General features: G+C 71.4%; 44 protein-coding genes, 1 tRNA gene and 1 pseudogene. 15 read left to right on the forward strand and 31 right to left on the reverse strand.

Annotation, left to right across the window (positions count from 1 at the left end):
* Positions 1 to 73 precede the first annotated feature (73 nt).
* From ABZ646_RS00910 to ABZ646_RS00920, 3 genes are read right to left on the reverse strand one after another with little or no spacing between them, the layout of a single operon-like run.
* Positions 74 to 1,336: a sugar ABC transporter permease gene (locus ABZ646_RS00910; RefSeq protein WP_360511570.1), complete on the reverse strand. Its 1,263-nt coding sequence runs from the start codon at positions 1,334 to 1,336 to the stop codon at positions 74 to 76.
* Positions 1,337 to 1,350: 14 nt separating this feature from the next.
* The gene (locus tag ABZ646_RS00915; RefSeq protein ID WP_360511572.1) at positions 1,351 to 2,130 is read right to left on the reverse strand and encodes an ATP-binding cassette domain-containing protein; all 780 of its coding nucleotides are present in this window, start codon (positions 2,128 to 2,130) and stop codon (positions 1,351 to 1,353) included.
* A gap of 35 nt (positions 2,131 to 2,165) precedes the next feature.
* A complete protein-coding gene (locus tag ABZ646_RS00920) occupies positions 2,166 to 3,251 on the reverse strand; it encodes a substrate-binding domain-containing protein (RefSeq protein ID WP_360511574.1) in 1,086 nt (361 codons plus the stop codon).
* Positions 3,252 to 3,539: 288 nt separating this feature from the next.
* Here ABZ646_RS00920 and ABZ646_RS00925 point away from each other — a divergent pair, with 288 nt between their 5' ends.
* Both ABZ646_RS00925 and ABZ646_RS00930 read left to right on the forward strand, forming a co-directional pair.
* On the forward strand, positions 3,540 to 6,080 hold the full coding sequence (locus tag ABZ646_RS00925; RefSeq protein WP_360511576.1) for a SpoIIE family protein phosphatase: 2,541 nt from the start codon (positions 3,540 to 3,542) through the stop codon (positions 6,078 to 6,080).
* Positions 6,081 to 6,097: 17 nt separating this feature from the next.
* The gene (locus ABZ646_RS00930; protein ID WP_360511578.1) at positions 6,098 to 7,180 is read left to right on the forward strand and encodes a substrate-binding domain-containing protein; all 1,083 of its coding nucleotides are present in this window, start codon (positions 6,098 to 6,100) and stop codon (positions 7,178 to 7,180) included.
* A 72-nt stretch (positions 7,181 to 7,252) separates the two neighbouring features.
* Here ABZ646_RS00930 and ABZ646_RS00935 read toward each other — a convergent pair.
* The 11 genes from ABZ646_RS00935 to bldG form a co-directional block, all read right to left on the reverse strand.
* Positions 7,253 to 7,326 (reverse strand) — tRNA-Thr (locus tag ABZ646_RS00935).
* Positions 7,327 to 7,434: 108 nt separating this feature from the next.
* A complete protein-coding gene (locus ABZ646_RS00940; protein WP_360511580.1) occupies positions 7,435 to 9,060 on the reverse strand; it encodes an alpha/beta hydrolase in 1,626 nt (541 codons plus the stop codon).
* A 102-nt stretch (positions 9,061 to 9,162) separates the two neighbouring features.
* Positions 9,163 to 10,368 (reverse strand): DNA polymerase III subunit delta', encoded by a 1,206-nt coding sequence (locus tag ABZ646_RS00945; RefSeq protein WP_360511582.1) that lies wholly within the window; start codon positions 10,366 to 10,368, stop codon positions 9,163 to 9,165.
* Positions 10,369 to 10,554: 186 nt separating this feature from the next.
* Complete coding sequence (tmk, locus tag ABZ646_RS00950; protein WP_360511584.1) at positions 10,555 to 13,812, reverse strand: dTMP kinase; 3,258 nt, start codon at positions 13,810 to 13,812, stop codon at positions 10,555 to 10,557.
* 157 nt (positions 13,813 to 13,969) lie between these two features.
* Positions 13,970 to 16,822, reverse strand: a complete 2,853-nt coding sequence (gene topA, locus ABZ646_RS00955) for a type I DNA topoisomerase (protein ID WP_360511586.1) — start codon at positions 16,820 to 16,822, stop codon at positions 13,970 to 13,972.
* A gap of 254 nt (positions 16,823 to 17,076) precedes the next feature.
* Positions 17,077 to 17,274 (reverse strand): hypothetical protein, encoded by a 198-nt coding sequence (locus ABZ646_RS00960; protein WP_360511588.1) that lies wholly within the window; start codon positions 17,272 to 17,274, stop codon positions 17,077 to 17,079.
* A gap of 248 nt (positions 17,275 to 17,522) precedes the next feature.
* Positions 17,523 to 19,043: a class I SAM-dependent methyltransferase gene (locus ABZ646_RS00965; RefSeq protein WP_360511590.1), complete on the reverse strand. Its 1,521-nt coding sequence runs from the start codon at positions 19,041 to 19,043 to the stop codon at positions 17,523 to 17,525.
* Between the two features lie 270 nt (positions 19,044 to 19,313).
* Entirely contained in the window at positions 19,314 to 19,943 is a 630-nt protein-coding gene (locus tag ABZ646_RS00970; protein ID WP_360511592.1) for a small secreted protein, read from the reverse strand.
* A 279-nt stretch (positions 19,944 to 20,222) separates the two neighbouring features.
* Positions 20,223 to 22,628 (reverse strand): sodium-translocating pyrophosphatase, encoded by a 2,406-nt coding sequence (locus ABZ646_RS00975; RefSeq protein WP_360511594.1) that lies wholly within the window; start codon positions 22,626 to 22,628, stop codon positions 20,223 to 20,225.
* A gap of 329 nt (positions 22,629 to 22,957) precedes the next feature.
* The gene (locus ABZ646_RS00980) at positions 22,958 to 23,392 is read right to left on the reverse strand and encodes an ATP-binding protein (RefSeq protein WP_360511596.1); all 435 of its coding nucleotides are present in this window, start codon (positions 23,390 to 23,392) and stop codon (positions 22,958 to 22,960) included.
* 236 nt (positions 23,393 to 23,628) lie between these two features.
* The gene (gene bldG, locus ABZ646_RS00985; RefSeq protein WP_010986038.1) at positions 23,629 to 23,970 is read right to left on the reverse strand and encodes an anti-sigma factor antagonist BldG; all 342 of its coding nucleotides are present in this window, start codon (positions 23,968 to 23,970) and stop codon (positions 23,629 to 23,631) included.
* An 81-nt stretch (positions 23,971 to 24,051) separates the two neighbouring features.
* On the opposite strand from bldG, the gene ABZ646_RS00990 reads away from it, so the two are divergent.
* Entirely contained in the window at positions 24,052 to 26,502 is a 2,451-nt protein-coding gene (locus tag ABZ646_RS00990) for a DEAD/DEAH box helicase (RefSeq protein ID WP_360511598.1), read from the forward strand.
* On the opposite strand, the gene ABZ646_RS00995 is transcribed toward ABZ646_RS00990, so the two are convergent.
* The 7 genes from ABZ646_RS00995 to ssd all read right to left on the reverse strand — a co-directional run bounded on the left by ABZ646_RS00995 (position 26,471) and on the right by ssd (position 31,611).
* The gene (locus tag ABZ646_RS00995; protein ID WP_360511644.1) at positions 26,471 to 26,956 is read right to left on the reverse strand and encodes an Rv3654c family TadE-like protein; all 486 of its coding nucleotides are present in this window, start codon (positions 26,954 to 26,956) and stop codon (positions 26,471 to 26,473) included. The genes ABZ646_RS00990 and ABZ646_RS00995 overlap by 32 nt on opposite strands.
* A 29-nt stretch (positions 26,957 to 26,985) precedes the next feature.
* Complete coding sequence (locus ABZ646_RS01000) at positions 26,986 to 27,300, reverse strand: TadE family type IV pilus minor pilin (RefSeq protein ID WP_360511600.1); 315 nt, start codon at positions 27,298 to 27,300, stop codon at positions 26,986 to 26,988.
* Between the two features lie 28 nt (positions 27,301 to 27,328).
* On the reverse strand, positions 27,329 to 27,508 hold the full coding sequence (locus ABZ646_RS01005) for a DUF4244 domain-containing protein (RefSeq protein WP_358981885.1): 180 nt from the start codon (positions 27,506 to 27,508) through the stop codon (positions 27,329 to 27,331).
* A gap of 98 nt (positions 27,509 to 27,606) precedes the next feature.
* On the reverse strand, positions 27,607 to 28,458 hold the full coding sequence (locus ABZ646_RS01010; RefSeq protein ID WP_360511602.1) for a type II secretion system F family protein: 852 nt from the start codon (positions 28,456 to 28,458) through the stop codon (positions 27,607 to 27,609).
* Positions 28,455 to 29,315 (reverse strand): type II secretion system F family protein, encoded by an 861-nt coding sequence (locus tag ABZ646_RS01015; protein WP_360511604.1) that lies wholly within the window; start codon positions 29,313 to 29,315, stop codon positions 28,455 to 28,457. The genes ABZ646_RS01010 and ABZ646_RS01015 overlap by 4 nt, the downstream gene beginning before the upstream one ends.
* Positions 29,315 to 30,517, reverse strand: coding sequence for a TadA family conjugal transfer-associated ATPase (locus tag ABZ646_RS01020; protein WP_360511606.1), 1,203 nt, complete (start codon positions 30,515 to 30,517; stop codon positions 29,315 to 29,317). Before ABZ646_RS01020 ends, ABZ646_RS01015 begins: the two co-directional genes overlap by 1 nt.
* On the reverse strand, positions 30,514 to 31,611 hold the full coding sequence (gene ssd / locus ABZ646_RS01025; protein ID WP_360511608.1) for a septum site-determining protein Ssd: 1,098 nt from the start codon (positions 31,609 to 31,611) through the stop codon (positions 30,514 to 30,516). The genes ABZ646_RS01020 and ssd overlap by 4 nt, the downstream gene beginning before the upstream one ends.
* A 583-nt stretch (positions 31,612 to 32,194) precedes the next feature.
* Here ssd and ABZ646_RS01030 point away from each other — a divergent pair.
* A complete protein-coding gene (locus tag ABZ646_RS01030) occupies positions 32,195 to 33,019 on the forward strand; it encodes an HAD family hydrolase (RefSeq protein ID WP_360511610.1) in 825 nt (274 codons plus the stop codon).
* Positions 33,020 to 33,395: 376 nt separating this feature from the next.
* Here ABZ646_RS01030 and ABZ646_RS01035 read toward each other — a convergent pair whose 3' ends face one another.
* Complete coding sequence (locus ABZ646_RS01035; RefSeq protein ID WP_360511612.1) at positions 33,396 to 34,220, reverse strand: oxidoreductase; 825 nt, start codon at positions 34,218 to 34,220, stop codon at positions 33,396 to 33,398.
* Positions 34,221 to 34,320: 100 nt separating this feature from the next.
* On the opposite strand from ABZ646_RS01035, the gene ABZ646_RS01040 reads away from it, so the two are divergent.
* Positions 34,321 to 35,301, forward strand: coding sequence for an ATP-binding protein (locus ABZ646_RS01040; RefSeq protein WP_360511614.1), 981 nt, complete (start codon positions 34,321 to 34,323; stop codon positions 35,299 to 35,301).
* On the opposite strand, the gene ABZ646_RS01045 is transcribed toward ABZ646_RS01040, so the two are convergent.
* A complete protein-coding gene (locus ABZ646_RS01045; RefSeq protein WP_360511616.1) occupies positions 35,291 to 36,553 on the reverse strand; it encodes a hypothetical protein in 1,263 nt (420 codons plus the stop codon). The genes ABZ646_RS01040 and ABZ646_RS01045 overlap by 11 nt on opposite strands.
* A gap of 339 nt (positions 36,554 to 36,892) precedes the next feature.
* On the opposite strand from ABZ646_RS01045, the pseudogene ABZ646_RS01050 reads away from it, so the two are divergent.
* The 6 genes and pseudogenes from ABZ646_RS01050 to ABZ646_RS01075 all read left to right on the forward strand — a co-directional run bounded on the left by ABZ646_RS01050 (position 36,893) and on the right by ABZ646_RS01075 (position 44,787).
* A pseudogene (locus ABZ646_RS01050) lies at positions 36,893 to 39,316 on the forward strand (SulP family inorganic anion transporter).
* Between the two features lie 58 nt (positions 39,317 to 39,374).
* Positions 39,375 to 41,333, forward strand: a complete 1,959-nt coding sequence (gene acs / locus ABZ646_RS01055; RefSeq protein WP_360511618.1) for an acetate--CoA ligase — start codon at positions 39,375 to 39,377, stop codon at positions 41,331 to 41,333.
* A gap of 185 nt (positions 41,334 to 41,518) precedes the next feature.
* Positions 41,519 to 42,910 (forward strand): Na+/H+ antiporter NhaA, encoded by a 1,392-nt coding sequence (nhaA, locus tag ABZ646_RS01060; RefSeq protein ID WP_360511620.1) that lies wholly within the window; start codon positions 41,519 to 41,521, stop codon positions 42,908 to 42,910.
* Between the two features lie 167 nt (positions 42,911 to 43,077).
* Entirely contained in the window at positions 43,078 to 43,563 is a 486-nt protein-coding gene (locus ABZ646_RS01065) for a phage holin family protein (RefSeq protein ID WP_360511622.1), read from the forward strand.
* Positions 43,560 to 44,480 carry an alpha/beta hydrolase gene (locus ABZ646_RS01070; RefSeq protein ID WP_360511624.1) on the forward strand — a complete coding sequence of 307 codons (921 nt, stop codon included), beginning with the start codon at positions 43,560 to 43,562 and terminating at the stop codon, positions 44,478 to 44,480. The genes ABZ646_RS01065 and ABZ646_RS01070 overlap by 4 nt, the downstream gene beginning before the upstream one ends.
* Positions 44,481 to 44,607: 127 nt before the next feature.
* On the forward strand, positions 44,608 to 44,787 hold the full coding sequence (locus ABZ646_RS01075) for a hypothetical protein (protein ID WP_132889485.1): 180 nt from the start codon (positions 44,608 to 44,610) through the stop codon (positions 44,785 to 44,787).
* A gap of 24 nt (positions 44,788 to 44,811) precedes the next feature.
* Here ABZ646_RS01075 and ABZ646_RS01080 read toward each other — a convergent pair whose 3' ends face one another.
* The 3 genes from ABZ646_RS01080 to nth all read right to left on the reverse strand — a co-directional run bounded on the left by ABZ646_RS01080 (position 44,812) and on the right by nth (position 47,771).
* Positions 44,812 to 46,011 (reverse strand): MarP family serine protease, encoded by a 1,200-nt coding sequence (locus ABZ646_RS01080; protein WP_360511626.1) that lies wholly within the window; start codon positions 46,009 to 46,011, stop codon positions 44,812 to 44,814.
* A 13-nt stretch (positions 46,012 to 46,024) separates the two neighbouring features.
* Positions 46,025 to 46,732, reverse strand: coding sequence for a CoA pyrophosphatase (locus ABZ646_RS01085; RefSeq protein ID WP_360511628.1), 708 nt, complete (start codon positions 46,730 to 46,732; stop codon positions 46,025 to 46,027).
* 118 nt (positions 46,733 to 46,850) lie between these two features.
* A complete protein-coding gene (gene nth / locus ABZ646_RS01090) occupies positions 46,851 to 47,771 on the reverse strand; it encodes an endonuclease III (protein WP_360511630.1) in 921 nt (306 codons plus the stop codon).
* Between the two features lie 342 nt (positions 47,772 to 48,113).
* Between nth and ABZ646_RS01095 the strand changes: the two genes are divergently transcribed.
* On the forward strand, positions 48,114 to 48,788 hold the full coding sequence (locus ABZ646_RS01095) for a Crp/Fnr family transcriptional regulator (protein WP_018547939.1): 675 nt from the start codon (positions 48,114 to 48,116) through the stop codon (positions 48,786 to 48,788).
* Positions 48,789 to 48,936: 148 nt separating this feature from the next.
* On the opposite strand, the gene ABZ646_RS01100 is transcribed toward ABZ646_RS01095, so the two are convergent.
* From ABZ646_RS01100 to ABZ646_RS01115, 4 genes are all read right to left on the reverse strand, one after another.
* Positions 48,937 to 49,767 (reverse strand): MBL fold metallo-hydrolase, encoded by an 831-nt coding sequence (locus ABZ646_RS01100; protein WP_360511632.1) that lies wholly within the window; start codon positions 49,765 to 49,767, stop codon positions 48,937 to 48,939.
* On the reverse strand, positions 49,764 to 50,693 hold the full coding sequence (locus ABZ646_RS01105) for an NUDIX hydrolase (protein ID WP_360511634.1): 930 nt from the start codon (positions 50,691 to 50,693) through the stop codon (positions 49,764 to 49,766). The genes ABZ646_RS01100 and ABZ646_RS01105 overlap by 4 nt, the downstream gene beginning before the upstream one ends.
* A 71-nt stretch (positions 50,694 to 50,764) precedes the next feature.
* Entirely contained in the window at positions 50,765 to 51,229 is a 465-nt protein-coding gene (locus ABZ646_RS01110; protein WP_360511636.1) for a RidA family protein, read from the reverse strand.
* Entirely contained in the window at positions 51,229 to 51,387 is a 159-nt protein-coding gene (locus tag ABZ646_RS01115) for a DUF4177 domain-containing protein (protein WP_019992579.1), read from the reverse strand. Before ABZ646_RS01115 ends, ABZ646_RS01110 begins: the two co-directional genes overlap by 1 nt.
* 107 nt (positions 51,388 to 51,494) lie before the next feature.
* Here ABZ646_RS01115 and ABZ646_RS01120 point away from each other — a divergent pair, with 107 nt between their 5' ends.
* Positions 51,495 to 52,472 (forward strand): ArsA-related P-loop ATPase, encoded by a 978-nt coding sequence (locus ABZ646_RS01120; RefSeq protein WP_360511638.1) that lies wholly within the window; start codon positions 51,495 to 51,497, stop codon positions 52,470 to 52,472.
* A complete protein-coding gene (locus ABZ646_RS01125) occupies positions 52,469 to 53,959 on the forward strand; it encodes an ArsA-related P-loop ATPase (protein WP_360511640.1) in 1,491 nt (496 codons plus the stop codon). Before ABZ646_RS01120 ends, ABZ646_RS01125 begins: the two co-directional genes overlap by 4 nt.
* Here the strand turns inward: ABZ646_RS01125 and wblA are convergent.
* Complete coding sequence (gene wblA, locus ABZ646_RS01130) at positions 53,956 to 54,294, reverse strand: transcriptional regulator WblA (RefSeq protein ID WP_207921750.1); 339 nt, start codon at positions 54,292 to 54,294, stop codon at positions 53,956 to 53,958. The genes ABZ646_RS01125 and wblA overlap by 4 nt on opposite strands.
* A gap of 549 nt (positions 54,295 to 54,843) precedes the next feature.
* Between wblA and ABZ646_RS01135 the strand changes: the two genes are divergently transcribed.
* Complete coding sequence (locus ABZ646_RS01135) at positions 54,844 to 57,141, forward strand: transglycosylase domain-containing protein (RefSeq protein WP_360511642.1); 2,298 nt, start codon at positions 54,844 to 54,846, stop codon at positions 57,139 to 57,141.
* The last annotated feature ends 127 nt before the right edge of the window (positions 57,142 to 57,268 follow it).

Consider the following 57,268-nt stretch of genomic DNA (forward strand, 5'->3'; position numbering starts at 1 on the left):
GCTGCCGAACCGCCCACCAACTCCCGCCTCCGGCGGGGCCTCACGGGCATCACCCACGCCGCCCGGGGAAGTGTCAGGCGCGCCCGTGCGCCTGCTGCGTGTGTCGGGACAGTGAGTCGAGGACCACCGCGACGAAGAGCACCCCGCCCGTGATCACCAGCTGGACGGCGGTGGGCGTGTCGGTGAGGGCCATACCGGAGGCGATCGACTGGATGACCAGGATGCCGAGCACCGCTGACCAGGTCGTACCGCGTCCTCCGAACAGGCTGGTGCCGCCGATGACGGCGGCGGCGATCGCGTTGAGCAGCAGGACACCGGAACCGGAGTTCTGGCTCACCGACGTGATGCGCGAGGCCAGGAACAGACCGCCGGTCGCCGCCAGGGTGCCGGAGACCGCGAGCACGGCCGTCTGTACGGCGGTCACGTTGAGGCTGGCGCGACGGGACGCCTCGACACTGCTCCCCAGTGCGTAGACCTGCCGGCCGTAGTGCGTGCGCCGGAGCACGATGTCGAGTCCCGCCACCGTGACCAGGAAGATCAGCAGAGCCAGCGGCAGGCCCTGGAACTGGTTCAGCAGATAGGCGGAGCCGAACGCGATCACCGCCACCCCTCCTGTGCGCACCGCGATGGTGTGCAACGGGCGGTGCGGCATGCCGACGGCCCTGCGGCGGCGCCTGTCCAGGTAGGACGCGAGGAAGACCAGAGCCGTGGCGAGCGCCGCCACCGCGTAGCCGACGCCGGCGTTCGTGAAGTAGTAGCCGGTGAGGTGAGCGATGAGCCCGTCCTCGTCGAGGTTGATGGTGCCGCTGGTGCCGAGGATGGCGAGCATGAGGCCGTTCCACGTCAGCAGCCCGGCGAGGGTGACCACGAAGGCCGGCACCCGGGTCCTGGCGATGGAGTACCCCTGGACGGTTCCCGCGGCGGTGCCCGTGAGCACGGCGGCGATCAGGGCGAGCCATTCCGGCACGCCGTTGCTGACGTTGAGCACCGCGAAGACCGCGGCGGCGAACCCGCTGACCGAGCCCACCGACAGGTCGAGCTCACCGAGCAGCAGCACGAAGACGATGCCGACCGCGATGAACCCCGTGCCCACGATGTCCACGCTGAGGTTGGACAGGTTCCGGGGCGAGAGAAAGGTGGAATCCAGGCTCTGGAAGATGATCCAGACCGCGGCGAGGACCAGGGTGACGGGCAGGTAGCCCAGCTCACCGGCGCTCAGCCTGCGCCGCCGGACGGCGATCCAACCCGCCACGGCACGGCTGACGGCCCGCCCGGCATGGCGCTGACGGGCTCTCGCGGTGGCTGCCGTGGGATCGGCCCGCGTCTCGTCCGGCATGTCACGTATCCCTTTCACCACTCGGTCTCTCGGTGGGCCGGCCGGCGGGGCACGTTGTCCGTGGCGCCCGTGATGGAGGAGACGATCTGCTCCTGGGGGGTGGTGCTCACGTCGAAGAAGCCGTTGTTGCGGCCGAGCCGCAGCACGGCGGCCCGGTCCGCGAGGGCCTTCACGTCACCCATGTTGTGGCTGATGAGCAGAATCCCCAGGCCTTGGTCGCGGAGGCGGTCGACGAGGTCGAGGACCTCGGTGGTCTGCTCGAACCCCAGCGCCGCGGTCGGTTCGTCCAGAAGGAGGACGCGCGGGTCGCCGAGAAGCGAGCGTGCGATGGCGACGGTCTGCCGCTGCCCGCTGGACAGTGACACCAGGGGACCGCGCAGATCGGGGACGCTCCGGGTCAGGCGCTCCAGCAGCTGCGTGGTGCGGCGCTCCATCTCCACCTCGTCGAGGAAGCCGAACCTGCGGATCTCCCGTCCGAGGAACAGGTTGCCGACGACGTCGAGGCTCCCGCACAGCGCCAGGTCCTGGTAGACGGTGGCGATGCCGAGGTCCCGGGCTTCCTGTGGACGCCTGATGTGAACGGGCCGGCCCTCCCACTCGATGCTCCCCCTGTCCGCGGGAGCGACCCCGGAGATCACCTTGACCAAGGTGGACTTGCCGGCTCCGTTGTCGCCGAGCAGGGCGAGGACCTCGCCGGCGTGGATCTCCAGCTCGATGTCCCGGAGGACCTCGACGACTCCGAAGCGCCTGCACACGCCGTGCAGGGCGAGCAAGGGGGGCAGCAAAAGAATCATCTCCTTCCGGGACCCGGGGCGGCCGGTCCCGCCTGTCAGGTGAGTCCGGCCCTGTGACAGTCGCGCGCGAGCGGCGGGGCGCAGATCTGTCCGAGCGTGTACACGCCGTCCTTCACCAAGGTGTTCTTGACGGTGCCCAGGGTCACGGACACCGGGGTGAGCAGCACGGCCGGAACTTCCGCGCCGCTGCGGGTCTTCACCCGCCCGGTGGCCACCTCGTCGAGGGGCCGGCCCCGCGCGGCGGCCACGGCCATGGCGCCGCCCGCGGCAGCCTCGGGCCCGAAGGGCTTGTAGACCGTCATGTACTGGTCGCCGCCGACGATGCGTCGTACGGCCGCGAGCTCGGCGTCCTGCCCCGTGACCGGCGGCAACGGGCTGACCTTGTCGGCCTTGAGGGCGGCGATACTGCCGGCGGCGAGCCCGTCGTTGGCGGCGTAGACGCCGTTGATGCTGTCGGCGCCCAGGTCGGAGATGGCTGCGGCCATGTTCAGGTCCGCCGTCTCCGTGCTCCACTGCGGGGTGTCGTACTGCTTGGCGATCGTCACCTTCCCCCGGAGTTCGGACAGCGCGCCCTGCTTGAACGACAGCGCGTTGGGGTCGCCGGGGTCGCCGTTCATCATGACGATCCGGCCGCCGTGCGCCTGGGCACCCATGGCCGTCAGCAGCGCCTGGCCCTGCAGCCTGCCGACCTCCTCGGCGTCGAAGGAGATGTAGCCCGCGATCGGGCCCTCGGCGAGGCGGTCGTAGGCGATGACCGGGATGTGTGCGGCGGCCGCTCTTCCCACCGAGGCGGCCACGGCCCTGGCGTCGACGGCCGCCAGCACGATGGCATCGACCCCGTGGGCGATCGACGAGTCCATCTGTTCCTGCTGGATGGCCGCGTCACCCTTGGCGTCGGCGTGCTCGATCCTGCACTCGCCGCACAGCTGCCGGATCCTCTGTTCCAGCAGGGGCCTGTCCTGCGCCTCCCAGCGGGGGGTGGTGGAGTCCGGCAGCAGCAGGCCGATCGTCCGCGTGCTCCCGGAGGCGGAGTTCCCGGCACCCGATCCGCAGGCGGTGAGGGTCACGGCCGTCGAGACCGCGGCCAGGGCAAGGGCGGTGTCCCGGACGCAGGCGTGCATGCGCGAGGCCTCCCTCCTCCCCAAGGCCGTGCGGCTGCGCCCGCGGTGCAGCGGCGTGGCCCGTGGAGCGAGGCGAGGTCTCGGCCCGCGCTCGCCCCTATCGGGTGAAAGCGGCAAAACCACCGCCTCGCCAGTCTGACACCGGCCACAGTGAACTGCGAATGCGGTGCCATGCGGCCGACCCCACGGCAATCTGTCCTGTTTGCCCCTCTATGCGATTCTGGTGAGGGGGAGTGCGCAGTGGCAGCAGGTCGACACCCCTGGCGCGGACGGGAGGTGGATGCGGACATGCCTCACCACGGCAGCGCCCGGGCCGGGCTCTCGCAGCCGGGTACGTCCGGGCCCGGCGTCGCGGGCACCGGCTCCACCGGCACACCGCCGGCGCCGGGGACCCCCGTGGGCATCCGCGCCCTGGCCTTCGCCGGAGCGGCGCTGGTCGTGCTCTATGTGTCCGAGGCGGGATCCGACGACCTTCGGTCGGTGGACACGGCCGGATGCGCCCCCGCCGCGTACGGACTGCCGGAGCGCCTGGCCCTGTCCGGCGGCTCGCCCGCGGCCCGCGCCTACCGCGCCTCCCACCCCGTGTGGCTGACCCCCGCGGCACTCGCCTCCTGTCCCGAGGGCTGTCCCGCGCCGCCGCGGGACCGGACATCGCTCGGTGCGTTGCCCCTGGGCACCGAGGACGGACGGCTCGGCTGCCTCGTCGTCGTGAGCGCCGGCGAGAACGGTTTCGAAGCCGAGCAGCAGCGCTTCCTGGAGCGCTACGCCACCGCGGTCGCCGGTGTACTGGAGGCGGGGGCCGCGGGCGGGCCGCCGTCGGCACCCCTGACGTACGCACTGCGCCGCATGCGCGTCGGCTCCTTCGTCCTGGTGCCGGAAACCGGCGTGATCGACGCGGACGAGACGCTGCGCGAACTGGTCGGCATCCAGCCGGACGACTTCGACGGCAAGGCGGACTCCCTGCTCGCGCACGCCCTGCCGGAAGACCTGCCCGCCCTGATGGCGGTGCTGGAGCCGTCCACCCGGACCTTCGGCCGGCGCGAACTGGACTTCCGCGTCCGCTATCCCACCGGTGAGATGCGCTGGCTGAGCCTGAGGTGCCGGGTGGCCGCGGGTACCGACGGCAGGCCGGAGCGGGTGCTGGGTGTGGTGACGGCGACCTCGGTCCTGCACCGGGGGGCCGACGACGTCTCCCGGATCCAGTGGCTGACCGCCGCACTCGACGAGGCCACCACCGTGCGCGACGTCAGCCAGGTGGTCGTCACCGCCCTGCGCGAACCCCTGGGCGCCGACCGGGTGGCACTCGCCGAGCTGCAGGACGAACGTCTCCAGGTCACCCTGCTCGACCCGCCGCAGCCCGCCGCCTGGCCGCGGGCATGGCGTCTCCAGTGGCGTTCGGAGTGGCCCGACGCACCCCTCAATGCCCTGCCCACCCTGCAGACGGCTCTGCGAGACGGACGTATGGACCTGCGGCCGGCAGGCGCCGCCTTCGAACCGGGACTCGACGGCATCGGCCCAGGAGGCCTTGCCGTCCTGCCGCTGCCCGCCAAGGGCCGGGCCGTCGGCGTGTGCCTGATCGGCTGGGACCGGCCGCACGGGTTCCTCCCCGAGGAACGTTCACTGCTCACCGCCACCGCCTCACTGGCCGGCCAGGCCCTCACCCGCGCCCACGCCCACGACGCGGAACAGGAACTCGCGACGATGCTGCAGCGCAGCCTCCTGCCGCGGCGTCTGCCCGAGCTTCCCGGCGGGATCGCCGTCGCCCGCTACCTGCCCGCCCGTCGGGGACTGCAGGTGGGCGGAGACTGGTACGACGTGATCGCCCTCTCCGAGGACCGGGTGGCGCTGGTCATCGGCGACGTGCAGGGCCACAGCGCCGCAGCCGCGACGATCATGGGACAGATGCGTACCGCGGTCAGGGCGTACGCGGTGGAGGGCCACCCGCCCGACGTGGTCGTCTCCCATGCCAACCGCCTCCTCGTCGGCATGGAGACGGATCTGTTCGCCACCTGCTGCTACGCCGAACTGGACATGGACGAGGGCGACGTCCTGTTCGTCCGGGCCGGGCACGTCGCACCGCTGCTGCGCCATCCCGACGGCAGCACCGAGGAGGTCGAGGTCGAGGGCGGCCTTCCGCTGGGCATTTCCATGGACGCGGACTTCCCGATGACAGCGGTGGCGCTGACGCCCGGAATGCTGCTCGCCCTGGTCACCGACGGGCTGGTAGAGGCCGCCGACCTGTCCCTGGACGAGGGCATGCGCCGCGCCCTCGCCACCCTCGCCACGACCGATCCGTCGGATCCCGGGCGGGTGGCCGACGAGCTGCTGGGCGACCACGGTCGTCGCGAGGACGACGTGGCGCTGCTGTTGCTGCGCTACGACGGCATGAAGACCCGGCCGATCCGCTCGGGCTGGGCGGTGTGGCGGCTGCCCGACGCCGTCATGCACGCCCGCCGCTTCACCGCGCGCACGCTGCGCCGCTGGAAGGTCGAGGAAGCCACCGACCCGGTGCTGCTGGTGGTGTCGGAACTCGTCACCAACGCGCTGGTGCACACCCAGGGTCCGGTCCGTCTCGAACTGACGCTCCGCGGTGGCCGGGTGCGCGTCTGTGTGAGCGACTCCTCTCCCCGGGCGCCCGCCAGGCCCGTGATCGTGGACTGGGAGTCGACCGGCGGCCGGGGTCTGCTCCTCGTCGAGGCGGTGTCGGAGTCCTTCAGCACCGTGCCGATGGCCGGCGGCAAGCAGGTGTGCAGCGAGATAGCCGTACCGCGCCGTGAACCCGCTTCCGTGGGCGCGGACCCGGGCGCCGAGGACGGTGACCGGTCATGACGTGTCGCAGGCAACGCGTGGCGTCTCGCGCGCGGTACGTCGTCGGCGCGCTGGTCGCAGGCGTGCTGGCCATGCCTTCGGCCGCCTGTACCGGGGACGGAACAGCCACCACGGACAGCTTCACCGTCGGCCTGCTGCTGCCGAGCCGGGTGGTGCCACGCTGGGAGAACTCCGACAAGCCGCTGATCGAGCAACGGGTCAGACAGCTCTGCCCGCGCTGCGACGTCACCTATGCCAACGCGGGCGACGACTCCACGGTCCAGCGGCAACAGATGATCGCCATGATCACCAAGGGGGCCAGGGTCATCGTCCTCGGCGCCGCCGACAACAGGGCGCTGCGCTCCACCGTCCAGGAGGCGCACGACGCGGGCGTCCCCGTCGTCGCCTACGACAGGCTCGCCGACGGCCCGATCTCGGGCTACGTCAGCTTCGACGGCGTGCAGGTCGGCACGCTGCAGGGCCAGGTTCTCCTGAAGGCGATGGCCGCCCCGACCGAGGACAGGACCATCGTCATGATGAACGGCGACCCGACCAGCACCAACGCCGCGTCGTACAAGAGGGGCGCACTGTCCGTCCTGCGGGGCAAGGTGAGGATCGGCCGTTCCTACGACACCTCGGGCTGGAGCACGGACAACGCGAACGCCAACATGTCCGCCGCCATCTCGGCCCTGGGCCCGGGCCGGATCGACGGCGTCCTGGCCGCCAACGACGCCATGGCCGCCGGCGTCATCTCCGCGCTCAGGACCGCCCACGTCCGGCGCCTTCCCCCGGTCACCGGCCAGGACGCCGACCTCGACGCGGTCCAGCGCATCGTCGACGGCGAGCAGTCCATGACGGTGTACAAGTCCTTCCGCGCCGAAGCCGAAGCGGCCGCGGCCATGGCCGTCGCCCTGGGCCGCGGCGAGAAGCTGCACACCATCGCCACGACGACGACGGACAGCCCCACCACCCGCCACATCCCGTCCGTGCTTCTCAACCCGGTCGCCGTGACCACCGCCAACATCAAGCAGACCCTCGTCAAGGACGGCGTGTACACCATCGCCCAGATCTGCACACCGCAACTGCGGGCCGCCTGCGCGAAGGCGGGGCTGACTCCGTAGCGGTGTGAGCGGCATTAATCCAAGGAAATGAAAAAGACCAGGCCACGGAATACATGACCTGGTCTTCAAAGGAGCCGCTTTCGGGATTCGAACCCGAGACCTACGCATTACGAGTGCGTTGCTCTGGCCATCTGAGCTAAAGCGGCGCGTCGCCCGCACTATGGTGCGATCAGCGACGTCGGTAAGTCTACACAGTTTCCGAGGCTGCTCCGTACACGCCCCGGAGGGGGCGCCTCCGGGGCCGGCCGTGGCCGCTATGAGCAGCGCTTTCCCTTCATCGGCGGGGTGCCCTTGAGGAGATAGGTGTCGATCGCCGAGTCGATGCAGGCGCTGCCCCGGCCGTACGCGGTGTGGCCGTCGCCGACGTAAGTGAGGAGGTGGGCCGAGGTCAGCTGGCGGGCCAGGGACCGGGCCCAGGGGTAGGGGGTCGCCGGGTCCCGGGTGGTGCCGACCACGACGATCGGCGCGGCGCCCTTCGCCTCGATCCGGTGCGGCTCCCCCGTCGCCTTCACCGGCCAGTACGCGCAGTTCAGCGAGGCCCACGCCAGGTTCGGCCCGAACACCGGGGAGGCCTTCTCGAACTCGGGCAGCGCCTTCTCGACCTGTTCGGGGGTGGTGAAGGCGGGCGGCAGGTCCAGGCAGTTCACCGCCGCGTTGGCAGACATCAGGTTCGAGTAGTGGCCGTCGGAGTCCCGCTCGTAGTAGCTGTCGGAGAGCGCGAGCAGGCCCGCGCCGTCGTTCTCGTTCATGGCCGCGTGCAGCGCGTCACGCAGTTGTTCCCACTCCGCCTGGTCGTACATCGCCGCGATCACACCGGTCGTGGCGAGGGACTCGGTGAGCTTGCGGCCGTCCGCGTCGCCGGTCGGGACCGGATGCGCGTCGAGCTTCTGGAAGAACGTCTTCATGGTGTCGGCGATCTGCGCCGGCGTACTGCCCTTGGCGCCGAGCGGGCAGTCGGTGCGCTTCGCGCAGTCCTTCGCGAAGGACTGGAACGCCGTCTCGAACCCCGCCGTCTGCTCCAGGTTCAGCCGACGCGCGGTCAGCGAGGGGTCCATCGCACCGTCCAGCACCATCCGGCCCACCCGGTCCGGGAACAGCCCCGCGTACGTGGCGCCGAGGAAGGTGCCGTACGACGCCCCCACGTAGTTCAGCTTCTGGTCGCCCAGCACCGCCCGCAGGATGTCCATGTCGCGTGCCGAGTCGACGGTGGAGACGTGCCGCAGCAGCTGCGCCGAATGCGTCCCGCAGGCCTCCGCGAACTTCTTGTATGCCCCGACCAGCTGGTTCGTCTCCTTCTGGTCGTCGGGTGTCATGTCGGTCTCGGTGAACGCGTCCATCTGTCCGCCGTTCAGACACTGGACGGGCTCACTGCGGGCGACTCCCCGCGGGTCGACCGCGACCATGTCGTAGCGGGCCCGGACCTCGGCGGGGTAGCCGATGCCGGCGTACTGCTGGAGGTAGTCGACCGCCGAGCCGCCCGGCCCGCCCGGGTTGACCAGCAGCGAACCGAGCGGCCTCGCCTTGCCGGTCGCCTTCTTCCGGGCCACCGCCAGCCGGACGTCACCCGCGCCGGGCCTCGCGTAGTCCAGCGGGGCCTTCATCGTGGCGCACTGGAAGCCGGGGACACCGCAGTCGCGCCAGCTGAGCTTCTGGCCGTAGTACGGCGCCAGCGCGGACGGCGTCGCAGGGGGCAGCGCGGCCAGCTCTGCGGCCCCGGCCGATGTCGCCGCCGACGACGCCGCCGCCGTCGCCGCACTCCCCGGGGAGGAGCACCCGGAGGCGAGCAGGGCGGCGGCCGAGAGCAGGGCGGCCGCCACGATCCGGGTGTGGTGGGTCCGGGGCCGGTTTCGGTCCTGGCGGGGCATTCGCCTGATGTGCATCAATCGAGCGTAACGCTGAGGGATGACCTCCGTGCAGTGCGTGCCACGCGTGGCTCGTACGGGTGACCCTGGTCAACGACGGGCACGAAGCCCGTACGGCGTTCAGCCCGCTCTCAGTGCCATCGTCATCGCCTCCACCGCCAGCAGCGGCGCCACATTGCGGTCCAGGGCGTCCCGGCAGGCGGCGATCGCCTCGATCCGGCGCAGCGTCGCCTCGGGCGAGCCGGTCCGGGCCAGCCGCTCCAGGGCGTCCTCGGCGTCCGCGTTGGCGATCGCGACCCTTGAGCCGAGCTGGAGGGCGAGGACGTCCCGGTAGAAGCCGGTCAGGTCGGTGAGGGCGACGTCGAGGCTGTCGCGCTGGGTCCTGGTCCGGCGGCGTTTCTGCATGTCCTCCAGGTCCTTCAGCACGCCCGCCGTGCCGCGCGGCAGCCGACCGCCCTGGGCCGCGCCGAGCGCTGCCTTCAGCTCCTCGGTCTCCTTGCCGTCCATCTCCTCGGCGAGCTGCTTGGCGTCCCCGGCCGCCGCGTCCACCAGCTCCTGGGCGGCCTTCAGGCACGCGCCGACCTCGTCCAGCCGCAACGGCAGCTTCAGCACGGCCGCGCGGCGCTCACGGGCCGCGGGATCGGTGGCCAGGCGGCGGGCCCGGTCGACGTGCCCCTGGGTGGCGCGGGCCGCGTTCGCCGCGGTCGCCGGGTCGATGCCCTCGCGCCGCACGAGCATGTCGGCGACCGCCTCGACCGAGGGCGTGCTCAGGTTCAGGTGGCGGCAGCGGGAGCGGATCGTGGGCAGCACGTCCTCCAGCGAGGGCGCGCAGAGCAGCCAGACCGTGCGGGGGGCGGGCTCCTCGACGGCCTTGAGGACGGCGTTGGCCGACTTCTCGTTCAGCCGCTCGGCGTCCTCGACCAGGATGATCTGCCAGCGGCCGGTCGCCGGGGACGTGTAGGACTTGCGGACCGTGTCGCGCATGTCCTTGACCAGGATCTCGGTGCCGATGGCGGCGACGGTCGTGACATCCGCGTGGGTGCCGACCAGCGCGGTGTGGCAGCCGTCGCAGAACCCGCAGCCGGGGGCGCCGCCGAGGGCGCGGTCGGGGCTGACGCACTGCAGGGCGGCGGCGAAGGCCCGCGCCGTCTGGTTGCGGCCGGCGCCGGGCGGGCCCGTGAACAGCCAGGCGTGGGTCATCTTCGACGACTCCGGCAGCGGCTGGTCGGCCGCCGCGGCGGTGACGAGGGCGTCGGCGTCCCGGGCGGCGGCGGTGAGCACCTCGCTCACCCGCTCCTGCCCGACGATGTCGTCCCATACGGTCATGGGTCACGCCGCCCTTTCCCCACTCACTCCCGGCATGGCCGGTACGTACGTCCCGGTCCGGCACCCGCGTCCCGATCCGGCTTCCATTGTGCGGGCGCCCACTGACAACGGGGGCGGCACCGGCCGGCACCGCCCCCGCACGTTCACCTCACGACCGCGTGGCACGCGCCCGCTCCCGCTCGCGTTTCAGCCGCGTCGCCCGCGGCCTCGGCGGCCCCGCTCGTCGTCGGGCCCCTGCTCCTCGTACGAGCCCAGCAGTTCGTCCGCCAGCGACGGCAGGTCGTCCAGCGGGGTCTCCTCCGCCCAGTCGGGCCGGGGACGCCGTCGCCGGGCCCCAGCGTCGGCACCGGTGTCGGCGTCGATCTGCGGCAGCTCGCGCGTGCGGTCCTCGGAACCGTCGGGGTTCCCGGCCGTCCGCTCGTCCCGGAAGAAGCCGCGCGGCATCCGGTCCGCCGGACCGTCCGCGGCCGCCGACGCGTCGTCGCGCACCGGAGGCAGTACGGCGGTCTCGTCGGCCGCGCCGGACCGCACCGGCGGCAGCACCGCCGTCTCGTCAGCCGCGCCCGGCGGCACCGGCGGCAGCACCGTCGTCTCGTCGGCGGCTCCCCGGGGCGTCTCGCCCGGCACCGGCGGCTGCGGCAGCTTCGCCGTGACCTCGGACTCGGACTCGGGCTGCCGGGCCGCCGGCGCCGGCTCGTCCCGTACCGGACGCAGCACCTTCGTCTCGTCGTCCCGGCCCTCCGGCTTCACCACCGGCGTCGGCATGGTCGTCGCCTCCGGGGTGACGCCGGGCGCCTTCGGCTGCGGGGCCGCCGACTGGTGCGCGGCCACGTCCGCCGCTGCCGCCGCCTCCGCCGCGGCGCGCCGCGCCTGCTCGGCCTTGACGAGGGCCTCCTCGGCCTTGCGCTGCTTCTCCAGGCGCCGCTCCTCGGCCTCGGCGCGCAGCCGGGCCTCCTCCTCGGCCTGCTTGCGACGCCGCTCCTCCTCGGCCTTGCGGCGGGCCTCGGCCTCCGCGCGGGCCTTCTCCTCGGCGAGCAGCCTGGCCTGCTCCTCCTCGGCACGCTTGCGCGCTTCCTCGGCCCGCAGCCGGGCCTCCTCAGCCTGCCGTTCGGCCTCGCGGCGCTGCGCCTCCTCCAGCTCGCGGCGCTTGCGCTCCTCCTCCTCCGCGCGCAGCTTGGCGAGCTGCTCCTGGCGCTCGCGCTCCAGGCGCTCCTCCTCGGCCTTGCGGGCGGCCTCCTCCTCGGCCTTGCGCCGGGCTTCTTCCTCGGCCTTCTTGCGGGCCTCCTCGGCGGCCTTGATCTCGGCCTCCGACATCGGCAGCACCGTGTCCAGGCGGGCCCGGACGACGGTGGTGACGGCCTCGGCCTCCTGGCCGGCGTCGACCACCAGGTAGCGGCCGGGATCGGAGGCGGCCAGGGTGAGGAAACCGGCCCGCACGCGCGCGTGGAACTCGGCGGGCTCCGACTCCAGCCGGTCGGGCGCCTCGGTGAACCGCTCGCGGGCGGTCTCCGGCGGTACGTCCAGCAGCACGGTGAGGTGCGGTACGAGTCCGTCGGTCGCCCAGCGGTTGATGCGGGCCACCTCGGTCGGGGACAGATCGCGGCCCGCGCCCTGGTAGGCGACGGACGAGTCGATGTACCGGTCGGAGATGACGATCGCGCCGCGCTCCAGGGCGGGCCGGACGACGGTGTCGACGTGCTCCGCGCGGTCGGCGGCGTACAGCAGCGCCTCCGCGCGGTGCGACAGACCGGCCGACGACACGTCGAGCAGGATCGAGCGCAGCCGCTTGCCGACCGGGGTGGCCCCCGGCTCGCGGGTGAGGACGACCTCGTGGCCCTTGGCGCGGATCCACTCGGCGAGGGCCTCGGCCTGGGTGGACTTGCCGGCGCCGTCGCCGCCCTCCAGGGCGATGAAGAAACCGTTGGCGGTGGGCGCCTCGGCCGGGTCGTCGCCGCCGAGCAGCGCGTCCCGCAGGTCGTGACGCAGCGGTACGCCCGCGCGGTCGTCGACCTTGGCCAGCACGAGCGCGGCCACCGGCAGCAGCAGCGCGCCGACCAGCATCAGGGTGAACGCGGCGCCGCCGTGCGCGAAGACGAACTTGCCGTTCTCCAGCCGGTGCGGCCCGATCAGCGCGGCCACCACAGGCGCGATCAGCGCGCCGAGCGCTATGGCGACCCGGACCACCGCGTGCAGGTGCTCGGTCGTGCGCGCCCGCCGGAAGTCCTCGGTCTCCTGGTCGAGCAGGGTGTGCCCGGTGTTGGCGGCGACGCCCGCGCCGATCCCGGCCAGCGCGACGACCAGCACCACGGTGGTGACGTCAGGGATCAGACCCGCGGCCAGCAGCGCGACGCCGGTGAAGGCGATGGCCAGCGAGAGCAGTCGGCGGCGTGAGAGCGTCGGCAGCAGCTGGGGCGCGGTGCGGATGCCGACGGCGACGCCACCGGTCAGGGCGAGCACCAGCAGGCCGTACAGGACCGGGCCGCCGCCCAGGTCCTTGGCGTGCAGCACGGAGACGGCGACGGCCGCGGAGATCGCCCCGGCGACGGCCGCGCAGGCCAGCACCAGCAGCGGGATGGCGCCGGTGCGGCCGGTGTCGGTGCCGGTGCCGGTCTTGGGGCGGCGCAGGCCCTCCAACGGGGACCGCGCGCGCGGGGTGCGGGTGCCGGGCACCTCCAGGTACACCAGCACGGAGAGCGACCCGGCGAACAGACCCGCCGCAACGTACGAGCCGAGGGCCGCCTGGTGCTGGGCGAACCAGGCGATGCCCGTGCCCAGGAGGTTGTTGACCAGCGAGGCGGCGACGAGCGTGGCGGCGGCGAGCGGGACCGCCAGGAAGGTGGTGCGCAGTGACAGCCGGCGCAGGGCGTCCAGGTGGTCGGGCAGCGGTCGTACCGTCGCGCCCTCCAGGGGCGGGGCGGGCAGCAGCGCGGGGGCCGCGCTCTCCCGGCAGACGGTCCAGAAGCGCTCGGCGATCCCGGTGACGAAGGCGGTCACCAGGAGCAGGGCCGGGGCGTTGCGCGGTGTCCAGTCGATCCACAGGGGCGCGATGATCAGCAGGACGGCGCGCAGTCCGTCGGCGCCGACCATGGTCCAGCGGCGGTCGAGCGGGCCGTCGGTGGCGGTCAGGGTGGTGAGCGGGCCCAGCAGGACCGCGCCGAAGAGGAGGGTGGCGAGAATGCGTACCCCGAAGACGATCGCCACCGCGAACGCCACGCCCCGGTAGCCGCCGCCGAACGAGGCCTCGGCGACGGCCGCCTGGAGTGTCAGTACGACCAGCACGAGCAGTGCCAGGCTGTCGCCCACTCCGCTCACCAGCTGGGCGCTCCACAACCGCCTCAGCTCGGGTCGGCGCAGCAGCGAGCGGACGGCGCGCTCGCGGGAATCCGCTACCAGCGCGTCGTCCGGGTCTGTCTGGGGGGCCGTTGGCTGCTCGGCTCGCGTCATGCTTTCAGCCTATCGGCAGCCACCGACAGCCCGCGGCGGCCGTCCGCACGTACGCGCGCCCCGACACCAAGTTGATGCCGGGGCGTTCGCAATGCGAAGCCGATGTGACTGATGTGACCGTTGTGGGCCGACGGTTCACAACGACTCGGTGCCGGGCTCAGTCCTCCGCGGTCGCCGTCCGGGAGGCGGCCGTGGCCTTCTTCGCCGCGGCGGTCGTCTTCTTGGCGGCCGCGGCCGTCGTCGTCTTCTTCGCCGCGGTCTTCTTGGCGGCCGTCTTCTTCGCGGGCGCGGCCTTCTTGGCGGTTGTGGTCTTCTTCGCGGGCGCCTTCTTCGCCGTCTTCTTGGCGGGCCCCTTCGCCCGCTTCTCGGCGAGCAGTTCGAAGCCGCGCTCGGGAGTGATCGTCTCGACGCTGTCGTCGGAGCGCAGGGTCGCGTTGGTCTCCCCGTCGGTGACGTACGGACCGAAGCGGCCGTCCTTCACCACGACCGGCTTCTCGCTGACGGGGTCGGTGCCCAGCTCCTTCAGCGGCGGCTTGGCGGCGGCCCGGCCGCGCTGCTTGGGCTGGGAGTAGATCTGCAGCGCCTCTTCGAGGGTGATCGTGAAGAGCTGGTCCTCGGAGGTGAGCGAACGCGAGTCGGTGCCCTTCTTCAGGTACGGCCCGTAGCGCCCGTTCTGCGCGGTGATCTCCTGGCCCTCGGCGTCGGCGCCGACGACGCGCGGCAGCGACATCAGCTTCAGCGCGTCCGCCAGTGTGACCGTGTCGAGGGACATGGTCTTGAAGAGCGACGCCGTGCGCGGCTTGACCGCGTTCTTGCCGGTCTTCGGGGTGCCCTCGGGGAGCACCTCCGTGACGTAGGGGCCGTAGCGGCCGTCGCGGGCGATGATCTGGTGGCCCGTCGCCGGGTCGGCGCCCAGCTCGAAGTCGCCGCTCGGCTTGGCGAGCAGTTCCTCCGCGAGCTCGACGGAGAGTTCGTCGGGGGCCAGGTCCTCCGGGACGTCCGCGCGCTGGTGGCCCTCGGAGTCCTTCTCGCCGCGCTCGATGTACGGGCCGTAGCGGCCGACCCGGAGCACGATGCCGTTGCCCACCGGGAACGACGACACCTCGCGCGCGTCGATCGCGCCCAGGTCGGTCACCAGCTCCTTGAGGCCGCCGAGGTGGTCCCCGTCGCCGTTGCCGGCGTCGGCCGCGCCGCCGGGGGCGGTGTCCTCGCCGCCCTCGCCGAAGTAGAAGCGCTTGAGCCACGGCACGGCCTGGGCCTGGCCGGCGGCGATGCGGTCGAGGTCGTCCTCCATGCGGGCGGTGAAGTCGTAGTCGACCAGCCGGCCGAAGTGCTTCTCCAGGAGGTTGACCACCGCGAAGGACAGGAAGGACGGCACGAGGGCCGTGCCCTTCTTGAAGACGTAGCCGCGGTCGAGGATGGTGCCGATGATCGACGCGTACGTCGACGGGCGGCCGATCTCGCGCTCTTCCAGCTCCTTGACCAGCGAGGCCTCGGTGTAGCGGGCCGGGGGCTTGGTGGCGTGCCCGTCGACCGTGATCTCTTCGGCGGACAGCGCGTCGCCCTCGTTGACCTGGGGCAGCCGGCGCTCGCGGTCGTCCAGCTCGGCGTTCGGGTCGTCGGCGCCCTCGACGTAGGCCTTGAGGAAGCCGTGGAAGGTGATGGTCTTGCCGGAGGCGCTGAACTCGGCGTCCCGGCCGTCGGAGGCGGTGCCGCCGATCTTCACGGTGACGGAGTTACCGGTCGCGTCCTTCATCTGGGAGGCGACGGTCCGCTTCCAGATCAGCTCGTAGAGCTTGAACTGGTCGCCGGTCAGACCGGTCTCCGCCGGGGTGCGGAAACGATCACCCGAGGGGCGGATCGCCTCGTGCGCCTCCTGCGCGTTCTTGACCTTCGTGGCGTACGTCCGCGGGGCCGGGGGCAGGTAGTCGGCGCCGTACAACTGCGTGACCTGGGCGCGGGCGGCCGCGATCGCGGTGTCGCTCAGCGTCGTGGAGTCGGTACGCATGTAGGTGATGTAGCCGTTCTCGTACAGCTTCTGGGCCACCTGCATGGTGGCCTTCGCGCCGAAGCCGAGCTTGCGCGAGGCCTCCTGCTGGAGGGTCGTCGTACGGAACGGGGCGTACGGCGAGCGGCGGTACGGCTTGGACTCGACCGAGCGGACCGCGAACCGGGTGTTCTCCAGCGCGGCGGCGAGGGCGCGGGCGTTCGCCTCGTCGAGGTGGAGGGTGTTCGCGCTCTTGAGCTGCCCGAGCGAGTCGAAGTCGCGGCCCTGGGCGACGCGCCTGCCGTCGACGGCCTGGAGGCGGGCGACCAGCGAGGACGGGTCGGACGGATCGCCCGCGCGGCCGGTCGCGAAGGTGCCCGTCAGGTCCCAGTACTCGGCGGACCGGAACGCGATGCGCTCGCGTTCCCGCTCGACCACGAGCCGGGTGGCCACGGACTGGACGCGGCCCGCCGACAGGCGCGGCATGACCTTCTTCCACAGGACCGGCGAGACCTCGTAGCCGTAGAGGCGGTCGAGGATGCGGCGGGTCTCCTGGGCGTCGACCAGCTTCTGGTTGAGCTGGCGCGGGTTGGCGACGGCGGCCCGGATCGCGTCCTTGGTGATCTCGTGGAAGACCATCCGCTTGACGGGGATCTTCGGCTTGAGGACCTCCTGGAGGTGCCAGGCGATCGCCTCGCCCTCGCGGTCCTCATCGGTGGCGAGGTAGAGCTCGTCGGAGTCCTTGAGCAGGTCCTTGAGCTTCTTGACCTGGGCCCGCTTGTCGGCGTTGACCACATAGATCGGCTCGAAGTCGTGCTCGACGTCCACGCCGAGGCGCCTGACCTCGCCGGTGTACTTCTCGGGCACCTCCGCGGCGCCGTTGGGAAGGTCACGGATGTGCCCGACGCTCGCTTCGACGACGTATCCGGGGCCCAGGTAGCCCTTGATCGTCTTCGCCTTGGCGGGCGACTCGACGATGACGAGTCGGCGGCCGCCCTGTGCGGTCTCGCTGGTCGGGGACAACTTCGCTCTTCTCTCCGGTCGACGCTGGGGCCTCCCCAGGCCTTGCTCCCGGGGTCGTGGCGCGGACACGGATGTCCGCTCACTTGGTGACGCTGCGGAGTGTGACGGTACATCCCGCCCCCGTGTCAAACGGGAAAAGCTCACAACGGCCACTCGAACGGTAACCCGACTACCGCCATTCCTGCCGCCCGGAGTCCTCGCCGGGCTCCCGGCACTACCCGGAGCGTGACGCTCCCCTTACTCCCGCGGCACCCTCACAGACGGGTCAGGCAGTACGCCCCGAGGCCCAGCGCGACCACCGCGACGAGGCTCGCGAGGGCCGCCGACGCGACCTGGCCCACCCCCTGGGCGACGGGTTCGCCGCGCCGGACACGGGTGCCCGTCCACATCAGCAGTGCGCCTCCGAACAGGGCGAACACCACCCCTGCGAAGATCGCCGGTCCGCTCTCCATGGCCCGTGCACCCCTTCCCTGCCGTCCGTGCGTGTCCAGCCTGCGGAGACTGGCACGCGGGGACGGCGAGGGGGCTGCGGGCGGAAGAAATCGAGGTGAACGAGGAGGCGTAGCTCACTCGAACATGCGGTCGACTGGCTACCCGGCGAACGCGCGGGCCACATTTTTCCGGCCCTTTTCCATTCCCGGCGTGTCCCGAACCGCCCCGGCGGGCCCCGAGCGCGCCGGGCCGTACGCGGAGCCCTCCGTCAGCCGGCCGGCTCCAGGAACCCCTGTTCCACCAGCAGCCGGATCTGTGCGGGGGTGCGGTCGCGCAGCAGCACCGGGTCCTCGCCGACCAGCTGGGCGATGGCGTCGAGAATCCGCCCCGCGCTCAGCGTGCCGTCGCACACCCCTGCGAACCCGGCGCCCACCGTGTCCACCTTGGTCGCGCGGCGCATCCCGCGGTGCTGGCGCAGCACCACGTGCTCCGGGTCTTCGGCGCCGGGCAGCCCGACCTGCTCCTGAACCACCTCGACGGCGAGCTTGAAGTGCCCTTCGAGGAGATCCGCGTCGTCGTGGTCACGGAGGTAGTCGAGCCGTTCGAAGTGGGCCCGGATCGTGTCGCCGAGCGGCTGTTCGATCGAATGCGGCCACTCCTCGACGGTCACGGAGGGCACGGCGGCGCCCGTCCTGCGCAGCGTGATCCAGCCGAACCCCACCCCCTTCACCTTGAGCGCCTCGAACTCGTCGAGCCACGCGTCGTACCGCGCCTGGTACTCCGCAGGGTCGCCGCGATGGTCGCCGGCATCCCTGAGCCACAGCTCGGCGTACTGGTTGACGTCCTGCACCTCGCGCTGCACGATCCACGCGTCGCAGCCGCGCGGCACCCACGACCTGACCCTGTCCTGCCAGTCCTCCCCCTCGACGTGCTGCCAGTTGGCGAGAAACTGCGCGAACCCGCCCTCCGCCAGCCGCTCCCCGGCCTGTTGAACGACCGAGCGGCACAGATCGTCCCCGCTCATCCCGCCGTCCCGGTACGTGAGCCGGGCTCCGGGCGAGATCACGAACGGCGGGTTGGAGACGATGAGGTCGTACGTCTCCCCGTCCTTCACCGGCTCGAAGAGCGAGCCCTCGCGCAGGTCGGCCGCGGGCGCGCCGGACAGCGCCAGGGTGAGCGCCGTGATGTGCAGCGCGCGCGGGTTGAGGTCGGTCGCCGTCACGCGCGTGGCGTGCTGGGCGGCGTGCAGGGCCTGGATCCCGGAGCCCGTACCGAGGTCGAGGGCGGCGGAGACGGGCGTACGGACGGTGATGCCGGCGAGTGTGGTGGAGGCGCCGCCGACCCCGAGAACGACCTCTTCGTTCCGCTGCCCGATGCCGCCGGCGCCGCCGACCGCGCAGCCGAGGTCGGAGACGATGAACCAGTCCTCGCCGTCGGGTCCGCCGTACGGCCGGACGTCCACGGTGGCGGCGGCCTCGTCACCGCCGACGGCGGTCAGCCAGCCGGCCTCCAGGAGGTCGTCGACGGGCAGGAAGCGGGCCACGCGCGCGTGCGGCACGGGTTGCTGGAGCAGGAACAGCCGCACGAGCGTCTCCAGCGGCGTGTCGCCGCGGGTCGCCCGGAGCGCGGGCACCGTCTCACTGCGGGCCAGCGCCGCGTACGCGGGCGCGCCGAGCAGTTCCAGGAGCCCGTCGGCGGTGAAGGAGGCGCCCAGCAGGGCGGTGCGCAGCCGGGCGGCGACGTCGGGGCGGTCGGAGGCGGGCAGAGTGGCGAGGCCGGAGTCAGTCACGCCCTCCATTGTGGCCCGCGCGCCCCTTGGCACGCGGGCCCAGCACACCACCGTCGAACCCGCTCACGCCACGGCCGACAGCACCAGCCACCCACCCGCCGGCCCACGCCGGCCGGACCACCACGCCCCGTCAACCCGCGGCCGACGAGACCGTCGGCGAACCCGTCGGCCCACGACCGACGAGGCCGACACCGAATCTCTCAGCCCGCGACCGACAGAACCGACACCAACCCCCTCAGCCCACGACTGACAGAATTGACGCCGATCCCGTCAGCTCGCCGTCGACGAGGCCGACGCCGAGGCTCCCGACGTCGTGGTGACCTTCTTGCAGCTGGCCTGTTCGGCGATCGCGTCCTTGACGTCGCCCTGCTCCAGGGCTTCCAGGGCCTGGGTGCCGCTCTTGTTCTGCGTCTCCAGGTCGGCCATCTGGGAGGCGACGTCGTGCAGCCCGGAGGCGAACTTCGCCTGGTCCTTGGTGTTCAGCGCGTCGACCTTCTTCTTCAGGTCGGCATAGGACGCGGAGAGGCTGTCGAGGTTCTTGACGACGTCCTGCTGACGCTTGGCGCCGTCGTCGACCCCGGGGGGCGCCCCCGCACCGCTGATGGCCGCCGCGAGCGCCTTGTAGCCGTCGGACATGTCCTGGAAGGCCTGGGAGTCGGTCTTCTGGATGGTCGCGGGCGAACTCGTGGTGTTCGAGGCCGTCTGCGCGATCGCCTCGTTGGCCGCCTTGATCTTCGCGTCCTGCGCCGGCACCGCGTCGCACACGGTCTTGGCCCAGGCGATCAGCTTCGGGTCGGGGCCCTTGTCACCGCTGCTGCACCCGGACAGCGCACCTACCAGTACCGCACCGCCGGACAGTGCGGCCGCGAGCTTCTTGTTCACCGGATCGGTCCCTTCCATGGCTCTCGGCACCCGGAATCTACACGGCGGACGGCCGCCACCCTCACGATCGGCACCTTTTAGTCCGCTTTTATGGCGATTCACTCAGGGGAGAGAAGGCTCACGACGAAACCACGCACACGGGATTGTCCTGGAGCGAATCGGGCACGGAGTGCGGAGGACGGCACCGTGCATGGGCGCGAGAGCGCGAAACGGGCGGACGGCGCGTCACCACGCGCCATCCGCCCGCTCCTTGGCCGGGACCGTTCGTGAGCGTCCCGGCGGGCGTCGTAAGACCGCCTACGAAACCACCGCTGGATCAGCCGACTTGGCCACGCGTTCGGCGCTCTCGTCGTCGCCGACGGCGATACCTCGCCGCTTGGAGACGTACACCGCGCCGACGATCACGAGCAGTGCGAGAACCGCGATCAGGATCCGGACGCCGACGCTCTTGTCATGACCGTAGGAGAACTTGATCACCGCGGGCGCGATGAGCAGCGACACCAGGTTCATGACCTTGAGCAGCGGGTTGATCGCGGGGCCCGCGGTGTCCTTGAAGGGGTCGCCGACCGTGTCGCCGATCACCGTGGCGGCGTGGGCCTCACTGCCCTTGCCGCCGTGGTGGCCGTCCTCGACGAGCTTCTTCGCGTTGTCCCAGGCGCCACCGGAGTTGGCCAGGAAGACGGCCATCAGGGTGCCCGCGCCGATCGCGCCCGCGAGATAGGAGCCGAGCGCGCCGACACCGAGCGTGAACCCCATGAAGATGGGCGCCATCACGGCGAGCAGTCCCGGCGTGGCCAGCTCCCGCAGGGCGTCCTTGGTGCAGATGTCGACGACCTTGCCGTACTCGGGCGTCTCCGTGTAGTCCATGATCCCGGGGTGCTCGCGGAACTGCCGCCGCACCTCGAAGACCACCGAACCCGCCGACCGCGACACTGCGTTGATGGCGAGTCCGGAGAAGAGGAAGACGACCGCCGCGCCGGCGATGAGGCCGACCAGGTTGTTGGGCTGCGAGATGTCCATGGACAGGGTCAACGGGGAGCCCGCACCACTGAGTTTCGCGCCCACGTCCTGCACGTTCGTGGTGATCGCGTCCCGGTACGACCCGAAGAGCGCCGACGCCGCGAGGACGGCGGTGGCGATCGCGATGCCCTTGGTGATGGCCTTGGTCGTGTTGCCGACGGCGTCCAGGTTGGTGAGCACCTGGGCGCCCGCGCCCTCGACGTCGCCGGACATCTCGGCGATGCCCTGGGCGTTGTCGGAGACCGGACCGAAGGTGTCCATGGCGACGATCACACCGACCGTGGTGAGCAGACCGGTGCCGGCCAGCGCCACCGCGAACAGCGCCAGCATGATCGACGTACCGCCGAGCAGGAACGCGCCGTAGACGCCGAGACCGATCAGCAGTGCGGTGTAGACGGCCGATTCGAGGCCGACCGAGATGCCGGCGAGGACCACGGTGGCCGGACCGGTCAGCGAGGTCTTGCCGATGTCCATGACGGGACGCCGGTTGGTCTCGGTGAAGTAGCCGGTCAGCTGCTGGATGACGGCCGCCAGCAGGATGCCGATGGCGACCGCGACGAGCGCGAGGATCCGCGGGTCGCCGTCCTTGGCCCGGATGGCCGCGTCGCTGATGCCGTCCAGGTCGGAGTACTTCGCCGGCAGATAGACGAAGACCGCGACCGCGACGAGTACGAGCGAGATCACCGCGGAGATGAAGAAGCCGCGGTTGATGGCGCTCATGCCGCTGCGGTCGCTGCGGCGCGGGGCGACCGCGAAGATGCCGACCATGGCGGTGAGCACACCGATCGCCGGCACCAGGAGCGGGAAGGCGAGCCCGGAGTCGCCGAAGGCCGCCTTGCCGAGGATCAGCGCGGCGACCAGGGTCACCGCGTACGACTCGAAGAGGTCGGCCGCCATGCCCGCGCAGTCGCCGACGTTGTCGCCCACGTTGTCGGCGATGGTCGCGGCATTGCGCGGGTCGTCCTCCGGAATGCCCTGTTCGACCTTGCCGACCAGGTCGGCGCCGACGTCGGCGGCCTTGGTGAAGATGCCGCCGCCGACACGCATGAACATCGCGATGAGGGCTGCTCCGAGGCCGAAGCCCTCGAGCACCTTCGGCGCGTCGGCCGCGTACACCAGCACCACACAGGAGGCGCCGAGCAGGCCGAGCCCCACGGTGAACATGCCGACCACGCCGCCCGTGCGGAAAGCGATCTTCATGGCTTTGTGCGAGACGGCGGTGAGATCCTTTTCCGGTTCGCCTTCCGCCGGGGTTGCTTCACGGGCCGCCGCGGCGACCCGCACATTGCTGCGCACGGCGAGCCACATGCCGATATAGCCGGTGGTCGCCGAGAAGGCCGCGCCGATCAGGAAGAAGATCGACCGGCCGGCACGCTGATTCCAGTCGTCCGCGGGCAGCAGCAGAAGCAGGAAGAACACCACGACGGCGAATACGCCGAGCGTGCGCAACTGTCGGCCCAGATAGGCGTTCGCGCCTTCCTGGACCGCCGCCGCGATCTTCTTCATGCTGTCGGTGCCCTCGCCCGCCGCGAGTACCTGACGGACCAGGATCCAGGCGACCACGAGCGCGGCCAGCGCCACGGCGGCGATGACCGCCACCAGGACCCGGTTGTCGTCGGTCAGGACCGCGGCCGCGAGGGTTGTGGGGTGACCCAACTGATGAGGGGTAGAAAGCCCCGCCATTCGTCCTCCTTGACGCTTGGGCTGAGCTCAAGATGTGGACGGATTCTAGGTACCCGGGAGTGATCTAAACAGGGGCCGGTAAACGGAATCGGCCTTCTCGTGCTCTTCAGCAAATGATCGAGGTCAAGCCACCCAACCCGAAAGCGGTAACGCCCTAAAAGCATTGACGATCACCAGTGGAGCAATCGACTCTTGATCGAATTATCGGGCGATCTACCGGGCATTGATCGTGAATGTTTTCACGAATTCGGCAACCGGATGACATCCGACGGAAAATAACAAGAAGGGCCCTGCTCGCAGGGCCCTTCTTGTCTTCGATCAGGTGGCTCTCAGGTGAGCACGACCCCCGGCGGGACGGTCGGCCAGGTCATGCGGATCAACCCGCCGTTCTCCCCGGCGGTGACCTCCACGTCGTCGACGAGACCACTGATGACCGCGAGGCCCATCTCGTCCTCCTCGGTCTCCACGTCCGCCTCCGCCGAGGCACCGGATGTCCGGTCGCCGGGAGCGGAGCGGGGCGCGTCGTCGCCGACCTCGATGGAGAACTGTTTCTCCTCCTCGATCAGCGCGACCCGCACGGGCTCGGCGATGCCGGAGCTCTGGTGCAGACCCACCGCTCGGGAACAGGCCTCGCCGACGGCCAGCCGGACCTCGTCCAGGACGGCCTCGTCCACTCCGGCCCTGCGAGCCACCGCCGCCGCCACCAGCCGGGCGGTGCGGACGTGCTCGGGCAGCGCGCTGAAGCGGAGTTCAACGGTGGCCATACGTCCCCCTCGGAACTACGGGCGTGCGATGGGGGCCGGGCCGCCGAGCACTCGGACCCCAGATGAATTGCGGCCGCCGCGGGCACTGCGGCCCGTGAACGGCTGCCGGCACGGGCACGCGGGCCCGAACGGGCTGGGGTGGCACGCAGGCGCATACGGGATGCACGCAACCGTGCCGGAGACCGGCCGGGCGCCGCGGACCGATGGGCGGTCCGGGACGCGTCGGCCGGTCCGGGTCAGTCGGTGGCCGCCACCGCTTCCTCGACCGAGGTGTGGATCGGGAACACCTTGGTGAGGCCGGTGATGCGGAAGATCTTCAGAATGCGCTCCTGGTTGCACACCAGGCGCAGCGAACCCTCATGGGCACGCACCCGCTTCAGGCCGCCGACCAGCACGCCGAGCCCGGTGGAGTCGAGGAAGTCGACGCCCTCCATGTCAACGACGAGGTGGAAATTCCCGTCGTTCACCAGCTCGACCAGCTGCTCGCGCAACTTGGGCGCGGTATATACGTCGATTTCGCCACCGACCTCGACGACCGTACGATCGCCGACTGTACGGGTCGACAGAGACAGGTCCACGGATCCTCCAGCACCTTGCTATCGAGCGGTCGTCCCTCGGGACACCTCGGCTTGCGGCCCCTGGGACGTTCGCCAGCCGCGATGGCATTCAATCACTTACCGGCAGGCGTGCACGACGCCTTGGCCCCATTGTCCGTCACGCCGGTGACACACTCGGTCCCGATGGCCATAAATCACCGATCCGATCGACCGCCGGTTCCGGCCGTGTCCGGGTTCTCTCCGGGCACGGTCCTGGACCGGCTCGCCTCCGGGCCGAGCCGGGCTTCGCGCATCACTCATACGGAGCACTTGCCCCCACGGGCGGGTCGGCATGCCGTCTGGCCTGACCGGATTCGCGCGGAGGTGATCGCGGCCGTCCAGGAGTGCGGCATCGAGCACCCGTGGGAGCACCAGGCGCTGGCCGCCGAGCACGCCCTGGACGGCGACTCCGTGGTGGTCGCCACCGGCACCGCCTCCGGCAAGTCCCTGGCGTACCTCGTGCCCGTCCTGTCCACCCTCCTGGAGGGTTCCGAGGCGCCGAACGGCCGTGGTGCCACCGCCCTCTACCTGGCGCCCACCAAGGCTCTCGCGGCCGATCAGTGCAGAGCGGTGAAGGAACTTTCACAACCGCTCGGCAACGCCGTGCGCCCCGCGGTGTACGACGGCGACACGCCGTACGAGGAACGCGAGTGGGTCCGCCAGTACGCCAACTACGTGCTCACCAACCCTGACATGCTGCACCGCGGGATACTCCCCGGGCACCCGCGCTGGTCCTCCTTCCTGAAGTCGCTGAAGTACGTCGTCATCGACGAGTGCCACACCTACCGGGGCGTCTTCGGCTCGCACGTCGCCCAGGTACTGCGCCGGCTGCGCCGGCTGTGCGCCCGCTACGGCGCCTCCCCGGTCTTCCTGCTGGCCTCCGCCACCGCCGCCGAACCGGCCGTCGCCGCCCGCCGTCTCACCGGCCTGCCGGTCGTGGAGGTCGCCGACGACGCCTCACCGCGCGGCGAACTGGTCTTCGCCCTGTGGGAGCCGCCGCTGACCGAACTGCACGGCGAGAAGGGCGCCCCCGTCCGCCGTACCGCCACCGCGGAGACCGCCGACCTGCTGACCGACCTCGCCGTGCAGGGCGTGCGCTCCGTCGCCTTCGTGCGTTCCAGACGAGGCGCGGAGCTGATCTCCGTCATCACCCAGGAACGGCTGGCCGAGGTGGACCGCTCCCTCGCCCGGCGTGTCGCGGCCTATCGCGGCGGCTACCTCCCCGAGGAGCGGCGCGCCCTGGAACGCGCGCTGCACTCCGGGGAACTGCTCGGACTTGCCGCCACGACGGCCCTGGAGCTGGGTGTGGACGTCTCCGGCCTGGACGCCGTACTGATCGCCGGGTACCCGGGTACGAGGGCCTCTGTGTGGCAGCAGGCGGGTCGGGCGGGCCGCTCCGGTCAGGGCGCCCTCGCCGTGCTGGTCGCCCGTGACGACCCGCTGGACACCTTCCTCGTCCATCATCCCGAGGCGCTGTTCGACCAACCGGTGGAATCGACGGTCCTCGACCCCGACAACCCGTACGTCCTCGCGCCGCACCTGTGCGCCGCCGCCGCCGAGATCCCCCTCACCGACGACGACCTCGACCTCTTCGGACCCGCCTGCGCGGAGCTGCTGCCGCAGCTGGAGGCCGCGAAGCTGCTGCGCCGCCGCACCAGGGCCTGGCACTGGACACGGCGGGAGCGGGCCGCCGACCTCACCGACATCCGCGGCGAGGGCGGCCGTCCGGTGCAGATCGTCGAGGCGGGCACCGGACGCCTGCTCGGCACGGTCGACGCGAGCGCCGCGCACTCCACCGTCCACGAGGGCGCCGTCCACCTCCACCAGGGCCGCACCTACCTCGTGCGGTCCCTGGACCTGGAGGACTCGGTGGCGCTGGTCGAACAGGCCGACCCGCCGTACTCCACGGTCGCCCGCGACACCACGGCCATCTCCGTCCTGGAGACCGACGTCGAGGTCCCCTGGGGCGACGGCCGTCTGTGCTACGGCTCTGTCGAGGTCACCAACCAGGTGGTCTCCTTCCTCCGGCGCCGGCTCATCACCGGCGAGGTCCTGGGCGAGTCGAAACTCGACCTCCCTCCTCGTACGCTGCGCACCCGCGCGGTGTGGTGGACGGTCACCGAGGACCAGCTCGACGAGGCCCGGATCGACCCGGAGATCCTCGGCGGCGCCCTGCACGCAGCCGAACACGCCTCCATCGGCCTGCTCCCGCTCTTCGCGACCTGCGACCGCTGGGACATCGGCGGCGTGTCGATCCCGCTGCACCCCGACACGCTCCTGCCGACGGTCTTCGTCTACGACGGCCACCCGGGAGGCGCGGGCTTCGCGGAGCGCGCCTTCCACACGGCCCGCACCTGGCTCACGGCCACCCGGGAGGCGATCGCCGCGTGCGAGTGCGACGCCGGGTGCCCCTCCTGCATCCAGTCCCCCAAGTGCGGCAACGGGAACGAGCCCTTGCACAAGCGGGGGGCGGTACGGCTCCTCACGGTGCTGCTGAAAGGGGCGCCGGATTAGGCCGTTCGGGTCGGTGCGGGTCAGTGGGGGCCGGCCGTGCGCACGCGGCGGAGCCGCCGGTGTCGCCGCCCCGCGCCCCTTCGGGGCACGTCGCGGGCGCGGGGCCCGCTCTGGCCCGGACCTGAGCCGCGAACGGTCCCGCTCCCGACGCCGCCGTCACGTCCGAGATGTCCCCCGTGAGCACGCACCGCGTCAGCCGGGTGTCCTGTGCCCGTGCCACCCGGTCGGCCCGGGCACAGGCTTGCGTGGTCCCCTCGGCCCAGTGGTCGGCCGCCGCGAGCGCGGCCATGTCGGCGCCCCCGGCCGCGCGGTGCCGTGCGACCACGGCCTGCCCGAGTCCCAGCACGGTGCCGAACACGACGCACAGGACGGCGATCGCCCCGACGCTCCACACGGTGGCGGATCCCTGATCCGAGTACCGACGCCTCTCGAACCAGCCCCCACCGGCCCGCAGCCACCCGACCACCTCCCCCGGCCGGCACGTCATGGCTCCTCCGCCAACGCCACCGCCGACTCCCGCACCTCGAACGGCAGCGCACCCAGTACCGGCGGCCTCGCCACCACCGTCACCCGAACCCGGTCGCCCTCTCTGGCCACGGTCACCGTCGCCCCGGCCGGCGCCGCCTCCTTCGTCACCGCGACCACCGCGTCCCCGGCGTCCTGCCGCGCGGCGGCTCGCGCCCCGGTGCGGGCGGCGTCCACGCACCGGATCTGAGCGGCCACCACCAGCAGCCCCCACACCAGCGCCATCGTGAACGCCACCAGCACCGGCAGCACCACGGCCGCCTCCGCGGTCACGAACCCCCGGTCCGCGCGGCGCCCTCGCTCACATCCGCGCACTGAGGGCTCGTTTCACGATGTCCTGGAGTTCCTGACTGACCTGCCCACTCGTCACCACCGCGTACAGGACCGCCGCGAACCCGACGGCGGCGATGATCCCCATCGCGTACTCGGACGTGACCATTCCGGCGTCCCGACGCAGCAGCATCCGCATCTTCCGGTACATCTCGACTCCCTTTGATCCGTTGAATCCCTTGAACCGTTGAATCGGTTGAATCCCCTGAACGCACAGCTCAGTTACGCCGTCCGCCCGCTCGCGCCCCCTCATCCACCACCTCCTCGCAGCACCCCGCCCGCCAGCCCGATCACCACGGGCAGCACCCCGACGAAGACGAACGCGGGCAGGAAGCAGAGCCCCACCGGCGCCGAGATCAGCACGGCCGCCCGTCGTGCCCGGGTGGTCGCGGCCCGCGCCCACTCCGCACGGGCGTCCGAGGCGAGCCGGGCGACGGGGACCGCGGCCGGCAGCCCGGACTCGTCGGCCCGCTCCAGCAGCCGGGCCAGGGCGGCGGCACCCGGCAGCGAAGCCAACCACCGCCAGGCGTCCGCCGGTTCGCCGCCCAGCCGTACCTCGGCCGCGCCCCGCGCGAGCCCGTCCCCGACGGGTCCGCCGAGGGCCTCGCCGACGGCCTGGGCGGCGACCACCGGACCGGCGCCGGCCGCGATACAGGCCGCCAGGAGGTCGGCGGCGAGCGGGAGTTGACGCAGGGCCTCGGCCGCCTCCGCCCGCGCCGCCCGCTCCCCGCCGCCCTCCCGGCGCCGCCACCGCCACAGCCCCACGGCGACGCCCAGCCCCAGCAGCGCCCCGCTGATCCCGCCGATCAGCACCCAGCCGCCGCACACCACGCCGGCCACCGGTAGCCACCCGCGGACGGCGGCGCCCACGTCGGAGTGCCGCTCCGCCGTCTCCAGGGCCAGCAGTGCGGCCACCCGGCGCCGGGCCCGGCGCCCGCTCCTGGCCCACTCCAGCCGCCACGCCGACCAGCCCAGGACCAGCAGCACCGCGAGCGTCGCCCCCAGCCTGTGGACAACCTCAAGCCCGCCGGCAGCTTCCAGCCTGTGGACAACTCCCAGCCTGTGGACGGACTCCAGCCTGTGGACGGCCTCCGTACTCATACCGCCTCAGCTCCCCGCACGATCCGGACCGCCCACCACACACCGGCGGCTTCGAAAGCGGTGCCTGTGACCAGGCAGCCCAGCCCGGCCCCGGTGTGCAGCAGCACCCGCAGCGGCTCGGCACCCATGGCCGAACCGAGCAACAGGCCGAGGGCGGGCAGGACGGCGAGCATCAGGGCGGTGGCCCGGGCGCCCGACAACTGGGCCCGCAGGTCGGCCCGCTGGTCCCGCTCGGCGCGCAGGGCCGCGTCCAGGCGGTCCAGGCCCGCGGCCAGTCCCGCGCCCTGGTCGACCGCCACCCGCCAGCAGGCCGCGAGCCCTGACAGGCCGTCGGCGCCCGGCTGCCGAGCCGCCACCGCGAGGGTGCCCGGCACATCCCCGCCGAAGCGGGCCGCCGCCACCACCGCCGCCCGGGCCTCGCCCAGTCCGCCGGAGTCCCGCGCGGCCCGCAGCAGCGCCTCGGCGGGCTGACGTCCCGCGCGCACCTCGCCGGCGAGAGCCCCGCACAGCGCGATCACCGCGTCGGCGCGCACGTCCCGGGTACGCCGCGCATGCCGGGCCAGCCGCAACCGGCGCAGCACCGGAACCCCGGCCGCCCCCGCGAGGACCGGAAGGGCCGAACCGGCGAGGAACGCGAGCGCCGTCCCGGCGACGAGGACCCACCACTCCGCTCGCAGGTGTCCGTGCAGCCGCCGCAGTTCCCCGGCCGCACGCTCCCAGGAGGGCGGCCCGGTGGCCACCACCCCGCCGCCGGCGAGCAACAGCCGTGCCCGTCGCACCTCGCGCTGCCGCTCGGCCAGCAGCCAGGCCATGACCCCACCGCACACCACGACAGCACCCATCGTCGTCTCACCCATCACAGACACCCCGTCTCGGAATTCCGGTCACTCCCGTCACTTCGAAGCAGCTCCCGCAGCCGCTCCCACCCCCGTTCGCGTGCGAAGGCGTCCACGCCCCAGCGCAGGGCCGGCACCGTCCGCACCAGACCCGAGGGGTCCCGTTCCAGCACGTGCAACTCGGTGATCCGGCGTCGGCCCGTGCGGTCCCGTGCGAGGTGCAGCACCACCGACAGGGCGGCCGCCAACTGGCTGTGCAGGGCCGCCCGGTCGAGTCCCGCGGCCGTACCGAGCGCCTCCAGGCGGGCCGGTACGTCGGCCGCCGCGTTGGCGTGCACGGTGCCGCAGCCGCCCTCGTGGCCGGTGTTGAGCGCGGCCAGCAGGTGCACCACCTCGGGTCCGCGCACCTCGCCGACCACGAGCCGGTCGGGCCGCATCCGCAGGGCCTGCCGGACCAGGTCCTCCAGGGTGACCAGGCCGGCGCCCTCCTGGTTGGCGGGTCTGGTCTCCAGCCGTACGACATGGGGGTGTTCGGGCCTCAGCTCCGCCGAGTCCTCGGCGAGCACGATCCGCTCCCCCGGGCCGACGAGTCCGAGCAGGGCGCTGAGCAGGGTCGTCTTTCCGGTGCCGGTGCCGCCGCTGACCAGGAAGGACAGCCGGGCCGCCAGCAGGGCGCGCAGGATCCGGTCGCCGCCGGGCGGAACGGTGCCCGCCGCGACCAGTTCGTCCAGCGTGAACGCCCGGGGCCGTACCACCCGCAGGGACAGGCAGGTGCAGCCGACCGCCACCGGGGGCAGGACCGCGTGCAGGCGGGTGCCGTCGGGCAGCCGGGCGTCCGCCCAGGGGCGTGCGTCGTCCAGGCGCCGGCCGGCCACCGCGGCCAGCCGCTGCGCGAGGCGGCGTACCGCTGCCGCGTCCGGGAAGGCGACCGGGGTCAGTTCCAGGCCGCCGCCGCGGTCCACCCAGACCCGGTCGGGGGCGGTCACCAGGACGTCGGTGACCTTGGGGTCGGCCAGCAGCGGCTCCAGGGGGCCGCTGCCGACCAGTTCGGAGCGGAGTCGTTCGGCCGCGCCGAGGACTTCGGCGTCGCCGAGCACCCGGCCCTGTGCGCGCAGCGCCTGCGCCACCCGCGCGGGCGTGGGTTCGGCGCCGCTCTCGGCGAGCCAGCGCCGTACCCCGTCGAGCAGGGCCGGACCGTCCCCGCCCGGAGTGCCGGGCCTCATACACCACCTGCCTCGACCAGCGTCCGCTCCCAGAAGTCCTTGCAGAAGCGGGCCAGCGGCGAGCGTGCGACGGCGCCCGGGGGTTTGCGGTCGGCGCGGGACAGGCCGGGTTCGGCGGGTACTTCGCCGGCCAGGGGCAGGCCGAGCAGGCGGGCCACCTCGCGGTCGTCCAGACCCGGCGCGTACGGGCCCCGGACCGCCACCCGCAGGTCGCGCACGACCATGCCGACGGTGGCCGCCACCCGTCCGGCGGCGGCGATGGCGCGCAGTTCGGCCGGGACCACCAGGACGGCAAGATCGAGCTGGGTGAGGACTTCGGCGATCCCGTCGTCCAGGCGGCGCGGCAGGTCGACGACGACCGTGCCGCCGCGTCGCCGGGCGGCCGCGAGCACCGCGCGGACGGCGGGCGGCGGGATCGCCACGCAGTCGCCGCGGTCCCAGCTGAGGATGCGCAGCGAGTGCAGTTCGGGCAGCGACTCCTCCAGGGCGCCGCTGCCGAGCCGGCCGCGCGAGGCGGCGAAGGCGGGCCAGCGCAGCCCCTCGGCCGTCTCGCCGCCGAGGAGTACGTCGATTCCGCCGCCCAGTGGATCCGCGTCCACGAGGAGGGTGCGCAGTCCCTCACGCGCGGAGGTGACGGCGAGCGCGCAGGCGAGCGTGGAGGCACCGGCCCCGCCCCGGCCGCCGATCACGCCGACGGTGAGAGCCGGGCGGCCCACCCCTTCGACGACGTCGGCGATCCGGTCCACGAGCCACTGCTCGCCGTCCGGCAGCATCAGGACGTGGTCGGCGCCGATCTCCACGGCCCGTTTCCACACGTCGGGGTCGTCCTGGTCCTGTCCGACCAGCACCACCCCGCGTCGGCGCGTGGCCCCGCGCACCCGCCGCGCCGCGTCGTCGCCGACCAGGACGAGCGGGGCGGACTCCCAGCCGCCGCCGCGCTCCGGCACGCCGTGGTGGACCTCCGGCTTGGCGCCGGCCGCGGCGCACAGCCGCAGGAGGTCGTCGAGGAGTTCGGCGTCCTCGGTGACGATCATCGGTCGTCCTGGCCGTCCCGCGGCGGCGGGCGGCGGGTCCTGGGTGACGGTTTTGGCCATGTGAGCTTCCCCCTTGGCTGAGTGGTGGCGCGTGGCCACCGAGGCCCCGCGATTCCCAAACGTGTGAAGAACCGGCAATCGGCCTTCATATGCACGGCCGGTAGAAACCGGCCATTGGCGCCCGGCAATGGGAACCGGCCATGAAGTGGCCGCCGCCGGATCGCGCTGGAATCACGGTGCAGCGAGCCGGGAAATCGTGTGGATCTTGGTCGAAAACCGTGGACGGCTCGATGGTTGTGAATATCGCCGTCACCCATACCGGTGAGCCCCGTTCCGGCCCCTGTGCGACTTCCACAGCGCAGCGCCTCGACTACCCAACGTGACGGATCATGGGCATGCGAGAAGGGCGGCCGAAGCCGCCCGACCAGGCCTCGCGGCCCGCGAAAAGAGGGGAAAAACCCACCCGGACATGCGACGACCCCCACCGGGGGGGAGAGTGGGGGTCGTCTCCACGGCCGACTCGGGGGGGGAGGAGCCGGACCGGGTTAGCACGGTCGCGAACGATCCGTGACTTCCATGGTGTACCCGAGAGCCCTCTCAGGCAAACCCACGCGCCCCAGCTTACGCCGAATGGTGGGCGCCTATGCTCAGGGTCGTGGAAAACCACTCCTTGCCCCGCACAGCGGCGTTCTTTGACCTGGACAAGACGGTCATTGCGAAGTCGAGCACGCTCACCTTCAGCAAGTCGTTCTACCAAGGCGGTCTGATCAACCGCAGGGCGGCGCTGCGCACCGCGTACTCCCAGTTCGTGTTCCTGGTCGGCGGTATGGACCACGACCAGATGGAGCGCACCCGCGCGTACCTGTCCGGTCTCGTCCGCGGCTGGAATGTCCAGCAGGTCAAGGAGATCGTCGCCGAGACCCTGCACGACCTGATCGACCCGATCATCTACGACGAGGCCGCCTCCCTCATCGAGGAGCACCACCGGGCCGGCCGGGACGTCGTCATCGTGTCCACGTCGGGCGCGGAGGTGGTCGAGCCCATCGGCGAACTCCTCGGGGCGGACCGGGTGGTCGCCACCCGCATGGTCGTCGGCGAGGACGGCTGTTACACCGGCGAGGTGGAGTACTACGCGTACGGCCCGACGAAGGCGGAGGCCGTCCGCGAGCTGGCCGCCTCCGAGGGATACGACCTGGGGCGCTGCTACGCGTACAGCGACTCGGCGACCGATGTGCCGATGCTCCGGGCGGTCGGGCACCCGCACGCCGTGAACCCGGACCGCGCGCTGCGCCGTGAGGCCCTCGCGCAGGGCTGGCCGATCCTCGACTTCCACCGCCCGGTGCGGCTCAAGCAGCGGATCTCCGCGCCCCCGCGGCCGGCCCTGGTCGCCGCGGCCGCCATAGGCGCGGCAGCCGCCACCGCGGGTCTGGTCTGGTACGCGAGCCGCCGCCGGAGCACGGTCGCCTGAAGCGGCCGACTTCGACCCCTATTCACCCGTTCGGCCCATCGGTGCCCTTTTGATGTGCCTTTGAACCTGAAAGTAAAGAACTGCAGGCAGGGCTTCCGCTTGCTCCGGGCTTGCAGTACAAAGGGGTTAGCGGCCCGCGAGACCAAAGGACATCCGAGAGGATCACCTTTAAAACGCATTTGGCCCCACGGACCCAGCATGGCCACCGAGCACCCACGCGACGTCGACCCGTCGATTACGGGCCAGCCGCACCAGGTGACGGGCAAAGCACCCGACCTGATGGGCGACATATCGAGGACGCCTGGTAACCCGGTGAACATGCCAGCGGCGGTACGAGTCCTCGTACCGCCGCAACCCTTGTCCGGGACCTTCGGCCCTACGCCGCTCCCCGCTGCAGCGCCTCACAGACCGCCGTCGACTCGCGCACGCCCAGTTCGACCGCGCGTCCGCAGTGCGCGATCCAGGCCGCCATCCCCTCCGGAGTGCCCGAGACATAGCCGTCCAGGGCCGCCAGATAGGAGGCGCGGCCCAGCTCCGCATGGCCGACCTCGGCGGGGCAGATCGCCTTGGGGTCGAGACCGCTGCCGATCAGCACGATCCGCTCGGCCGCCCGCGCGACCAGTCCGTTGCACGTCGTGAAGGGCCGCAGCGCGAGCAGTTCGCCGTGCACCACCGCGGCCGTCACCAGGGCGGGCGCCTCGCTCCCCGCGATGATCAGCTGGGCAAGGCCCTCCAGGCGCCCCGCCACCTCGTCGGCATCCGGCAGCGGCAGCTCGACCAACGGCTCGTCGGCCCGCTCACCGGCCTGCCGCGGCCTGCCGACCTCGTCGCCGCCGGTGGCCGCCGCCACCAGGTGCAGGCGGGCCAGCACCCGCAGCGGCGACTGGCGCCAGATGGACAGCAGTTGCCCCGCCTCCGCGGTCAGCCGCAGCGCGGCACCGACCACCCGTGCCTCGTCGTCCGCCCCGAAGTCGGAGCGCCGCCGCACCTCCTCCAGCTCCCAGTCGGCCCCGGAGAGCGCGGCACTGCCCCGGGCGCCGCGCAGCGCGGCCTCGGAGGTGACGGCGTTGCTGCGGCGCCGCATGACCCGGTGCCCGTAGACCCGGTCCACGGCCTTGCGCACGGACTCCACGGACTCGGCCACCCCGGGCAGCGCGCCCAGGGCCGCGAGCGGATCGGCGCTCGCACCTGTCGTACTCATGAGTACGACCCTACGCACCCCGGCCGCGCACTCCACGAAGGAGTGGTCTTCTTCACTCCGTCTGACACATACAGCTATCACGCGACTACTCTTCGTGAACATGAAAATTGCTTTCGTCGGGAAGGGCGGCAGCGGCAAGACCACGCTCTCCTCCCTGTTCATCCGGTATCTCGCGGCGGCCGGTGCGCCGGTCGTCGCCGTCGACGCCGACATCAACCAGCACCTCGGCCCCGCACTCGGCCTCGACGAGTCGGAGTCGGCGGCACTGCCCGCGATGGGCGAACGACTGTCCCTGATCAAGGACTACCTGCGCGGCAACAACCCGCGCATCGCCTCCGCCGCGACGATGATCAAGACCACCCCTCCCGGGGAGGGCTCGCGACTGGTCCGGGTGCGGGAGCCCAACCCGGTGTACGACGCCTGCGCGCGGCCGGTGGAACTCGACGGCGGCGCCGTCCGTTTGATGGTCACCGGGCCCTTCACGGACGCCGACCTGGGCGTCTCCTGCTACCACTCCAAGACGGGCGCGGTGGAACTGTTCCTGAACCATCTCGTCGACGGCCCCGACGAGTACGTCGTGGTCGACATGACGGCGGGTTCGGACTCCTTCGCCTCCGGCATGTTCACCCGCTTCGACATCACGTTCCTCGTCGCCGAGCCGACCCGGAAGGGGGTCTCCGTCTACCGCCAGTACAAGGAGTACGCCAGGGACTTCGGCGTCGCGCTGAAGGTCGTCGGCAACAAGGTGCAGGGGCAGGACGACATCGACTTCCTCCGCTCGGAGGTCGGGGACGACCTGCTGGTCACGGTCGGGCACTCGGACTGGGTACGCGCCATGGAGAAGGGCCGTCCACCCCGGTTCGAGCTCCTGGAGGACGCCAACTCCGACGCCCTGCGCATCCTCAAGTCCGCCACCGACGCGACGCACGATCTGCGGGACTGGGAGCGCTACACCCGGCAGATGGTCCACTTCCACCTGAAGAACGCCCTGTCGTGGGGCAACGAACGCACCGGGGCCGACCTGGCCGCGCAGATCGACCCCGGCTTCGTGCTCGGTGAGGAAGTGGCGGCTACTGCTTGACCGCCGGCGCCCCGGGCACCCCCTTCGGCGCCGGCGCGGGGTGACCGGACAGGAAGGACGCCCAGCCCTGCCGCGGGGCCTCACCCACGTTCAGGCTCCGCAGCCGCGCCAGGACCTGCGGGTCCTGGGCGTCCAGCCAGTCGGCCAGCTGATGGAAGGAGACACAGCGTACGTCGGGCTTGTTGCAGACGTTCTGGACGACGTCGTCGAGGGCACGCATGTACGTGCCGCCGTTCCAGGACTCGAAGTGGTTGCCGATCACGAGCGGCGCACGGTTGCCGTTGTAGGCCCGGTTGAAGCCCTGGATCAGTCCGTCGCGCATCTGATCGCCCCAGTAGTCGAACTTGTCGGGGTCGCCCTGGGTCTGGGTGCCGGACTGGTTGACCATGAAGTTGTAGTCCATGGTCAACTGCTCGTAGGAGTGCCCGGGGAAGGGCACGAGCTGCATGGACAGGTCCCACAGCCCTTCCCTCTTCTTGGGCCAGACCTGGTCGTTGACGCCGCTGGTGTCGTAGCGGAAGCCCAGCTGGCTCGCCGCCTTCACGAAGTTCTTCTGCCCCTCGAGGCAGGGGGTGCGGGCGCCGATGAGCTCCTTGTCGTAGTCGAAGGGCAGCGGCGCGGCGTCCTTCATGCCGGTGTTGGTCTTCCAGGTCTTCACGAACTGCTTGGCCTGGGCGATCTCGCTCTTCCACTCGGCCACCGACCACTGGCCGACACCACCGTCGGGGCCGCAGAAGTGCCCGTTGAAGTGGGTGCCGATCTCGTTGCCCTCCAGCCAGGCCAGCCGTAGTTGCTTGACGGTGTCGGCGATGCCCTGTTCGTCGTTGAAGCCGATCTCGGAGCGGCCGGGCGAGTGCTGCGGGGGGCGGTAGAGGTCCTTCTTCTCCTCCGGCAGCATGTAGACGCCGCTGAGGAAGAACGTCATGTTCGCGTGGTTGTCCTTGGCGACCTTGCGGAAGTGCGAGAACAGTTTCTGGCTGTCCTCGCCGGCGCCGTCCCAGGAGAACACCACGAACTGCGGGGGCTTCTCACCGGGCTTGAGCTTCTCCGGCCGGGGCAGATGCGGCTGCGCCCCGGTGTACGCGGTGGAGCCGTCGCCGATCAGACGGACCACGCTCTGGGGTGCCGGCGCTCCCTTCTGCGGCCCGGACGTCCCTTCCTTGGAGTTCGTGCCGGTCGCGCAACCGGCCAGCGACGCGGCACAGGCCGCGGCGGCCACGGCGCCGACGGCGATCCTCTGGGTGGCGGCCAATTCCGCCCACCTTCTTCCTTCTCTCGGTGAACGCCCATGACGGCGTTTTATGGCGGTGTGCCGGGTATGTGCCGACAGCGCGGCCAAGGTCGCATAGGACCGAGAGAGGGATTAATACGACAAGCCGATGAACTGCTCACTTCACTCAGAGGGGCGAGCCGGTGCCCCATTTGCGCCGAAGATCCATGCCTGACCTTTACTCTGCATTACGATTCATTTACCGAGCGTTGATCCATCCCGCCGCTGAACGCCGTGACCCACGGCCGCGACCGATCCCCCGCCCCCGGGCGAGGGGACCCACCTGATCCGCGACCGCGCCGCCCGGAGGAGACGGGAAACATGTCATCAGCCTGCGTACCCACCCATCCCGAGCCCTCCGGGCCGGCCCCGGCCGAGGCCGCAGGCCGCCGCCCGGGCAACGACACCGGCCGGGCCCGGCTCCCGGCCGGACCGCCGGGCCGTCGGCCGCCCGTCGCGGGGGCCGACCTGTCCGCGTCCGTCGCGGTCTTCCTGATCGCCCTGCCGCTGTCCCTCGGCATCGCCCTCGCCACCGGCGCCCCGCTCCAGGCGGGGCTGGTCGCGGCGGCCGTCGGCGGCCTGGTCGCCGGGCGGTTCGGCGGTTGCCCACTGCAGGTCAGCGGCCCCGCCGCCGGACTCACCGTCGTCACGGCCGACCTGATCCACCGCTACGGCTGGCGGGCGACCTGCGGCATCACCGTGCTCGCCGGACTGGCCCAACTGGGCCTCGGCTGCCTGCGCGTGGCGCGCACCGCGCTCGCCGTCAGCCCGGCCGTCGTACACGGCATGCTCGCCGGCATCGGTGTCACCATCGCCGTCGCCCAGCTGCACATCGTCCTCGGCGGCAGCCCGCAGAGCTCGGTCCTCGCCAACATCCGGGCCCTGCCCCACCAGTTGGCGAACCTGCACCCGGCCGCCGTGGCGATGAGCTCGCTGACCCTGGCCCTGCTCCTCGGCTGGCCCCGCCTGCCCGGGAGCCCCGGCGAGCTGCTGCGCAAGGTCCCGGCCGCCCTGGTCGCCGTCACCGGAGCCACCGTCACGGCCGCACTCACCGGGCTCACCCTCCCCAGGGTCGCCCTGCCCTCCTGGAGCAGTCATGCGCTGGCCGGGCTGCCGGAGGGGCCGGTGCTGGGCCTCGTCGCGGCCGTGCTCACCACCACGCTGGTGTGCAGCGTGCAGTCGCTGCTGGGAGCGGTCGCCGTGGACAAGCTGGTGGCCGGTCGTCCCGGCGCCCAGTCCCGGGTCGGCAGGACCGACCTGAACCGTGAGCTGCTGGGCTAGGGCGCGGCCAACGTCGTCTCCGGAGCACTCGGTGGGCTGCCGGTCGCCGGGGTCGCGGTGCGCAGTTCGGCTGGGGGTCCCCCCTCTGGGGGAGTGCAATCCGGTGCCGTGAGCCGGAACTCCACGATGCTGCACGGCGTTCTCGTAGTAGTCGCCGCGCTGCTGATGGTCCCCGTCCTGGATCTGATCCCGCTCGCCTCTCTCGCCGCCCTGGTGATGGCCGTCGGCATCCAGATGGTGTCCCTGCACCACATCCGCACGGTGACCCGCCACCGAGAAGTGCTGGTGTACGCCGTCACCACACTCGGCGTGGCCGCTCTCGGGGTGTTGCAGGGAGTGCTCCTCGGAGTCGCCGTGGCCGTCGCCGTCGCCCTGCACCGCCTCACCCGTACCCGCATCACGTACGAGGAGACAGGAGGAGTCCATTACGTACACGCACGAGGGCAGTTGACGTTTCTCGCGGTGCCCAGGCTCAGCAGAGTCCTGCATCTCGTACCCCATGGCGCGCACGCCGAGGTGGAGTTGGACGGTTCGTTCATGGACCACGCGGCGTACGAGTCGCTGCGGGACTGGCAAAGGGCCCACACCGCGCAGGGCGGCTCCGCCGAGCTGACCGGTTGGCGGCCGGGCGTCGGCTCACCGGAGTACGGCCACCGGCCGAAGGTCCGCATGCCTCACGGTCCTGGCCGTCGGCCGGGGGGTTACCGCAGCGGCGGGCACGAACTCGCCCGTGGTGTCAGCGCGTTCCAGCGCGACACCGCGCCCCTGGTGCGGGACGAGCTGGCCCGGCTGGCACGCGAGGGGCAGCAGCCGTCGCAGCTCTTCCTCACCTGCGCCGACTCCCGGCTCGTCACCTCGATGATCACGTCCAGTGGCCCGGGTGACCTGTTCGTGGTCCGCAACGTCGGCAACCTGGTCCCCCTTCCGGGTGAGGAGAACGGCGACGACTCGGTGGCCGCCGCCATCGAGTACGCGGTGGACGTGCTGAAGGTGCGGTACGTCACGGTGTGCGGGCACTCCGGGTGCGGGGCGATGCAGGCGCTGACCGGCACCGGCGTCGCCGCCGGTTCAGGGGAGGGCACGACCCCGCTCGGGCGGTGGCTGCGGCACGGGCTGCCGAGCCTGGCACGGCTGGCCGACGACAGCCGGCCCCGGACCCGGTTGGCGGGGCGGGCGACCATGGACGCGGTGGAGCGGCTCTGCCTGGCCAACGTGGTCCAGCAGTTGGAGCATCTTCGGGCCCACGCACCGGTGGCGCGGGCACTGGAGGCCGGCGAACTGGAGCTGCACGGGATGTACTTCCATGTGGGTGAGGCGCAGGCTTATCTGCTGGGACGTACCGAAGGTGAGGACGGGGTGGAGGTGTTCGAGGGGGTGCCGGGCACGGAGGAGCCGCGCGACCGCCCCACCAACAGGTCTAAACCAATTGCCGGACGGCCCTTGTCACCGGACCCCCGGGTCTGATGAGCTGTGTGGCTTGGGACACAACGGACACCGGGACACCCTTCGAAAGGGAGATGTCGTGAGCAACGAGAGCCTGGCCAACCTCTTGAGGGAGGAGCGACGCTTCGCGCCGCCCGCCGACCTGGCCGAGAACGCCAATGTCGGGGCCGAGGCGTACGAAGAGGCCAAGGCTGACAGGCTGGGCTTCTGGGCCGCGCAGGCCCGCAGGCTGACCTGGGCCAAGGAGCCGACCGAGACGCTGGACTGGTCGAACCCGCCGTTCGCGAAGTGGTTCAAGGACGGCGAGCTCAACGTCGCGTACAACTGCGTGGACCGGCACGTGGAGGCCGGCAACGGCGACCGGGTCGCCATCCACTTCGAGGGCGAGCCCGGCGACAGCCGCGCGATCACCTACGCCGAGCTCAAGGACGAGGTCTCCAAGGCCGCGAACGCCCTGCTGGAGCTGGGAGTCCAGGCCGGCGACCGGGTCGCGATCTACCTGCCGATGATCCCCGAGACGGCCGTCGCGATGCTCGCCTGCGCCCGGATCGGCGCCGCGCACTCCGTCGTCTTCGGCGGCTTCTCCGCCGACGCGCTCGCCACCCGCATCCAGGACGCGGACGCCCGGGTCGTCATCACGTCCGACGGCGGCTACCGGCGCGGCAAGCCGTCCGCGCTCAAGCCCGCCGTGGACGAGGCGGTCGGCAAGGCGGGCAACGTCGAGCACGTCGTGGTGGTCCGCCGTACCGGGCAGGAAGTGGCCTGGGACGACAGCCGGGACGTGTGGTGGCACGAACTCGTCGACCGGCAGCCGGCCGAGCACACCCCGCAGGCCTTCGACGCCGAGCACCCGCTGTTCATCCTCTACACGTCCGGCACCACGGGGAAGCCCAAGGGCATCCTGCACACCTCGGGCGGCTACCTCACCCAGACGTCGTACACGCACTGGGCGGTCTTCGACCTCAAGCCGGAGACCGACGTCTACTGGTGCACGGCCGACGTCGGCTGGGTCACCGGCCACTCCTACATCGTCTACGGCCCGCTCGCCAACGGCGCGACCCAGGTGATGTACGAGGGCACCCCGGACACCCCGCACCAGGGCCGCTTCTGGGAGATCGTGCAGAAGTACGGGGTGACGATCCTGTACACGGCGCCCACCGCGATCCGCACGTTCATGAAGTGGGGCGACGACATCCCCGCGAAGTTCGACCTGAGCAGCCTGCGGGTGCTCGGCTCGGTCGGTGAGCCGATCAACCCCGAGGCCTGGATCTGGTACCGCAAGCACATCGGCGCCGACCGCACCCCCGTCGTCGACACCTGGTGGCAGACCGAGACCGGCGCCATGATGATCACCCCGCTGCCGGGCGTCACCGCGACCAAGCCAGGGTCCGCGCAGACCCCGCTGCCCGGCATCTCGGCCACCGTCGTCGACGACGAGGCCAACGAGGTACCCGACGGCGGTGGCGGCTACCTGGTCCTGACCGAGCCGTGGCCCTCGATGCTCCGCACCATCTGGGGCGACGACCAGCGCTTCCTCGACACCTACTGGTCCCGGTTCGAGGGCAAATACTTCGCGGGCGACGGCGCGAAGAAGGACGACGACGGCGACATCTGGCTGCTCGGCCGCGTCGACGACGTCATGCTCGTCTCCGGACACAACATCTCCACCACCGAGGTCGAGTCGGCCCTCGTCTCCCACCCGTCGGTCGCCGAGGCGGCCGTGGTCGGCGCGGCCGACGAGACCACCGGACAGGCCATCGTCGCCTTCGTGATCCTGCGCGGCACCGCCGACGCCGAGGACGAGAACCTCATCGCCGACCTGCGCAACCACGTCGGCGCCACCCTCGGTCCGATCGCCAAGCCCAAGCGGGTGCTGCCGGTCGCCGAGCTGCCCAAGACCCGCTCCGGCAAGATCATGCGCCGCCTCCTGCGCGACGTCGCCGAGAACCGCCAGCTCGGCGACGTCACCACCCTGACCGACTCCACAGTCATGGACCTCATCCAGGCCAAGCTCCCCGCAGCACCCAGCGAGGACTGACCCCGGCAAGGCCCACAGGGCGCCCGGAGCGCGACGCGCCGGGCGCCCCTTTTGCGCCTACCGTGAATCTCACCTGACAACCACCGCCGCACCTTAGGTAAACTAAACAAAGAGCGTGACCTCAAGGTGTGCCGGGAAGTCTGGTCGGCAAGCTGCCCCATCCTGCCCACCGACCGGAGGTCCCCGTGTCCGCGCCCCGCACCACCCCCGTCCGCAGGTTCCTCGACCGGCTCTCGCTGCCCGAGCGGACCTTCGTGACGGACGCGCTGCGGACCGAGACCGTCGGCGGGGTGGTGCTCCTGCTCGCCGCCACAGCCGCGCTGCTCTGGTCGAACATCCCGGCCCTGCACCACAGCTACGAGACGGTCAGCGAATTCCACCTCGGCCCCGGCGCCCTCGGCCTGCACCTGTCCGTCGCCCACTGGGCCGCCGACGGCCTGCTCGCGATCTTCTTCTTCGTCGCCGGCATCGAGCTCAAGCGGGAGCTGGTCGCCGGCGACCTGCGGGACCCCAGGGCGGCCGCGCTGCCGGTGGTCGCCGCCCTGTGCGGCATGGCCGTACCGGCCCTCGTCTACACCGTCACCAACCTGGTCGGCGGCGGCTCCACGCACGGCTGGGCGGTGCCGACGGCCACCGACATCGCCTTCGCGCTGGCCGTGCTGGCGGTCATCGGGACCTCCCTGCCGAGCGCGCTGCGCGCCTTCCTGCTCACCCTCGCCGTCGTCGACGACCTGTTCGCCATCCTGATCATCGCGGTCTTCTTCACCGAGCGGATCGACTTCGCCGCGCTCGGCGGCGCGGTGCTCGGCCTCGCCGTCTTCTGGCTGCTGCTGCGCAAGGGCGTGCGCGGCTGGTACGTGTACGTCCCGCTCGCGGTGGCGATCTGGGCACTGATGTACCACAGCGGTGTGCACGCGACCATCGCCGGTGTCGCCATGGGCCTGATGCTGCGCTGCACCACCCGCGAGGGTGAGGAGTGCTCCCCCGGCGAGCGCATCGAGCATCTGGTGCGGCCGTGGTCGGCGGGGCTCGCGGTACCGCTCTTCGCACTCTTCAGCGCCGGCGTGACGGTGTCCAAGGGGGAGCTCGCGGACGTGTTCGGCAGGCCCGAGACGCTCGGGGTCGTCCTCGGGCTGGTCGTCGGCAAGACCATCGGGATCTTCGGCGGTACCTGGCTGACGGCCCGCTTCACCCGGGCCTCGCTCGGCGGCGACCTCGCGTGGGGGGATGTCTTCGCGGTCGCCTCGCTCGCCGGGATCGGCTTCACGGTGTCGCTGCTCATCGGCGGACTCGCCTTCGAGGGCGACGCCGTGCTGACGGACGAGGTCAAGGCCGCCGTACTCATGGGATCACTCATCGCGGCCCTGTGCGCCACCGTGCTGCTGAAGATACGCAACGCCCGCTACCGCGGTCTGGTCGAGGCCGAGGAGCGGGACGAGGACAGCGACGGCATCCCGGACGTCTACGAGCAGGACAACCCGGCGTACCACCTGCGGATGGCGGAGATCTACGACCGCAAGGCCGCCGAACACCGCCGGATCGCCGCCGAGAAGGCGGCCGAGCAGGCCACCCGGTGACCGCCCTCGGAGGCGTCCGGTGACCTCTCGGAGGCATCCGCCGGCCGCCCCGAAGGTACGACGCGCTTGCCGAAGTACCGGGCGGGGCAGGCGAGCAGGGCGACCGTCCGGCATGATCTGACGAGACGGTACAAAAGACGATGACAAGTACGCAGAGGGAGACCGCGATGAGCGCACCCGACGGCAGCCCGGTCGGTGCCGAACGCAGCATCGGCCAGTTGTTCGCCTCGGCCACGGCCGAGATGTCGGCGCTGGTGCACGACGAGATCGCGCTGGCCAAGGCCCAGCTGAAGCAGGACGTGAAGAAGGGCGCGACGAGCGGCGGCGCGTTCTCCGCGGCCGGTGTGCTGCTGCTGTTCTCCCTGCCGATGCTCAACTTCGCGCTGGCGTACGGCATCCGGACCTGGAGCCACTGGAATCTCGCGGTCTGCTTCCTGCTCTCCTTCGCGGCGAACGTGCTGGTCGCCGTCGTCCTCGCGCTCATCGGTGTGGTGTTCGCGAAGAAGGCCAAGAAGAGCCAGGGCCCGCAGAAGGTGGCCGCGTCGATGAAGGAGACGGCCGGCGTGCTGCAGAACGCCAAGCCGCATCCGCGCCCGGAACTCCCCCGGGACGACGTGCCGGCCATCGAGGCTGTGGGACGCTCGTCGTCATGACGGATCCCGCTCCCTCGGCCGTACGGCCGGAGGGCCCCTGGACGCACCGGGACGTCGCCGCGAACGGCGCCCGCTTCCACATCGCCGAGCTCGGCGACGGCCCCCTGGTCATGCTGGTGCACGGCTTCCCCCAGTTCTGGTGGACCTGGCGGCACCAGATGGCCGCACTCGCCGACGCGGGTTTCCGGGCCGTCGCCATGGACCTCAGGGGCGTCGGCGGCAGCGACCGCACCCCGCGCGGCTACGACCCCGCCAACCTCGCCCTCGACATCACCGGCGTGATCCGCTCCCTGGGTGAGCCGGACGCCGCGCTGGTCGGCCACGACCTGGGCGGCTACCTGGCGTGGACGGCGGCCGCGATGCGCCCCAAGCTGGTACGAAGGCTCGCGGTGGTGTCCATGCCGCATCCGCGGCGCTGGCGCTCGGCGATGCTGCGGGACCGCCGGCAGTCCGCCGCCGCCTCCTACGTCTGGGGCTTCCAGCGCCCCTGGATCCCCGAGCGGCAGCTCACCGCCGAGGACGGCGCGCTGGTCGGCCGGCTGATCCGGGACTGGTCCGGGCCGCGGCTGCCCGAGGACGAGGCGGTGGAGACGTACCGGCGGGCGATGTGCATCCCGTCCACCGCGCACTGCTCGATCGAGCCCTACCGCTGGCTGGTGCGGTCCCTGGCCCGCCCCGACGGCATCCAGTTCAACCGCCGGATGAAGCGCCCGGTGCGAGTGCCGACCCTGCATCTGCACGGTTCCCTGGACCCGGTGACCCGCACCCGCAGCGCGGCCGGCTCCGGTGAGTACGTCGAAGCGCCGTACCGCTGGCGGCTGTTCGACGGCCTGGGGCACTTCCCGCACGAGGAGGATCCGGCGGCCTTCTCCACCGAGCTGGTCAACTGGCTGAAGGACCCCGAACCCGATCGGTGACCGCGCCGATGCGCCCGGTATCCGGATCTGCACACCTGTTCTACGAACGGCCACATGCCCCGCGCATAGGCCGATTGGGGCGCGCACGGGAGGTTATCGACCTTGGGGCGGGGGCAGACGTCGGGGTATGGGCTGGACGCACGACTACAGTGACGCACCCCGAAACCGCCGTACGGCAGGCGGTCCGAACCCCTACCGAGGAGCTGTCCCGCAGCTGCCGGGGACGGACCTGAGGGTAGGGATTCCGCATATTCTGCGCCGCCGGGCCCGCTGGGTCTCGGTACGTCTGCGCCACACCCGCGGCTGATCCCTCCGAGGACCCCGAGGGGTTCTAGAGGGCGCAGCTGTCGGTGCCCACCTGCTGGTTCGCGGTACGGCCCCGGGCGATGTCCGGCTTGATCTCGTCGGCCGTCAGTGCGTACCCGGTGTCGGCGTCGTCCAGTGACTTCGCGAAGACGACCCCGTACACCCGGCCCTCGGGCGTGAGCAGCGGGCCGCCGGAGTTGCCCTGGCGGACGGTCGCGTACAGCGAGTAGACGTCGCGGCGCACGGTGCCGCGGTGGTAGATGTCCGGGCCGTTGGCGGTGATGCGGCCGCGCACCCGGGCGGCGCGCACGTCGTACGACCCGTTCTCCGGGAACCCGGCGACGATCGCGCTGTCACTGGTCCCCGCGTCCTTCGCGGAGAACTTCAGCGCCTTCGCCGGGAGGTCCGGCACGTCCAGCACGGCGATGTCGCGCTGCCAGTCGTAGAGGACGACCTTGGCGTCGTACCTGCGGCCCTCGCCGCCGATCTGGACGGTGGGCTCGTCGACGCCGCCGACCACGTGCGCGTTGGTCATCACGCGGCGGTCGGCGAAGACGAAACCGGTGCCCTCCAGGATCTTGCCGCAGCTCTGCGCGGTGCCCGTCACCTTGACGATGGACCGCTGGGCGCTGGTGGCCACCGCGCTGTTCGCGAGGGCGGGGTCGGGCGGTGAGACGTCGGTGATCGGCTCGTTGGCGAAGGGGCTGAAGACCTGCGGGAAGCCGTTCTGCGCGAGGACCTTGGAGAAGTCCGCGAACCAGGTGTCGGCCTGGCTGGGCAGCGCCCTGGACACTCCGAGGAGCACCTTGGAGCTGCGGACCTCCTTGCCGAGCGTCGGCAGGGTGGTGCCCGCGAGGGCGGAGCCGATCAACCAGGCGACCAGCAGCATCGCCACCACGTTGACGAGCGCGCCGCCGGTGGCGTCCAGGGCGCGGGCCGGGGACCAGGTGATGTACCGGCGCAGCTTGTTGCCCAGGTGGGTGGTGAGGGCCTGGCCGACGGAGGCGCAGACGATGACGACGACCACGGCGACCACCGCGGCGGTGGTGCTCACCTCGGCGTTGTCGGTCACGGCGTCCCAGATCACCGGCAGGGCGTAGACGGCGACGAGTCCGCCGCCCAGGAAGCCGATCACCGACAGGATGCCGACGACGAACCCCTGGCGGTAGCCGACGATCGCGAACCACACGGCGGCGACCAGCAACAGGATGTCCAGCACATTCACGGGGATCACCCTGTCATGACCGCCAGTCGAGCGGGACCAGCTTCTCGCGGTCCCAGGAGCGCTCCCATCCGGCGTAGTGCAGCAAGCGGTCGATCACCCCGGCCGTGAACCCCCACACCAGGGTCGATTCGACCAGAAATGCCGGACCTCGGTGACCGCTGGGGTGTACGGCGGTGGCCCGGTTGGCCGGATTCGTGAGATCCGCCACGGGGACCGTGAAGACCCGCGCCGTCTCGTTCGGATCCACCACGCCCACCGGGCTCGGCTTGCGCCACCAGCCGAGCACCGGCGTGACCACGAAGTGGCTCACCGGGATGTAGAGCCGCGGCAGCACCCCGAACAGCTGGACGCCGGCCGGATCCAGCCCGGTCTCCTCCTCGGCCTCGCGGAGAGCGGCCCGCAGCGGCCCGTCGGCCTTCGGGTCGCCGTCCTCGGGATCGAGGGCACCGCCGGGGAACGAGGGCTGTCCGGCGTGCGAGCGCAGCGAACCGGCCCGCTCCATCAGCAGCAGCTCCGGGCCGGCCGCACCGTCCCCGAACAGGATCAGTACGGCCGACTGCCGTCCGGCGCCGTTCTCCGGGGGCAGGAAGCGGCTCAGCTGAAGCGGCTGGACCGTCTCGGCGGCCCGCACCACCGGCTCCAGCCAGTCCGGCAGGCCCTCCTTGCTGAGCGCCGCGCCCGCACGCGCCCCGTCGGCCTGTGCCCTGCTGCTGTGCGTCATGGCGTCCCCCGTCCTGCCCTGCTCCCCCGGCCTGTCTGTTCCAACGCCACGAGACTCCTTGATCGTTCCGTCCGCCGACCCGCAGAAGACCCCTGGGTCATGTCCCTGATACGCCTGGTCATGCCCCCGGTACGGCGCCCAGCGGCGGGGCCGGCCTGCCGCCCGCGTCCAGATACGCCTGCGGAGGCTTCAGACGCTGGCCGGGGAAGCCACCCTTCTCGTACTTGAGCAGCTTCTTCGCCTTCTCCGGGTCCGTCTCGCCCTCGCCGTAGGCCGGGCAGAGCGGGGCGATGGGGCAGGCGCCGCAGGCGGGCTTGCGGGCGTGGCAGATGCGGCGGCCGTGCCAGATCACGTGGTGCGAGAGGTCGGTCCAGTCGGTCCTGGGGAAGAGCGTGCCGACGGCCGCCTCGATCTTGTCGGGGTCGGTCTCCGCGGTCCACCGCCAGCGGCGGACCAGGCGCTGGAAGTGCGTGTCCACGGTGATGCCGGGGCGCCCGAACGCGTTGCCGAGGACGACGAAGGCGGTCTTACGGCCGACACCGGGCAGCTTGACCAGGTCTTCGAGCCGGCCCGGGACCTCGCCGCCGAACTGCTCCACCAGGCCGTTGGAGAGCCCTATCACCGACTTCGTCTTGGCCCGGAAGAACCCGCACGGCCGCAGGATCTCCTCGACCTCCTCCGGGTTGGCGGCGGCCAGGTCCTCGGGGGTGGGGTACTTGGCGAAGAGCGTCGGGGTGGTCTGGTTGACCCTGAGGTCGGTGGTCTGGGCGGAGAGCACCGTGGCGACCAGGAGCTGGAAGGGGTTCTCGAAGTCCAGCTCGGGGTGGGCGTACGGATACACCTCGGCGAGCTCGCGGTTGATCCGGCGGGCGCGGCGGACCAGCGCGGTACGCGACTCGGGTTTCCCGGCCACCCGCGGCGCCTCGGCGGCGGCCTTCTCGGGCGCGGCCTTCTTGGACGCGGCCTTCTTCACAGCAGCAGTCTGCTTCCCGGCGGCGGCCTTCTTGGCGGAGGCCCCCTTGGCGGCGACCTTCTTCACGGCTTTTGATGCTTTTGTCGTCTTTTTCGATTCACCCGGGACAGCATCGGACCCTTGTTCGCCCACAGCGGAATCACGACGTACAACCACCCGCCCAGCCCCCTTGGCCTGTGCTCTCACCGGCGATTTGGACACCCGGCCAGCCTAAAGCCCGACACCGACATCCGCCCCGGACCCGGAAGATCAGCCCCCGATTGGACCCCTGCCGCTTACCTCGGGACACCTGTACGGCATCCTTGTGACAGATCACACTGTTTGGACCGTCCGGCAAAATGGGGAACACGGACCCCTGGTACCAAGGGGGAGCAAGATCCCCTGAGCAGGTCGACAAGGAGAGAACTCGTGGACGACGTTCTGCGGCGCAACCCGCTCTTCGCGGCGCTCGATGACGAGCAGTCCGCGGAGCTGCGTGCCTCCATGAGTGAGGTGACCCTCGCGCGTGGCGACTCCCTGTTCCACGAGGGCGACCCGGGCGACCGGCTCTACGTAGTCACCGAGGGCAAGGTCAAGCTCCACCGCACCTCTCCCGACGGCCGCGAGAACATGCTCGCCGTCGTCGGTCCCGGCGAGCTGATCGGCGAACTGTCGCTGTTCGACCCGGGCCCGCGGACGGCGACCGCCACCGCGCTGACCGAGGTCAAGCTGCTCGGCCTCGGCCACGGCGACCTCCAGCCCTGGCTGAACGCGCGCCCCGAGGTGGCCACCGCCCTGCTGCGCGCGGTCGCCCGCCGCCTGCGCAAGACCAACGACGCCATGTCCGACCTCGTCTTCTCCGATGTGCCTGGCCGGGTCGCCCGCGCCCTGCTCGACCTCTCCCGCCGCTTCGGCGTGCAGTCCGAGGAGGGCATCCACGTCGTCCACGACCTCACGCAGGAGGAGCTGGCCCAGCTGGTCGGCGCGTCCCGCGAGACCGTGAACAAGGCGCTTGCCGACTTCGCCCAGCGCGGCTGGCTGCGCCTGGAGGCGCGGGCCGTGATCCTGCTGGACGTCGAGCGGCTGGCCAAGCGCTCGCGCTGACACCGGCACACGACCGTACGACATCAGGGTTCCGCCTCCACGAGACGGGACCCTGAGTCATGACGGGGGTACTTCCTGGGGGGCCGCCCGGCACGTGGAGCCGGCCGACGCCGTCCAGGGCTGTGGCCGACCTTCCGTGGCCGCCCGGCTAGATGAGCCCGTGCTCGCTCAGGTAGTCCATCTGGGCCCGTACCGACAGTTCCGCCGCCGGCCACAGGGAGCGGTCCACGTCGGCGTAGACGTGGGCGACGACCGCGGCCGGCTGCCGGTGGCCGTTCTCGACGGCCGTCTCCACCTGGGCGAGCCGGTGGGCGCGGTGGGCCAGGTAGAACTCGACGGCCCCCTGGGCGTCCTCCAGGACGGGGCCGTGGCCCGGCAGGACCGTGTGCACGCCGTCGTCGACCGTCAGCGAGCGCAGCCGTCGCAGCGAGTCCAGGTAGTCGCCGAGGCGGCCGTCGGGGTGCGCCACGACCGTCGTACCGCGGCCGAGGATGGTGTCGCCGGTCAGGATGGCCCGGTCGGCCGGGAGATGGAAGCTCAGGGAGTCGGCGGTGTGACCGGGGGTGGGTACGACCCGGAGCTCCAGTCCGCCGGTCGTGATCACGTCACCTGCGGCGAGACCCTCGTCGCCGAGGCGCAGCGCCGGGTCGAGGGCACGCACGCGCGTGCCGGTCAGTTCCGCGAAGCGTCCGGCGCCCTCGGCGTGGTCCGGGTGGCCGTGGGTGAGCAGGGTGAGCGCGACGCGCTTGCCGGCCTTCTCCGCCATGTCGACGACCGCGCGGAGGTGGTCCTCGTCCAGGGGGCCCGGGTCGATCACCACGGCCAGGTCGGAGTCGGGCTCGGCGACGACCCAGGTGTTGGTGCCGTCCAGGGTCATCGCGGAGGCGTTGGGCGCCAGCACGTTGACGGCCCGCGCGGTGGCCGGCCCCGAACGGACCGTGTCGCGGGGCCGGCCGGGCAGGGCCGCTGCGTTCGTCATGCGGGGCCTCCGGCGATGGGTCCTGCGGTGGGCCCCGCGACGGGTCCCGCCATCGGGGCGGTCGCTATGTGCTTGGTGAACTCGTCGTGCCCCGGCCAGGTCAGGACGATCCCGCCGTCTTCCAGGCGGGCGCGCGCCAGCACCGGGGTCATGTCCCGCGCGGGCGCCGCCGCGAGCGTCTCGGCGGCGGTGGCGTACGCCGTGAGCTGGCGCAGTGTCGCGATGGTGGGCGGCATCATCAGCAGTTCGCCCCGGTCGTAGCCGGCGGCGGCCGCCGCGGGGCTGATCCACACCGTGCGGTCGGCCTCCGTGGAAGCGTTGCGGGTGCGCTGGCCCGCGGGGAGGGCGGCGACGAAGAACCAGGTGTCGTAGCGGCGGGTCTCGAACTCCGGGGTGATCCAGCGGGTCCAGGCGCCCAGCAGGTCGGACCGCAGGACCAGGCCCCGCCGGTCCAGGAACTCGGCGAAGGACAGCTCGCGGGCGACCAGGGCGGCGCGGTCGGCCTCCCAGTCGTCCCCGGTGGTGTCCCCGACCACCTGGTCCCCGGCCACCTGGTCGCCGGTCGGGCCCGCGAGCAGGACGCCCGCCTCCTCGTAGGTCTCCCGCACGGCCGCGCAGACGATCGCCTGGGCGCCCGCCTCGTCGGTCCCGAGCCGCTCCGCCCACCACGCGCGCGTGGGACCCGCCCAGCGGACCTGGTGGTCGTCGTCACGCGGGTCGACACCGCCGCCCGGATACGCGTACGCGCCTCCGGCGAAGGCCATGGAGGCGCGTCTGCGCAGCATGTGGACGACAGGGCCGTCCGGGGTGTCCTTCAGGAGCAGCACGGTCGCCGCGCGCTTCGGCGGGACCGGCACGAGGGTGCCCTCCGTGTGGGCGCGGATGCGTTCCGGCCACTCCGGGGGATACCACTGTCCATCGGCCATTACCGGAGGCTATCCCGTGGTGCGCGAATGTTCGAGAGGTGGCCTGTGGCGTTCCCGTTACGGCCTACCGCTCACGGCACCAGTTCGACCTGGACCTCGACCTCGACCGGCGCGTCCAGCGGCAGCACCGCGACGCCCACCGCGCTGCGCGCGTGCACGCCCTTGTCGCCGAGGACCTCACCGAGCAGTTCGCTGGCGCCGTTGATCACGCCCGGCTGTCCGGTGAAGTCGGCGGCGGAGGCGACGAAGCCGACGACCTTCACCACGCGCGCGATCCGGTCCAGGTCGCCGGCGACGGACTTCACGGCGGCCAGGGCGTTCAGCGCGCAGGTGCGGGCCAGCTCCTTGGCCTCGTCCGCGGTGACCTCGGCGCCGACCTTGCCGGTGACCGGGAGCTTGCCGTCGACCATCGGCAGCTGGCCGGAGGTGTAGACGTACACGCCCGACCGCACGGCCGGCTGGTAGGCGGCGAGCGGCGGGACGACCGCCGGCAGCGAGAGGCCGAGTTCGGCCAGCCTGGCCTCGACGGCGCTCATCACGGCTTCTCCCGCTTCAGGTAGGCCACGAGCTGTTCGGGGTTGTTGGGCCCGGGCACGACCTGGACGAGCTCCCAGCCGTCCTCGCCCCAGGTGTCCAGAATCTGCTTCGTGGCATGGACGAGCAGGGGCACGGTTGCGTATTCCCATTTGGTCATGCGGCCGACTTTATCGGCTGGGGCGCACGGGGCAGGTGTGTGACCGTGAGCAGCGTTATCCACAGCCTCCCGCGTGAGTGTCCGGCCGACTGGTTAGGCTCGAAGACGTGAGCAGGCTCCAGGTCGTCAGCGGCAAGGGCGGGACCGGAAAGACGACGGTCGCCGCCGCACTCGCGCTGGCCCTCGCGACCGAGGGGAAGCGGACGCTTCTCGTGGAGGTCGAGGGCCGGCAGGGCATCGCCCAGCTCTTCGAGACGGAGGCGTTGCCCTATGAGGAGCGGAAGATCGCCGTCGCGCCGGGAGGTGGTGAGGTCTACGCGCTGGCCATCGATCCCGAACTGGCCCTTCTGGACTACCTCCAGATGTTCTACAAGCTCGGCGGGGCGGGTCGGGCGCTGAAGAAGCTGGGCGCGATCGACTTCGCCACCACCGTCGCGCCCGGTCTGCGGGACGTCCTGCTCACTGGCAAGGCGTGCGAGGCGGTGCGCCGCAAGGACAAGGCGGGACGGTTCGTCTACGACTACGTGGTGATGGACGCGCCCCCGACCGGCCGCATCACCCGCTTCCTGAACGTGAACGACGAGGTGGCCGGGCTCGCCAAGATCGGCCCGATACACAATCAGGCACAGGCGGTGATGCGGGTGCTGAAGTCCAAGGAGACGGCTGTGCACCTGGTCACACTCCTTGAGGAGATGCCGGTCCAGGAGACCGCCGACGGCATCGCCGAACTGCGGTCCGCGCGGCTGCCGGTGGGCCGGGTCATCGTGAACATGGTCCGGCCGGAGGTGTTGGACGGTACCGACCTGGAACTCGTACGGGGTGTGCCGCGCACCGCCGTGGCGCAGGCACTGTCGGCCGCCGGGCTCGGCGGGGCGCGGCGCGGCGGCAAGGCCGAGCAGCTGGTGGACCCGCTGCTGGCGCAGGCCGCCGAGTACGCCGAGCGGTACGCGCTGGAGCACGAGCAGCGCGCGGTGCTGGCCGAGCTGGAGCTGCCCCGGCACGAACTGCCACTGCTCGCCGAGGGGATGGACCTGGCGGGCCTGTACGAACTCGCCACCGAGCTGCGGGAACAGGGGATGTCATGACTCCGGATCCGGACCCGGCCCAGGACGGCACGCGCCGGCTGGCCCACGCGCCCGTGCTGGACGTCGACGCGCTGCTCGACGACCCGAAGACCCGGATCGTGGTGTGCTGCGGCTCGGGCGGGGTCGGCAAGACGACCACCGCGGCGGCGCTGGGGCTGCGGGCGGCCGAGCGGGGCCGCAAGGTGGTCGTGCTGACCATCGACCCGGCCAGGCGGCTGGCGCAGTCCATGGGCATCGACTCGCTGGACAACGTACCGCGGAGGGTCAAGGGCACCGAGGACCGCGGCACCGTGGCGGCCGACAGCACGACCGACGGCAGCGAGGCCGACGGCAACGTGGCCGACGGGAGCGACGTGGCCGACGGGGACGGTTCGGCCGAGGGTGGTGGCGGGCGGCGGGCCGGCGGCGAACTGCACGCCATGATGCTGGACATGAAGCGCACCTTCGACGAGGTCGTGGAGGCGCACGCGGACGCCGAGCGGGCGGCCGCCATCCTGGCCAACCCCTTCTACCAGTCCCTGTCGGCGGGCTTCGCGGGCACGCAGGAGTACATGGCGATGGAGAAGCTGGGCCAGCTGCGGGCCCGGGACGAGTGGGACCTGATCGTCGTGGACACCCCGCCGTCCCGCTCGGCACTGGACTTCCTCGACGCGCCGAAACGCCTTGGTTCCTTCCTGGACGGACGGCTGATCCGGCTGCTGACCGCACCGGCCAAGCTGGGCGGCCGCGCCGGCATGGCCTTCCTGAACGTCGGCATGTCGATGATGACCGGCACGCTCGGCAAGCTGCTGGGCGGCCAGTTGCTGAAGGACGTGCAGACCTTCGTCGCCGCGATGGACACGACGTTCGGCGGGTTCCGCACGCGCGCGGACGCGACGTACAAGCTGCTCCAGGCGCCCGGTACGGCGTTCCTGGTGGTGGCGGCCCCGGAGCGGGACGCGCTGCGCGAGGCCGCGTACTTCGTGGAGCGGCTGGCCGCGGAGGACATGCCGCTGGTCGGTCTGGTCCTCAACCGCGTGCACGGCAGCGGCGCCGAGCGGCTGTCCGCCGAACGCGCGCTCGCCGCCGCGGAAAATCTTGAAGACCCCCGCATTGTGGATCAGGGGGACGGGAAAGCTGGACTTCGTAACTCTCCCGACACGTACGGCAGTTCTGAATCACCCGCGCCCGCGCCGTCCGAGTCCCGGCCCGACGAATCCCCCTCGTCAGGGCCCGCGGACATGACTGACGAAGCCCCCTCGTCGGACAACCCGGACCGCACCGTCGACCAGCTCACCGCAGGCCTGCTGAGGCTGCACGCCGAGCGCATGCAGCTGCTCTCCCGCGAGCAGCGCACGCGTGACCGCTTCACCGCGCGCCACCCCGAGGTGGCCATGGTGGAAGTGGCCGCGCTGCCCGGCGACGTGCACGACCTCGCGGGGTTGCGGGACATCGGTGACCGGCTCGCGGCCGGCCGGCCGGAGCTGCCGGGGACCCGTCCGGCCTAGCTCACGGCCATGTAGTTCTCGTACACCTCGTCGCTGTCGAGGGGGACGATCCCGGTCCCCCGCTCGTACTCCGAACGTGCCGTCTCCAGGAGCCGGCGCCAGGAGGTCACGGTGGGTCGCCTGCGCAGCAGTGCGCGGCGCTCCCGCTCCGTCATGCCTCCCCACACGCCGAACTCGACGCGATTGTCCAGCGCGTCCGCCAGGCATTCGGTGCGCACCGGACATCCGGTGCACACCGCCTTGGCCCTGTTCTGCGCTGCTCCCTGAACGAACAGTTCATCCGGATCGGTAGTGCGGCAGGCGGCCTGCGCACTCCAGTCGGTTACCCAGCCCATACCGGCGCCGTCCTCTCCCGAATCGAGGCTCCCCCACGGCGGCAGCGGCATATTCACCGCCGCCAGTTGAGGACGTTACGGAAGGTGGGCACAGCGCAACACCCCCTTCGGGCCCAATCTTGAATGGCCCGAACGGACTATGGGTAAGCGGCAGATCACCCGCGGGAGTGAGCTGACGACATGCGTGATCATCCCGGCAAAGCGGGACAGCCCTGGTGCGCCACAACGGACGCCGGGTGACACACGAGGCGGATTCGGGCACACCATCAACACATCACCCGAAAAAAAGTGGGCTGGTTCCGGAACGATTCGGGGTCGCCGGACGTATTGATACGTGACCGCACTGCTGTGACAGTTGAGAGCAGCTTAGGCCAAGGCCTGTACGCGTGTCCGGCGAATGGCAAGGTCGACCGTCCATGTCGCCATGCCGTGCGCCGCGTCACGCCCCATGCGGGGGACCTGGTCCCGTATGTCACGATCCGGCACTCGAACATCCCGAGAGCCGCCCGCTCACCCGGAACGCCCATCGCTACGGATTAGGCTGCCCCCATGCCAAAGAAGCGCTCGGGCGGTGGTCTGTCGACCACGCAGCAGGCCGCCAAGTTCCTCGGTGTCAGTGTGCTCGCGGGAGCCGTGATGGCGGGCATCGCACTGCCCGCGGCCGGGGCCCTGGGCCTGGCGGCCAAGGGCTCGGTCCAGGGCTTCGACGACATCCCGGCCAACCTGAAGAGCCCTCAGCTGAGCCAGCGGACCACGATCCTGGACAGCAAGGGCAACCAGATCGCCCAGGTCTACTCCCGTGACCGCACGGTCGTGGACCTCAAGGACATCTCGCCCTACATGCAGAAGGCGATCGTCGCGATCGAGGACTCGCGCTACTACCAGCACGGCGCCATCGACCTGAAGGGCGTGCTGCGCGCGCTGAACAAGAACGCGCAGAGCGGCGGGGTAGCCCAGGGCGCGTCCACCCTCACCCAGCAGCTGGTGAAGAACTACTTCATCGAGGAGGCCGGCGACGACCCGACCAAGGTCGCCGAGGCCACCCAGCAGACCCTCGGCCGCAAGGTCAAGGAGCTGAAGTACGCGATCCAGCTGGAGGAGAAGCTCGGCAAGAAGAAGATCCTCGAGAACTACCTGAACATCACCTTCTTCGGCGAGCAGGCCTACGGCGTCGAGGCCGCCTCCCAGCGCTACTTCTCCAAGCACGCCAAGGACCTCAACCTCCAGCAGTCGGCCCTGCTGGCGGGCATCGTCCAGTCGCCGAGCCGCTACGACCCGGTCAACGACGAGGCCGAGGCCACCAAGCGGCGCAACATCGTCCTGGAGCGCATGGCCCAGCTCGGCGACATCTCCCAGGCGGAGGCGGACAAGGCCAAGGAGGCGCCGCTCGGCCTGCACGTCACCCAGCCCAAGAACGGCTGCATCACCGCCTCCACGGGCGCCGGGTTCTTCTGCAAGTACGTCGAGAACGTCTTCCTCACCGACCCGACCTTCGGCAAGACCCGCGAGGCGCGCGCCAAGCTCTGGAACCAGGGCGGCCTGACCATCCGCACCACCCTGGACCCGCAGGCCCAGGACTCCGTGCAGGCCTCGATCAAGGACCACGTCTACAAGTCGGACTCGGTCGCGGCCGCCGCCACCCTCGTGGAGCCCGGCAGCGGCAAGATCCTGGCGATGGGCCAGTCGAAGCCGTACGGCTACAACAAGAACGAGACCGAGTACAACTTCTCGGTCGACCGGGACTACGGCGGCTCCAACTACGGCTTCCCGACGGGTTCGACGTTCAAGCCGTTCGTGGCGGCGGCCGCCATCGAGGGCGGCAAGCCGGCGACGCAGGAGTACTCGTCGCCGTACAAGATGAACTACCCGAGCCCCGTGCAGCAGTGCGACGGCAAGCAGTGGGTCAACACGGACAACGAGCAGGTCGAGAACGAGAACGAGTCCGAGGTCGGCCCGTACCAGATGAAGAAGGCGATGGCGAAGTCCATCAACACCTACTTCGTCCAGCTGATCTCCGACATCGGCCTGTGCCCGGTGGTCAAGATGACCGACGCGCTCCACGTCCACCAGGGCGACGGCTCGAAGCTCCCGCAGACCCCGTCCATCGCCCTCGGTGCGATCGGCCTCTCGCCGCTGACCATGGCGAGCGCGTACGCCACCTTCGCGGACCGCGGCATGTACTGCACGCCGGTCGCCATCGCGTCGATCACCCAGAAGATCGGCAACGAGCAGAAGTCGCTGGCCGTGCCCAAGTCGACCTGCTCGCGCGCGATGAGCGAGAAGACCGCCGACACCATCAACACCCTGCTGCGCGGCGTGGTCGACTCCGGTACCGGTCAGCAGGCCGGCCTCGACGACCGCGAGAGCGCGGGCAAGACGGGTACGACGGACTCCCGCAAGAACGCCTGGTTCGTCGGCTACACGCCGAACCTCGCGGGCGCGGTCTGGGTCGGCAGCGCCAAGCAGAACGTCGAGATGACCAACATCACCATCGGCGGCGTCTACCACTCCGAGGTCTTCGGCGCCGACACCCCGGGGCCGATCTGGAAGGACGCCATGACGGGCGCCCTGGAGGGCAAGGCGGACGAGTCCTTCAACCTCATCAACATCCCGGACGAGGGTGATAAGGGAAAAGGCGACAACACCGGCACCGGGGACGGCAACAACGGTGACACCGGTGGTCTGATCGGCGGCCTCATCGGCGGTCTGACGGACGGCGGCACGACCGACGGCGGCACCACGAACGGGGGCACCACCCCGAACCCGACCTTCTCCTTCCCCGACGGATTCATCCAGGGCAACGGGAACGGCGGGAACGGGAACGGAAACGGCGGCCGCCGGGGCTGACCCGTTCTCCGGTACGACGGTCTCTGCTACGACGGTGGGGCCGCACCTCTTCCACAGAGGTGCGGCCCCAGGCTCCCCGGCGTCCGGCTAAAGGGATCGCTCCCCAACTTACCGATTCCCAGTTTGT

This window comes from Streptomyces sp. NPDC007162, from assembly GCF_040634175.1.
In the GTDB taxonomy this organism is placed as follows: domain Bacteria; phylum Actinomycetota; class Actinomycetes; order Streptomycetales; family Streptomycetaceae; genus Streptomyces.

Excerpts from the sequence above, each read along its gene's own strand:
- ABZ646_RS00910 (WP_360511570.1), bottom strand. The coding sequence starts at position 1,336 with ATGCCGGACGAGACGCGGGCCGATCCCACGGCAGCCACCGCGAGAGCC.
- ABZ646_RS00915 (WP_360511572.1), bottom strand. The coding sequence starts at position 2,130 with ATGATTCTTTTGCTGCCCCCCTTGCTCGCCCTGCACGGCGTGTGCAGG.
- ABZ646_RS00920 (WP_360511574.1), bottom strand. The coding sequence starts at position 3,251 with ATGCACGCCTGCGTCCGGGACACCGCCCTTGCCCTGGCCGCGGTCTCG.
- ABZ646_RS00925 (WP_360511576.1), top strand. The coding sequence starts at position 3,540 with ATGCCTCACCACGGCAGCGCCCGGGCCGGGCTCTCGCAGCCGGGTACG.
- ABZ646_RS00940 (WP_360511580.1), bottom strand. The coding sequence starts at position 9,060 with ATGCACATCAGGCGAATGCCCCGCCAGGACCGAAACCGGCCCCGGACC.
- ABZ646_RS00945 (WP_360511582.1), bottom strand. The coding sequence starts at position 10,368 with ATGACCGTATGGGACGACATCGTCGGGCAGGAGCGGGTGAGCGAGGTG.
- tmk (WP_360511584.1), bottom strand. The coding sequence starts at position 13,812 with ATGACGCGAGCCGAGCAGCCAACGGCCCCCCAGACAGACCCGGACGAC.
- ABZ646_RS00960 (WP_360511588.1), bottom strand. The coding sequence starts at position 17,274 with ATGGAGAGCGGACCGGCGATCTTCGCAGGGGTGGTGTTCGCCCTGTTC.
- ABZ646_RS00970 (WP_360511592.1), bottom strand. The coding sequence starts at position 19,943 with ATGGAAGGGACCGATCCGGTGAACAAGAAGCTCGCGGCCGCACTGTCC.
- ABZ646_RS00975 (WP_360511594.1), bottom strand. The coding sequence starts at position 22,628 with ATGGCGGGGCTTTCTACCCCTCATCAGTTGGGTCACCCCACAACCCTC.
- ABZ646_RS00980 (WP_360511596.1), bottom strand. The coding sequence starts at position 23,392 with ATGGCCACCGTTGAACTCCGCTTCAGCGCGCTGCCCGAGCACGTCCGC.
- ABZ646_RS00990 (WP_360511598.1), top strand. The coding sequence starts at position 24,052 with ATGGCATTCAATCACTTACCGGCAGGCGTGCACGACGCCTTGGCCCCA.
- ABZ646_RS01005 (WP_358981885.1), bottom strand. The coding sequence starts at position 27,508 with ATGTACCGGAAGATGCGGATGCTGCTGCGTCGGGACGCCGGAATGGTC.
- ABZ646_RS01010 (WP_360511602.1), bottom strand. The coding sequence starts at position 28,458 with ATGAGTACGGAGGCCGTCCACAGGCTGGAGTCCGTCCACAGGCTGGGA.
- ABZ646_RS01015 (WP_360511604.1), bottom strand. The coding sequence starts at position 29,315 with ATGGGTGAGACGACGATGGGTGCTGTCGTGGTGTGCGGTGGGGTCATG.
- ABZ646_RS01020 (WP_360511606.1), bottom strand. The coding sequence starts at position 30,517 with ATGAGGCCCGGCACTCCGGGCGGGGACGGTCCGGCCCTGCTCGACGGG.
- ssd (WP_360511608.1), bottom strand. The coding sequence starts at position 31,611 with ATGGCCAAAACCGTCACCCAGGACCCGCCGCCCGCCGCCGCGGGACGG.
- ABZ646_RS01030 (WP_360511610.1), top strand. The coding sequence starts at position 32,195 with ATGCTCAGGGTCGTGGAAAACCACTCCTTGCCCCGCACAGCGGCGTTC.
- ABZ646_RS01035 (WP_360511612.1), bottom strand. The coding sequence starts at position 34,220 with ATGAGTACGACAGGTGCGAGCGCCGATCCGCTCGCGGCCCTGGGCGCG.
- ABZ646_RS01040 (WP_360511614.1), top strand. The coding sequence starts at position 34,321 with ATGAAAATTGCTTTCGTCGGGAAGGGCGGCAGCGGCAAGACCACGCTC.
- ABZ646_RS01065 (WP_360511622.1), top strand. The coding sequence starts at position 43,078 with ATGAGCGCACCCGACGGCAGCCCGGTCGGTGCCGAACGCAGCATCGGC.
- ABZ646_RS01070 (WP_360511624.1), top strand. The coding sequence starts at position 43,560 with ATGACGGATCCCGCTCCCTCGGCCGTACGGCCGGAGGGCCCCTGGACG.
- ABZ646_RS01075 (WP_132889485.1), top strand. The coding sequence starts at position 44,608 with ATGGGCTGGACGCACGACTACAGTGACGCACCCCGAAACCGCCGTACG.
- ABZ646_RS01085 (WP_360511628.1), bottom strand. The coding sequence starts at position 46,732 with ATGACGCACAGCAGCAGGGCACAGGCCGACGGGGCGCGTGCGGGCGCG.
- ABZ646_RS01100 (WP_360511632.1), bottom strand. The coding sequence starts at position 49,767 with ATGACGAACGCAGCGGCCCTGCCCGGCCGGCCCCGCGACACGGTCCGT.
- ABZ646_RS01105 (WP_360511634.1), bottom strand. The coding sequence starts at position 50,693 with ATGGCCGATGGACAGTGGTATCCCCCGGAGTGGCCGGAACGCATCCGC.
- ABZ646_RS01110 (WP_360511636.1), bottom strand. The coding sequence starts at position 51,229 with ATGAGCGCCGTCGAGGCCAGGCTGGCCGAACTCGGCCTCTCGCTGCCG.
- ABZ646_RS01115 (WP_019992579.1), bottom strand. The coding sequence starts at position 51,387 with ATGACCAAATGGGAATACGCAACCGTGCCCCTGCTCGTCCATGCCACG.
- ABZ646_RS01125 (WP_360511640.1), top strand. The coding sequence starts at position 52,469 with ATGACTCCGGATCCGGACCCGGCCCAGGACGGCACGCGCCGGCTGGCC.
- wblA (WP_207921750.1), bottom strand. The coding sequence starts at position 54,294 with ATGGGCTGGGTAACCGACTGGAGTGCGCAGGCCGCCTGCCGCACTACC.
- ABZ646_RS01135 (WP_360511642.1), top strand. The coding sequence starts at position 54,844 with ATGCCAAAGAAGCGCTCGGGCGGTGGTCTGTCGACCACGCAGCAGGCC.